The following is a 54,549-nucleotide window of genomic DNA, read 5'->3' as shown; positions in this document are numbered from 1 at the left end:
CGGAAAGCATCGGCAGAAGCGGCCGGGCCTGATTGGCGATCAAGCGCAGCACTCGCTCCAGGGACAGCCCGGCCTCCATCAACATGCGTGTCAGGTGGCACAACTCCACGGCCTCCAGATTCTGCCTTTGTTCAGCGCGCGCCCCCATTGAACGGATAGCGCGCCGAGGCACCAGAAACGACAGAGCCGCCACGATCATTCCACCGATCGGGCCGAAGAACACGAAACCGATGGCCACGGCTACCGCCGGCAGAATCCAGCAGAACAGCAGGTAAAGAAGCTGCGCCTGCTCGTGGGTGCGCCCGGTGGCGGCATAGGCCTCGCGAATGTCCTCGAAATCACCCCGTGCAATGGACGATTCGGTGAACCGGCTGGCGAGCCTGGACAACCAGAAGCTGGAAGCCTTTTCATCCTGATCAGCGAGGCGATGCAGACGTGCATTGATACGGGCACGACGGGCCCACTGCGGCGCTTTCGCCCAGGCCACCCAGATGGCGAGGAAAGAGATCGCGGCCGCGGAGATGAACCAAACACTATTCACGTCCGACCCCCTGGATCATCCGCCAGATAATGATCACGCCCAGGGTCTGAAGGCCACCGGCGATGGCGAGCATGGTATGCCCGGTGTCGGTGTCCAGAAGAACCCGGGAGTAGTTCTCGTTAATCAGAATCATGTACGCGGCCAACCCCAGCGGCAACAGCGCAAAGGCGGCGGCGGTGAAGCGTGTCTCCGCGGTGGCGGCCATGAATTCGCGGCGCAGTTCCTGTTGCGAGCGCAGCGAGGTGGCCACCTGGGTCAGCACCGGGCGAATCGAGGAGCCGAAGCGCGACGACGTTCGCAACGCGATTGAGACCAGAACCAGCGACGGTATCCGGTAGAGGCCGCCGAAGTCCTCGAACAAACTGGTGTAATCGCGGCCCGCTTCCACGGCGTTACGTAAACGGAACGCCAGCGGATCAAAAACCGGCGGCGCGTCGTTGAAGGATTCCACCAAGGCATTGTCCAGCGAGCGCCCGGCGCTCAGATAGCGCAGGGTGGTATCGATCAAACCGGGCAGCTCTTCGTAAATACGCCGCCGTTGCTGTTGGAAGCGAAAGCGCCAGTACATCCACAGCGCGATGGCGATCAGCCCGGCCGTGATCAGCGCGACCAGCGGCCCGTTGAGCACCAACACCACCAGCAGGAATACCGCGACGATCAGACCGAAGACGGTTAATTGACCCTGGCTGAGGTGAATGTCCGCGCGAATCAGCACGCTTTCCAGCGGCGTCACGGTGACACGGGCGGCGGTCTCGACGCCCAGATCCGCCCGGGTTTCCAGGCGCCGGCGGATGCCGTCATTCAATGACCGTTTAAAACGGCGTCGTGCCCACAACCACTGCAGCACCACCGTGATCAGCGCGAGCACGGCGAGCGTTTGCGCGGCGGCGAGCAGGGCCAGGGCACTCATTGGTCGTGGCTCCGGTACAGGTAGTCCATGTGGTACGCGTCGGTCTCGGTGGGCGTGAGAGCGACCACCTCGCTGACCATCCGGCGACCGTCGGGCATCCGTACCAGTTGAATGATGATGTCCAGGGCGGAGCCGATAAGCCGGCTGATGGCACGCTCGCTGGCGTCGTAACCGCTGACCGCCAGCAGGGTTTCGATCCGCACCAGGGCGTCCCGGGTGGTGTTGGCGTGGATGGTGCTCATCGAACCTTCGTGGCCGGTGTTCATGGCCTGCAGCAATTCGATGATTTCCGCGGAGCGCACCTCGCCGAGAACGATCCGGTCGGGCCGCATCCGCAGTGAGTTCACCACCAGCTCCCGGGCGGTGATACGGCCTTTGCCTTCGGTGTTGGCCGGCCGAGTTTCCAGGCGCACCACATGGGGGTGGTTGAGCACCAGCTCGGCGGAGTCCTCGATGGTGAGGATCCGTTCCGCGCGGGGGATGTACTGGCTGATCAGGTTCAGCATGGTGGTCTTGCCGGTGCCGGTACCGCCGCTGATGATGATATTACGGCGCGATTCCACCGCGCGGATCAGCACATCCAGGCAGGCGTCGGTCATCGAGCCGTTTTCGATCAATTGCTGGGCGGACAGGTGGTTACCGGTGAACTTACGGATACTGATGGTGGGTCCGTCCAGGGCCAGCGGCGGGATGATCGCGTTGACCCGCGAGCCGTCCGGCAACCTGGCGTCCACCATCGGGCTGGCTTCATCCAGCCGCCGGCCCAGAGGCGCCAGCATGCGGCGAATTACCCGGGTGACGTGATCATCATTGATGAAGCGGGTATTGGCCCGCTGCAACACACCGGCCACCTCCACGAAAACGTGTTCCGGTCCGTTGACCAGAATATCGTTGACGCTGGTGTCCGCCAGCAAAGGCTCCAGGGGGCCGAAGCCGGTGACTTCATCGAGAATATCGCGGACCAGCTGGTTCAGGTCCTGGGTGGATAACGGCACCCGGTTATGAGAGATGTACTGCCCGACATGGTTGCGGGTGAATTCGGCCAGGGCATCACGGGTCGCTTTGCCGACTTCGATGCCTTCTTCATCCAGCCGCTCCACCACCCAGCGATGGGCGCGCTCCTTGAGCTGCTGGTACTCCTGATCGAAACGACCGGCCACGGCTTAACTCCCCAGCAATCGCGTCAGAAAACCACCGCGTCGCGGCTCATCGTCCTGGCCATCAAGGGATTCGAGCAAGCTGCCCAGCCGGCGGCTGTAGGCACACCGGGGCGACTGCTCAAGAATCGGCCGGCCGCTGTTCACCGCCAGCAGGCGGTGACGCCAATCCATCGGCAGGGTGCCCGCCAGCGGCGCGCCGACGGTATCACTCAGTTCGTCGGCATCCGGCGGTACGCCACTGTCGTAACCGTCCACCACCAGCCCGATATGGCCCTCACGGCCGAGATGGGAGCCCCAGTCGTGAACCAGCGCCCGGGCGGCGTGGGCGTGATCCACCAGCGGGTGAATGCCCACCAGAAGATGCCGGGTATGCACGCCCAGCGCCCGCACCCAGTACGCACTTTGCAATGAGGCCACGTTGATGGTGATGTGGTCGAACATTTGCATCAGCCGGTTCAGGGCGATGAACAGATCCGCGCTGCGGTCACCGTCCAGGGTCTGGCTGCCGATGCCGCCGGAAAGCAGCCGCAGGCCAGGCCGGAACTCTTCCAGCGCCGTGTCGATCAGCGTCTCGTCCAGGGTTTCCGGGTTGGCGAGCAGATTATCCAGCGTGAATTCGCTGCTGGCGTCGAGATAGAACACCCCCCGCTCGCGGGGCTGGGTGTCGATGGCCAGGCAGCGCCAGTTGGGGTGGCGCTGATTAATGCCAATGGCGAGATTCTGCGCCAGGAAGCGTGTGTCCACGGTGGGATCGGCGCCGGTCACCAGCGTCAGATTGTTCACCGAGGAGCGGCTTTCGTCGCCGTAATGCCCGCTGCGCACCAGCTGATGACGGCGCAGCCGGTCGCGGATTTCGCCGGCGTCGTTGCCGGCCAGGAAGCTGTCCCGGGCGCCGGCGCGCATGCTTTGCAGCAGCAGTTCCTGGTTGGAACGGGTGCACACCGTGATCACCGTGACCCAGGGCCGGGCACTGGTTAGCGCGGTGATGATCGCCAGGGATTGATCCATATCCGCTTCATTGATCTCCACCAGCACCACATGGGCGGTGGTCGCTTCCAGCAGGCGCAACACCCGGGTGAGATCGGCGCGGCTGACGAATTCCACGCGGAACGGCTCTTCGATAACCCGGTCCAGCCAGGCTTTGATACCGGGGTCGTCGACCACCGAAAGGACAATATCGTTATCGCTCACCAGCTCACTCCATGACGAATGGGTTGCGAGCCACCACGCGGCTCGGTGGCCATATCCAGCCATTGCGTGCTGCTTTCCCGGTAGGCGCCGCCGGGCAGGGTCACCGGCGGATCACCCGCCTTGCGGGGGGTCACCAGATGGGGGGTGACCACCATCACCAGCTCCTTGTCGTCCCGGGAAATACGGCTGGAGCGGAAGAAAGCACCAAGCACCGGAATATTGCCCAGGCCCGGAATGCGGTCGCTGTTGTTAATGGTGCTGCGGCTCACCAGACCACTGATGATGAAGGTTTCACCGGGGGCCAGAGACACCGTGGTTTCCGCCCGCCGGACGCGCAGCCCGGGCACGGCCACGCCGCCGGTTTCCACGCCGGCGGAAAAATCCAGTTCACTGACTTCCGGCGCCACCTTGAGAATGATCTGCTCGTCGCTGATCACCGTGGGCGTCAGGCTCAGGCCGACCCCGAACTCCTTGAATTCGATCTGGATGCCATCGGTATTACTCCGGGTGGGCACCGGGAATTCGCCACCGGAAAGAAACGACGCACTCTGGCCGCTCAGGCTGGTGAGCGACGGCTCCGCCAGGGTGTAGGCGAAACCACCGCCTTCCAGCGCATTGATGATGGTCAGAGAGTTACTGCCGAAACCGAACAGGTTAAAACCGTCGGAGCTGAGCGGGTTCTGGGCGGCTCCCGGGCCCGAAAAGCCCCGGTAACCGGTGCCCGGCGGCGCGATGCCCACGGCGGAGTCACCGCCGTCGAACAGATTGGCGTAATAAACGCCCAGACTGTTCAGTTCCGAGCGGCTCACTTCCAGCACACGGATGTCGGTCTGCACCTGGGTGCCGTAGGGCAGATTGCCGCCCAGAGTGGTGGCCACCGCCACGCTGCTGCGCATCGGCCGGCTCTCGCCCCGCTGCCAGATAGTGATCTCGGAGGAGCCTTCCTTGAAAGCCGTAACCAGTACTTCCTGGCTACCGCTGACGGTGAGCTTGGCGACCTCCGGGTTGGAGGTCGCCACCTTGGTGATCGGCGCGGAGAAGTTCAGTACTTTCTGGTCGCCGGGCGCCATGCGCATGGATTCATCCATGGCGGCGGCCTGGCCGCCGGCAAACAGCGTCAGCACCAGCAGCAGTCGCGCCCCCAGGCCGATGCGTTGTTTATTGCACATAGGTGCTCCTTGATTCCGCGCCCTCGAAAACCTGCACGCGCTGGCCCGGAGAAGGCTTCGGCGCGGCGGCCGGCGCGGGTTTTTCGCGCTCGGGGAAGAAGTCGTCGAAGTAGAAGGGTTTCTGTTCCGCCTCTTCGGCGGCGGCGAGGGCCTGGTCGCCATCGCCGGCGGGCTCGTCCGTATCGCCGGCCGGCGTGTCGCCGCGCTCACCGGCCACCACCGCAAGGCGCACCTTGCCTTCAGAGGACGCCAGCATCAGCGCGGACACACGATCTTCGGGTACCGACAGGACGGCGGTGTTGTTGCGGCGACGGGCGGTTTCTTCCGCGTCGTCGGCGCCGGCGGACAGCGAACCGTAGACCGCCAGCACCGGCACGTCGCGCAGCATCACCAGGGCCACCGGCGCGTCTTTGTCGGAACGGCGGAACGCGGTGACCACATCGACCCGGTCCCCGGGCTGCAGCAGCCCCCCGGCGCCGACCACGTCGTCGACGGCAATAGCGATGGCGCGCTGGCCTTCCGGCAGGTTGGCGGGCAGGGAACCGCCGCTTTCCAGGTGATGGCTTGAAAGAAGTTCGCCCGGACGGGCATAGCGACGCAGCTCACGACCGAAGACGTCTTCTTCCGCGGACAAGGCGTCGCTGATCTGGTTGGGTGAGGTCACCACGGCGAGGCTTTCTTCACTGAGCGCCTCGCCGGCGTTCATTGGCTGGCGCAACACCCAGTATTCATAGGACGGTGCGGCCTGTTCCCGGTCCGCCTGCCCGGTGGTGTCCGTCGATGTGACGGTCACCGGTTCCGGATCCCGGCTGAGCCCCACCAGCGCCAGAACCAGCGCCAGAAAGGCCAGCACCAGGGCCGGCAGCATATATAAAATCTTTGATCCCATATCCCCTCCGAAACATCCGTGTTCGACGACTGCTTATCATTCTAGTCAGAAGGCGGCGCGGGCCTCCGCTTCCAGCGTGTCCGGCAACGGCGGAAAGGTCCCCAGCAGGCCGAAGCTCATTACCGGCACGATGGGGTTTTCCTTGTAGTTGTAGGTCACTCCGCAGCGGAGCATCTCCACGCCCCCCACCGCTTCCACGGCGCAGGAAGACGCGCCGCCCTCCAGGTTCGAGAGCGGCCCGGGCAGGGTCGCCAGCAGCCCGCTCATGGCCTGGCTGGCGCGGTTCACCACCGCGCCCTCCATCTGCTCGCCCTGGAACGCGGAACGGTCCACGTACAGCGCCGTGGCCACCGCCCGGTCCACCACGTTCTGCAGCCGGTACTGGCTGAAGAACACGATGCCGTAGAGGGCGGAGGCATAGAGCATGGCTACCACGAAAGGGAATAGCATCAGAAACTCCAATGCCACTGCCCCTTTGAGTCTCCTAATTAGGGGTAATGTCCCCATGCTCCCGGTCCTACGCCTCTGTTTCATCACCAGAGCCGCTGGGCATCTCGTCAACGATTGTCTGGAAGGTATCGGTAATCTTCGAAGCGATGTCCGTAGTCGTCAACGCAGTGATAATAGCTATAACAATTACTGCGGCGAGCACGATGTACTCCAGCGCGCTGGCGCCACGCTGCTTGTCGGCCTGGGTACGGCCACGGCTGAACAGCCGGGCGGCCAGTTGTTGTGAGGCGGTGGTAAAGATGGTTAATGATTTCATGTGAAACTCTCCCTTACGCTCAAAGTGCTATCAGTGACGATTCCTTTCCGATAGTAGATATTTTGTGAACCACTTCACAAGTACCCACATTTGCATATCCCTCGCTCAAACCCTTTAAAATCAATAAGTTACGATAAACGTCGGCGGATATCCGGTGCAATGAAAGCGATGACCGGTTGTTCTTATTCTTTTGTTACCGCCTTTATCGTTACGTTTCCACCTTTACGGCGGCGTAACATCATTTTGCCAGTATGCGTCTTTTGCTACCCGCACAAAAAGACCAACTTTGTACTGTTATGAAATTTATTGTTATTGACGTGATTAAACAATGAAGAGTGACCCGGGCCAGGACGGCCGCACGGGCATAAAAAAACCCGGTGTGACGAATAGCCACACCGGGTTCTTGTTGTCCCTTGCCAGGCAGGACGCTTACTTGATCTTGGCTTCCTTGTAGATCACGTGCTTGCGGACCACGGGATCAAACTTCTTGGTCTCCATCTTTTCGGGATGCAGACGCTTGTTCTTGGCGGTGGTGTAAAAGTGCCCGGTACCCGCTGAGGAGACCAGACGAATTTTTTCACGAATCGGACCAGATGCCATGATTCAGCTCCTTGGGCTCAGGCGCGCGCGCCGCGGGCGCGGATATCGGCCAACACGGAGTCGATACCCTTCTTGTCAATGATACGCATCCCTTTGGAGGATACACGCAGGCGCACGAAGCGCTTTTCGCTCTCCACCCAAAAGCGATGGTAGTGGAGATTCGGCTCGAAACGACGCTTGGTCTTGATGTTCGAGTGGGACACGTGGTGGCCCGTTACCGGCCGCTTCCCGGTTACCTGGCAAACTTTGGACATGATCTTGCTCCCGTGATGCAACACAATTGGGGCGGGGCAGCCCCGGAAAAGGCGCGTTTTATACCAAAACCCGGGGCGGGGATCAAGCCATTCCGGTGTTTGCCAGCAAATATCACACCCAGCCGCGGCGACTGAACGACTCCCAGTGCCCGTCGCCGATCACCAGATGATCGAGGATGCGCACGTCGATCAGATCCAGCGCCCGGCGCAGCCGCTCAGTGACATCGCGGTCCGCCTGGCTCGGCTCCGCCACCCCGGAGGGGTGATTATGGGCCACGATCACACTGGCGGCATTGTATTCCAGGGCCCGGCGGACCACCTCCCGGGGGTAGACGGCGGCGCCGTCCACGGTGCCGTAGAACATCTTCTCGAAGCCGATCACCCGGTGCTTGTTGTCCAGGAACAGCACCGCGAACACTTCGCAGGGTTCGCCGCGCAGCTCGGCGGTCAACAGCCGCGCCGCCGGCTCCGGGTTGTCCAGGCTGAAGCCCCGCTCCAGCTCCGTGGCCAGGTAGCGCCGCCCCATCTCCAGAGCCGCCAGCACCTGGGCACAGCGGGAATCCGCCATGCCCGGCAGACGCGCCATGCGCTTGGGCGTCAGATCCAGCAGCCCGCGCAGGCCGCCGCTGCGGTCGAGAATGTCGCGGCCCACGTCGACGGCGGTTCTGCCCCGGCTGCCGGTGCGCAGAAAGATCGCCAGCAGTTCCGCGTCGCTGAGCGCGCCCGCGCCCCGCCCCAGCAGCTTTTCCCGGGGCCGTTCCTGTTTCGGCCAGTCGCTGATCGCCATACTCACCTCCCTGTGTTTGCTCATACCTTGGTGCTACCCTATGACGCCCCTAGTCTGCACAACCCCCCGGGGCGAGGGCAGACGACATCCACCATGGTTTGTGTCAGCCACAGCCCAAAATACTGTACGGAATGACAGCATGCAGCGACTGGTCAATAAACGGATCCTCCTCGGTGTCACCGGAGGCATTGCCGCCTACAAGAGCGCGGATCTGGTCCGCCGGCTGCAGGACGCCGGCGCCGAAGTACGCGTGGTCATGACGCAGGGCGCCTGCGAGTTCATCACGCCGCTTACCATGCAGGCGCTGTCCGGGCACCCGGTGCACACCGACCTGCTGGACCCGCGCGCCGAGGCCGCCATGGGCCACATCGAGCTGGCCCGCTGGGCGGACCTGGTGCTGATCGCTCCGGCCTCGGCGGATTTCCTCGCCCGCCTGGCCTACGGCCACGGCAACGACCTGCTCGCCACCCTGTGCCTGGCCACCGGCGCCCCGGTGGCGGTCGCCCCGGCCATGAACCAGCAAATGTGGGCGGATCAGGCGACCCAGAAGAACCAGCTGATCCTGCAGGAGAAGGGCATCCATATCTTCGGCCCCGGCGCCGGCAGCCAGGCCTGCGGCGAAGTGGGCCCGGGGCGCATGCAGGACCCGGCGGAGATCATTCGGCAGGCCGCGGAAGTCTTCGACTACGATCTCCTCACCGGCAAACATCTGGTGATCACCGCCGGCCCCACCCGGGAGCCGATCGACCCGGTGCGCTACCTGACCAACAAGAGCTCCGGGAAAATGGGCTTCGCGCTGGCCCAGGCCGCCGCCGAAGCGGGGGCGCGCGTGACCCTGATCGCCGGCCCGGTGGCCCTGGACACCCCCAACCGGGTCAACCGCATCGACGTGGTCCGCGCCGAAGACATGCACGAGGCCAGCCTCAAGGCGGTGGAGGAGGGTTGCGACATCTTTATCGCCACCGCCGCCGTGGCGGATTACCGGCCCACCGTCACCGCCGACCACAAGATCAAGAAATCCACCGAGGAGATCCACCTCACCCTGGTGAAGAACCCGGACATCATCGCCGCCGTGGCCTGCCACGCCAAACGGCCCTTCACCGTGGGCTTCGCGGCGGAAACCCAGGACGTGATTGAATACGCCCAGGGCAAGCTGAAGAGCAAAAAACTGGATATGATCGCCACCAACGACGTGTCCGGCACCAATGTGGGCTTCAACAGCGACAATAACGCCCTCACGGTGATCTGGCCGGGCGGGCACAAGGTGCTGCCGCTCGCCTCCAAGGCGCAGATCGCCAAACAACTGATCGAGCTGATCGCGATCCGCCAGAGCTGAAAACCACTGACCGCTGAGACCATCGATGCAACTGCAATACCGGCTTCTTGATGCCCGCCTGGGCGACCAGTTTCCACTGCCCGCCTACGCCACCGACGGCTCCGCCGGCCTCGACCTGCGCGCCATGGTGGAGGCCCCCCTGACCCTGAACCCCGGCGACACCGAGCTGCTGCCCACCGGGCTGGCCATCCACATCGGCGACGCCGGCTATGCGGGCATGATCCTGCCGCGTTCCGGGCTGGGCCATAAGCACGGTATCGTGTTGGGCAATCTGGTGGGGCTGATCGACTCGGACTACCAGGGCCAGTTGATGGTGTCCTGCTGGAACCGGGGCAACAGCGCTTTCACCATCGAGCCCGGCGAGCGCATCGCGCAGCTGGTGATCGTGCCGGTGATGCAGGTGGCGCTGACGCAGGTGGATGAGTTCGACGACAGTGTCCGCGGCGAGGGCGGCTTCGGCCACAGCGGCCGCCAGTAAGCGCCACGGGCGTCACCGCAACGCCGCGACCACAGAACGGCGACGGGACGGCTAGGGGGAACGGATGGGGAACGAACGCAAGGTTCTGACCAGGCCAGCACTGCTGCTCGCGCTGCTGGGCCTGGTGCTGGTCGGCGCCGGCTCCGGGCTTTGGCACCGGCATCAGCACGACCAGGCACAAACCGCCGCCGCGGATCAGGCCCGGCGCCTGGCCAACACCCTGGCCGGGGAACTCGGCCAGCGGGTGAACCGCCACCGCACCCAGCTGGAGCAGCTCGCCGGACGCCCGGCTTCCCCGGCACCGACCGCCGACCAGCCCCTGACCCCCACCGCCTGGCAGGACGACACCCGCCTGCTGCGCGTACCCGACGGCCACCCCGGTGAGGAACAGCTATCGTTCACGCTGCGCGAACTGCTGCATAACCTGCGCGAACGGGGGGAAGTGGTGGTCTCCAGCAAGGGCGGTGAACAGCCGGCGTTGCTGATGGCATGCACCACACCCGGCGGCGCCATGATCCTGGAACACGACCTGAGACCCTGGCTGCGCAGCCTCGATCAACGCCTGCCCCAAGGCAGCGCCCTGACACTGAGCCAGGGCGACCTGACGCTGATCCGCCGCGGCCAGACCGGGGGCGCCAGCGCCACCGCCAGCGCCCGGGGCGGCCCCTTCAACCTGACCCTGGCGGTGCCCCCCACGCCGCCGTCCTGGCAAAGCCTGCTGTTGCCCGCAGGCATCAGCGCGGCACTGGTGCTACTGGCGATCTACGCGGTGTTCGCCCGGTTAGCCCGGCGCCGGCCCGCGTCGACGCCGGCCGCCGGCCGCCGTGTCGACACCGCGACCACGCCCCCTCGTGCGGTCACGCCACCTGTCTCCTCGCCGCCGCCGGCTCCCGAGCCCGAGCCGGAGCCAGAACCCGAAGAACAGGCGGGGCCGGAACCCGGCCCGGCGCCGCCGCAAGCGCTATTCGGGCCCGACGGCATTCGCGCCACCGGCGACGCGCCCCTGGACGGCACCGCCCTGAAGCAGCTCGGCCGGGCAATCGGCAGCGAAGCGGGCGCGGCCGGCCAGCACACCCTGTTTGTGGTCTGCACGGGCGAGGCCGATGCCAAGGAGGCTTTGATCGACGGCCTGATGGCCAGCGGCCGCCAGGTGGTGGATCTGGGCGAGGCACCGCCGGCGGTGCTCCATTACGCCACCGAAGTCTTGGAAAGCCAGAGCGGCGTCTGCCTCACCGGCGACGGCGACCAGCGGGCCCTGGATGTCGTCATCAACGGCGAGCTGCTGCATGGCGACCGGCTGCTCAGGCTGCGCGACCGGCTGCTGGCACGGAATCTGGATGAGGGCAGCGGGGAACGGGAACAGCGCGACCTCAACGACCGCTATCTGAACGCCGTGGCGGACGACATTATTCTCGCGCGCCCCATGTCGGTGGCGGTGCAGGGCACCGGCGCCACCGCCGGCCTGGCGCCACGGCTGCTCGGCGAGCTGGGCTGCAAGGTGGTCGCCGTGGAGGGCACCGACGTGGACGCCCTCGCCCGCACGGTGGGCGAGCAAAACCTGAATCTGGGCCTGGCGTTCGACGCCGGCGGCGGCCTTTCCCTGGTCGCCAGCGACGGCCGCCTGATCGCCGCCGACCGGCTGCTGATGCTGCTGGCCCGGGATCTGCTGGAGCGCAATCCGGGCGCCGATGTGCTGTTCAACATGACCGATAATCAGGCGCTGGCCGACCTGATCCGCAAGCAGGGCGGCCGGCCGGTGATGGACGACGGCGGCCCGGCCCGCCTGCGCGCGCGCATGAAAGAATTGGCCGTGCCCCTGGCGGGAGAGGCGAACGGGCATATATTCTTCGCCGACCGCTGGTACGGATTCAGCGATGCCCTCTACGCCGCCGCCCGACTTTTGGAGGTACTCTCCCTGCAGGCGGGCAACAGCGCCGAGGCGTTCGCCCCTTACACGGATACTTTTTGACCGGTTGGAGAAAGCAGACATGGACACCAAGAGCGCCCAGGAAACCGCCCGCGTTCTGATTGAAGCGCTGCCTTATATTCAGCGCTTCGCCGGCACCACCGTGGTGATCAAATACGGCGGCAACGCCATGGAAAACGACGAGCTGAAGAACAGCTTCGCCCGCGACGTGGTGATGATGAAGCAGGTCGGCATCAACCCGGTGATCGTCCACGGCGGCGGCCCGCAGATCGCCGATCTGCTTAACCGGCTCGGCAAGGAGAGCAAGTTCGTCCAGGGCATGCGCGTCACCGACCGGGAGACCATGGACGTGGTGCAGATGGTGCTCGGCGGCCTGGTCAACAAGGACATCGTCAACCTGATCCAGCATAACGGCGGCCAGGCGGTGGGCCTGACCGGCAAGGACGGCCGCCTGATCAAGGCGCGCAAGATGCTGCTCAAGAACCTGGACGCCGACGACCCGGAGCTGCAGGCTTCGGAAATCATCGACATCGGCCATGTGGGCGAGGTGCAGGGCATCGACACCAAGGTGCTCGACCTGCTCGGCGGCAGCGACTTCATTCCGGTGATCGCGCCGATCGGCGTCGATGAGGACGGCACCAGCTACAACATCAACGCCGACCTGGTGGCGGGCAAGGTGGCGGAGGTGCTGCGCGCCGAAAAGCTGATCCTGCTCACCAACGTGGCCGGCCTCAAGGACAAGGAAGGCCGCGTGCTCACCGGCCTCACGGCGGACCGGGTCAACGCGCTGATCAAGGACGGCACCATCCACGGCGGCATGCTGCCGAAGATCCGCTGCGCCCTGGAAGCGGTGGAGAACGGCGTGCACACCTCGCACATCATCGATGGCCGGGTGGCCCACGCGGTGCTGCTGGAGATTCTTACCGACAAGGGGGTCGGTACTCTGATCAGCAAGCATTGATCAGCAAAAACTAAAAACGCCTAAAACGGGAACAACGCATGACAGAACAGACTCCGTCCAGAAAGGAGCAAATCCTGCAGGCCCTGGCGCACATGCTGGAAGCGGAACCCGGCGGGCGGATCACCACCGCCGGCCTGGCCCGGGAAGTGGGGGTGTCCGAAGCCGCGCTGTATCGGCATTTTCCGAGCAAGGCAAAGATGTTCGAGGGGCTCATCGACTTCATCGAAGAGGCGATCTTCTCACGCATTAACCGCATCACCGGCGAAGGGGACGCGCTCACCCAGGTGGAGCAGATTCTCACGCTGATCCTGGCGTTCACCGAGCGCAACCCGGGCATCACCCGGTTGCTCACCGGCGACGCCCTCACCGGCGAGAACGAGCGCCTGCACCGGCGCATCCAACAGTTCTACGACCGGGTGGAAAGCCAGCTCAAGCAAGTGGTCCGTGACGCCGAGTTCAAGGAAGGCAAGCGCACCGCGGCCACGCCCACCATCACCGCCAACCTGCTGCTGGCGGTGGTGGAAGGGCGCATCGCCCAGTTCGTCCGTTCCGGTTTCAGGATCCGCCCCGGCCAGGACTGGCCCGAGCAATGGGCGCTGCTCGCCCCCACGGTGTTCCGCGATTAAGAGCCCGCCAGCTCCTCCAACCGCTCAATAATCGGCGCGTACTGCTCGCGCACCGCCTGCTTGTCCTTCTCATAGCCGGCGATTTCCTGGCGCACATGGGCCATGCGGCGCTGGTACTCTTCGATGGCCTGGCGGGTGCCCTCCGGCACCGGCCGGCCGGCGCGCTCGGCGCGGGCGGCCAGGCTGACCTCCTGGTCGCGCTTCTCCTCCAGCTGCGCCAGGGTGTTGGTGGCGTAGCTGATGCGCAACTCAAGCGCTTCGATCTGGCGCTCGCGGGCACGCACCGCGTCCTCGGGCCCGGCGTAGAGCCGCTCCAGTTCCTTGTCCCGCTCGGCCTGCCGTTGCGCCTGCTGCTCGGCCGCCATCGCCTGGCGGCGGCGCGCCTGTTCTTCCGGGGGCGCCGGCGGCTCGCGGCGCAGCACGCGGCCGTTATGGTCGAGCACCTGATAACCGGCGTGGATGGCCTGCTCGTTGAGCGTGGCGCTCACCGCCAGGGTGCCGTCCGGCTTGGTATAGCGGTACATCACCTCACCGGCGGGTTCATTCTGCTTGGGCGCCGCCGGCGTCAGCACCGGCAGCGCCAACAACGCCAACACCAGCCCCCACGGCAGCCACCTCACGGTTACCCCTCCACGCCGTAGCGCTTGCGATACTGCTTGAGCGCCACGCGATCCGCATCGCGCCCTTCCTGCTCTTCCAGCCAGACGATGATGTCCGACATGGAGACAATGCTGCGCACCGGCACGCCCAGGCTCTCCTGCACTTCCTGGATCGCCGACAGCCCTCTACCACGCGCTGAAGACTCTCCACTCCCGCGCTCCTGGCGGTCCACCGCCACGAACACCCCGGCGATGCTCGCCTCGGTGCGCTCGAACAGCTCCGCCACCTCGCGGATCGCGGTGCCGGCGGTGATCACATCGTCGATCACCAGGGCGCGGCCCTCCAGCGGCGCGCCCACCAGCCAGCCGCCTTCGCCGTGGTCCTTGGCTTCCTTGCGGTTGAACGCCCAGGGCAGGTCCCGACCGTGGTGCTCGGCGAGCGCCACGGACACCGCCGCCACCAGCGGAATGCCCTTGTAGGCCGGGCCGAACAACATGTCGAACTCAATGCCCGACTCGACGATGGCGTCGGCGTAGTAGCGGCCCAGCCGGGCCAGCGCCTCGCCGGTGTAAAAGGTGCCGGCGTTAAAAAAGTACGGGCTGATGCGCCCGGATTTCAGGGTGAACTCCCCGAACTTCAGCGCCTGGCGCTCCTCGGCGAAGCGCAAAAAGTGCTTCTTGTAGTTTTTCATTCTGTTCCCCACCGGGCTTACCAGCCCAGCACCTCCTGCTGCTTGCGGACGATTTCACCAATGCCTTTCTCGGCCAGGCCCAGCAACTGATCGGACTGCTGACGGGTGAACGGCTCGTCGCCCTCGGCGGTGCCCTGAATCTCCACGAAGCCACCATGCTGGGTCATTACCACGTTCATGTCCGTGTCGGCGTTGGAATCTTCGGGATAATCCAGATCCAGCACCGGTTCTCCCTTATAAATCCCCACCGACACCGAGGCAATCAGACCGTTGAGGGGGTCTTCCTTGATGCGCTTGCGCTCCAGCAGGGTGGTGAAGGCGTCCACCAGGGCCACGCAGGCACCGGAGATCGACGCGGTGCGGGTACCGCCGTCCGCCTGGATCACGTCGCAATCCAGATAGATGGTGTTCTCACCCAGCTTCTTCAGGTCCACGGCGGCGCGCAGGGAGCGCCCGATCAGCCGCTGGATTTCCAGGGTGCGGCCGCCCTGCTTGCCGCGCGCCGCCTCGCGGCCGGAGCGGGTATGGGTGGAGCGGGGCAGCATGCCGTACTCGGCGGTGATCCAGCCCTGGCCCTTGCCCTTGAGGAAACGCGGCACGCCGTCCTCCACGGACGCGGTGCACAACACCTTGGTATTGCCGAAGGACACCAGCACGCTGCCTTCAGCGTGCATGGTGAAATCGCGTACGAAGGATACGTCGCGCATCTGGTCGAGCTGGCGGCCGGAAGGGCGCATGAAAACTCCTTGATTCGGGATCGAATGGCCCGCCATTGTAGCGAACCCCCGCCCATCAACGCGAGGCGGGGCGCCGGTGAATGCTTCCAGTCGCTTGACCCGCTACACTAAGCCCCACTTCGCCGCACTCACCCACCACCCCAGGGACGCCCATGATTCGTAGCATGACCGCCTTCGCCCGAGCCGACCGCCACCTCACCGGCGCCAGCCTGGCCTGGGAAATCCGCTCGGTGAACCACCGCTACCTGGAAGTGGGCCCGCGCCTGCCCGAGGGCCTGCGCGCCCTGGAGAACGACGTGCGCGAACGCTGTCGCCAGCGGCTGGGCCGCGGCAAGGTGGACGTCACCCTGCGCTACCAGACCGAAGAAGGCGAAGCGGAACTGGAGCTCAACGAAACCCTGGTCAAGCACCTCGCCGAGGCGGCCCGCCGCGTCGACGACCTGGTGCGCCACGCCGGCCAGGTGAACCCGCTGGAAATCCTGCGCTTCCCCGGCGTGCTCTCCACCCGCGAAGTGGACGCCGACACCCTGCACGCGGAAGCCCTGGCCGCCCTGGACGAAGCCCTGGACGCCCTGATCGCCACCCGCGACCGCGAAGGCGAGCAGCTGGCGCGCATGGTGCGCGAGCGCCTGGACGGCGTCGGCGAGCAGGTGGCCCGCATTCGCCAGGCGCTGCCCGCGATCCGCGAGGCCCTGCGCGACCGCCTGCGCCAGCGCGTCCAGGAGGCGGTGGAGAGCCCCGACCCGGAGCGCCTGGAGCAGGAACTGGTGCTGGCCGCCCAGAAGATGGACGTGGACGAAGAACTGGACCGCCTGGAAACCCACGTGGCCGAAGTGCGCCGGGTGGTGGAAAAAGGCGGCCAGGTGGGCCGCCGTCTGGACTTTCTGATGCAGGAACTCAACCGCGAAGCGAACACCCTGGCGTCAAAGTCCGTGGACGCCGAGACCACCGCCGCGGCGGTGGAATTAAAGGTGTTGATTGAGCAGATGAGGGAGCAGATCCAGAATATCGAGTGATCGCCGGCGGCCCTACGCCGGCAACCGCCGAAACCCCCACATCCCCACCAGCAAGCCCACCACGAACAACGCCGGCTCCCACAGGCCCATCGCCAGCGCGGCGACGCCCGGGCCGGGGCAGTAGCCGGCCAGGCCCCAGCCGATGCCGAACAGGGCCGCGCCGCCGAGCAGGCGGCTATCGATATCGCTGCGGGTGGGCAGATGAAACTGACCCTCGAACAGCGGCCGGTCCTGTTTGAGGATAAAGCGGAAGCTGATCAGGGTAACCAGCACGGCGCCGCCCATGACGAACGCCAGGGTGGGGTCCCAGGTGCCGGTGATGTCCAGGAAGTTGAGCACCTTGGCCGGGTTGGTCATTTGCGAGATGGCCAGGCCGAGACCGAACAGCAGGCCGGCGATCAACGCGGCGATATTCTTCTTCATGCGCCCACTCCCAGTAGGTGCCGGATCACGAACACGGTGAGGATGCCGGTGGCCATGAAGGTGGCCACCGAGGCCAGCGAGCGCGGCGACAGCCGGGCCAGGCCGCAGACGCCGTGGCCGCTGGTGCAGCCGCTGCCCAGCCGGGTGCCGAAACCGACGATCAGGCCGGCCACCAGGAATACCGGCCAGGGCATGTCCGACTGGAAGGCCAGGCTGCCCGGCACCAGCCAGAACGCCAGGGCGGCGCCGCCGAGCAGGCCGGCCAGAAACAGCCAGCGCCAGGCCCGGTCGCCGCCGGGCTCCACCGTGGCGCCGGCGACGATGCCGCTGATGCCGGCGATGCGACCGTTGAGCCACAGCAGCAGCGAGGCGCTGGCGCCGATCAGCAGACCGCCGATCAGGCCGGCCCAGGGGGTGAAGTTCACGATGGTCATACCGGCAGCTCCTCGTCGTGCGCGGTCTGGGAGAACCCTTCCGGGTGGTTCAGGGGCACCTTGATGTAGCGCCGGCCGTTGTCGTCGGCGGGCGGGGTGTGGCCGGCGCGGACGTTGATCTGCACCGAGGGGATAATCAGATCGGGCAGGCCGAGGGTGGCATCGCGCTCGGTACGCAGCTTGACGAAGTCATCCTCGGAGCGGCCGCCGCCGACATGAATATTGTCACGCTTCTGGTCACCCACGGTGGTTTCGTAACGGTAGTCGCGACCGCCGGGCCGGTAGTCGTGCAGCACGAACAGGCGGGTGTCGTCGGGCAGCTCGAACAACCGCTGGATCGACTGATACAGGGTATGGGCGCTGCCGCCGGGAAAGTCGCAGCGGGCGGTGCCGCCGTCGGGCATGAACAGGGTGTCGCCGACGAAGATAGCGTCACCGATCTGATACGTCAGGTGATCCGAGGTGTGCCCGGGCGTGGGGATGGCACGGGCCTCGATATTGCCCACCCGGAAGCTTTCGAAATCCTCGAACAGGTGCTCGAAGGGCGTGCCGTCCGCCTGGAAGCCGCGTTCGAAACCGTAGACCTCCTTGAAGTGCTTCTGCACCTGACGGATGCCGGCCCCGATGCCGGTGGTGCCGCCCAGTTGCCGGTGCACATGGGCGCCGCCGGCCAGATGGTCGGCGTGGGCATGGGTTTCCAGCACCCACTCCACCGCCAGCCCCTGATCGCGGATGAAACGGATCAGTTCATCGGCGGTATCGGTGCTGAGCCGTCCGGACTCGGCTTCGTAGTCGAGCACCGAATCAATCACCGCGGCGCGGCGGGTGTCCGGGTCCCAGACCACGTAGGAAAAGGTGGAGGTGGGCTCGTGAAGAAAGGAGCGAACCTGAGGGCGTTGCGCGGCTGCCATGAAAACCTCCTGGGTGACATCGATTTAATTCTTTATAGTCCGCGCCCTTTTATTAGTCAAACCTAATATAGAAAAATTTACATTACATCTTTCTAATGCTATTTTGAGGTCAAATCATTGAAGCGATGCCATGACCGACACACGCCTTAAAAACAGCCCCCCAAAGCCCGACGAAGCGATGGCCGAGCACGCCGCCGACGCCGCCCGCCTGCTCAAGTCGTTGTCCCACGAGAAGCGCCTGCTGATTCTCTGCATGCTGGTGGAGGGCGAGATGACGGTGGGCGAGATCAACGCACGGGTGGCGGGCAGCCAGTCAGTGGTCTCCCAGCACCTGGCGGTACTGCGCCGCGACGATCTGGTACAGACCCGCCGCGACGCCCAGACGATCTATTATTCCCTGCAGGGCACCCGGGCGACCCGCATTATCGAGGTGCTGCACGACCTGTTCTGCGACCGCTGAAACTCCTCGAGATCGTGCGCCAAACACCGAAACCCAGCCCCAACAGAAGGGCCGATAGGGGTATCGACCCGCCCCCGGACCCAGCAACCGGAGCGGAGCCGCCGCTGTTTTTCGCGGGGGCGCCGTCATTGGTGTCATCTTCAGGGGGAACATTAGGGAAGGGCTCGAAGGGGTCTTCATCCGGCACCACCGGTGCTACCGGCGGCGCAAGCCCCGCCGCCAGGAACACATCATCCAGCTGGAGCCAGGCATCATCACCGCCAGGCTGCAATCCGGCAAAGACACGTATAACATCATGGTCACCCGTATTAAACGCTAATTGATATACCGCATAGTCCGCGCTTGCACTTATCGGCGTATCCACCAGCGTAGCCCCGTCCATTCCACGAACCCCCAGAAGAGTCAGCTTGGATCCGGATGTTCTTATCCAGGCGGACAGGTGGTAATCGGTTTTCTTGGCGACGGAGATCTCCTGGTACAGCTCGTTCCATTCGGTGTTACTGTTGCGAACCCAGCCATTGCTCACGCCCTGGTGTTCTAACTCAAGCCCCCGGTCCAGGCCGCACTGACCCAAGCACTGCCAATCATTATTGTCAGCATTTCCCACAATGCCTTCCGCCTCGAAGTCACCGTTCACCAACCTATTGACAGGCTCCGGCGGGTTATCGAACACACGCATTAGTTCTGGTAATTCCTGCCGGAAACTACGAATCCAGTAGCCCGGCGAATGCATGCCGTCGCCATAGGGGTGAAACTGGTGGGCTATTCCCAGTTGGTTGAGCCGATCATGCATGGCAAAGTTCATTCGGTGCACCTCGGCTTCCTGAATCCAGCCCATGAACAGATTGACGGGGTTGTACTCGTTCTGATTATCGAGGACCCCACGGTTTCCGTTGCCGAAGTAGAAAGAGAGATGCATCCCCGCCAGATTGTGCGCCAGGTTGAGGGGGTTATGAGCTTGGCGGACCTCCGTATCGAGAGGCCAGATCCCAAAGATCGAGTAAGGCACTCTTGCGTCAATAACCGGTGAAACACCGATCCAATTCGAAATCAACTCTCTGCTGGTGTCGACTGCACCGGAGAATGCGGCGGCGGCGATGAATTGATCCGGGTGCCTCGCCGCGTAACTCATCGCGCCATAGCCTCCCATCGAAAGGCCAACCACTGCACGCCCCTCGCGGCGGGCGTCGGTTTTAAAGGTGCCATCTACCCAGGTCACAAGCTCTTCAAAGAAAAAGGTCTCCCACTTCGGGTTACCATCTATACCGGGAACGGCCGCATCAGCATACCAGCTCCCTTTTCCCATCGACGGCTGGACGATGATTACATCACGGTCATCGACAATTTCCTGCACGCCCCAGACCGTCCAGTCTTCATGGGTTCCGCCACCACCATGGAGCAGGTAAATAACCGGATATCCTGAAACAGTATCGGAGTATCCGGTAGGCAACATCACCCTTACAGTGGTTGCATCCACAAGGTTATCGGAGACGATATCGAAGTCCGTAATTTGTTGATTTACCCGCTCGCCGTCAGACACCTGAAAGGAGTGGAGTGGCGTACAAAAGAAGAGAAAAATAATAACCGAAAAATAGGGCGATCTGATCATCATGGCGCCTCGCAATTGTTGAAAATATGCGTAACGCCAAATCATCGCATTGTTGGGAGGATCAAATCCGGACAGTCAGGGGCACCGGACCCGCCTATCCCTTAGGCAGGCGCGCATAGAAGCCCTGTAACGTCTTCTCGGTGGCCGTTTCCAGCTCGATACCCGCGTTAATCAACAAGCCAGCGACCATTACATAATGGCCGACAAGCATGACCAATTCGATCATCTGCCTCTTGTTATACTTCTGGTTTAGCGCAAGCCAGTTGTCTTCATCAATAAGGCTCTGCTGACACACCTGATCGCATGCCGCCATCAGCAGCTGATCATCTCGGTTCGCGATGTCACCGGGCGCTTTCGTGATCTCGACGATTTCTTTATCGCTGACGCCAACCCTCAACGCCATTTCCACATGCTGGCCCCATTCATAGCGGCTTCTACAGCGCCAAGCCACACGCAGGATCGCCTTCTCCCTATCCGTCGCGGGGAGCCGACCGAAAGGCATCATCTGGGAGGCAAAAAGTAGCCATGGCCAGAAAATCCGACCGTTGATGCCAATGACCGGAAAGATGTGCGGCAGCTCAGCTCGGCCAAAGAGCCGTGCCACCCCCGATAGGGCGCGCAGTAGCACGGCGCGCTGCCGCTGCGGTGGAGCGGGGATGCGAACGTAGTCAGGACGCGCCCAGCCCCTCTCGGGCCGCAATAGGTCTGCATCTCTCATGGCTTGTGATCTCCTCGTTGCCGATATTCCCCGGGTGTTAAACCAGTACGCTTCTTAAACCATCGGATAAGGGATTGTCTTGACTGGAAGCCCAACTGAAATGCTGTCACCTCCAGTGGCTGGTGGCTATTAGATATCAAATCAGGCGCCCTCTCCATTCGGATCTCGTCAATTAGGCTCCGGAATTTAGTGTTATGGGCATCCAGTCTCCGGTGCAGAGTACGACCACTAATGCCTAACTGATCCGCCACGTCCTCCAAACCAGGGGGACAGTCAACGAACATGGCACGTGCCAAGCGCATCACAGTGTTGGGCAAGGTCGTGGTTTGTTGCCGCTGTCGCATTAGAGCATCAGCATGTTGTGCGAGCGTGGTCTTAATGCCGAGGTCACTGTGGCTAAGGGGTTGGTCCATTAATTTTCGATCAAAACAGATTCCCGCTTGCGGCTGGTCAAAATAAATCGGGCTTTGGAATAGTTGTTGAAGACGCAACCGTGTCTCTTTATTTTCAGGTGGCGGGTGGGAAAAACCGACCTCAAGGGGAACCATGGGAGTCGGTTGCAGGAGGGTCCGGGCAAGCACTGTAAAGCTACCCAGGACATAGTCGTACGCATGCCTGCGAAACAGAGGGCTGCCCGCCAGGCACTCCCAATCAACGCGGACCCGACCTGGCAGGTAGATCACCTTGCTGTTCCCGAAGCTACTAAGCAGCCCATTATAGCGGACGATCAAATCCAAAACGTCCGCGAAGCGTGTGCAGCTCTGGCTAAGGTAGCCAAGAACCCCAAACGCGGCCGGCTGGGTGCTCTCCGCCATCACCAGCCCGAACGGGTAACCCGGGAATCGCGCGTCGAGCTGTGCCAGGAGTTCTTCGAGCATGGAGATCGGCAGTGTGGCCTCCGCGCCGATCGGCGGGTTCTTCCGCCCCAGCCTGAGCAACCATTGCTCGACATCAAGACCATTGGCCTGTGCGGTGCGGGCGAGATGCTGGAGGTGGGGGGCCGCCACCCAATTATCGTTATCATCCACGGCAATTCTCCTAACGATATCGCCGAGTATGTCACACCTTCGGTCACACAAGACGCTTTGGCGCTTTTGGGCCCTTATTGTGGCGCGATGGGTTACCGATAGCAGCCAGACAGCATGGCATCATGCCCGCCTTAAATAGGAGATCTTCATGAAGTCACTGCGCAATAGGCTCTGCTTGGTTACCGGAGCCGCCAGCGGGATTGGCCGGGCAACGGCGGAGTTGCTCGTAGACGAAGGCGCCAGGCTGTGCCTGACCGACATCAACCGGCCGTCACTGGACGCTGTGACGCAAGAGCTAACGGAGAAGGGCGGACGGGTATTATTCCATCGGGCGCTTGACGTCTCCGATCCATACGCGGTGCAGGCCTTCGCCGACGATATCCATAAGCAACATGGTTGTGTCGACGTGGTAATGAACATTGCGGGCATCTCGACCTGGGGTACGATCGAGAATCTGGAGCTAACGCATTGGAATCAGATCATCGAGGTCAATTTATTAGGGCCGGTTCATATCATCCACGCGTTTTTGCCACCGATGATCAAGGCTGGCAGGGGCGGTCACCTGGTCAATGTGTCCTCCGCCGCGGGTCTGTTCGGCTTGCCCTGGCACGCCGCCTATAGTGCCAGCAAGTTCGGCTTGAGAGGCATCAGCGAAGTGCTGCGCTTCGACCTTCGCCAACACGGCATCGGTGTAAGCCTAGTTTGTCCCGGGGCAGTGGACACCGGCTTGGTGAAAACTATCAATGTTGTCGGCGTGGATCGGGATGACCCCGATGTACAGGCCTTGACGCGACGCTTCCAGCGGCACGCCAAAACCCCCGAGCACGCGGCAAAGAAGATTATTGCCGGGGTTAAGAAGAATCGCTACTGGATATTTACGTCCCTTGATATCCGCCTAGGCGTGCTTGCCCAGCGTTTTTGCCCACTGCTCTATGAAGGGGCCATGAAATGGCTGAGCCGCATCGTATTCAAAGTGTATAAAGATACCGATAACGGCTCGCTCAGGTGATGACTCAGGCCGCCAGCGCCGCCGGTCCGAAGAACTCATAGTGAACCCTGTCCATCGGCACGCCGCGCCGGCTTAGCAGCGCGTGGACGTGGCGCAGCATGGGTTCCGGCCCGCACAGATAGTAGTGGGCGCCGTCCACGGTGAGCGCGTCGAGCAGCGCCTCATCGATCAGGCCGTTGCTGTGGTAACCCCGGCCCGGTTCGTCGCCGGCGAGCGGGTCGCTGTAGCGCACATGTACTTGCAGGTTGGGGTGCGCGGCGGCCAGGGCCCGCACTTCCTCGCGGAACGGATGCACCCGGCTGTTCAGCGCGCCCTGGATCAGCGTCACCGGACGGCTGGCCGGCGAGGCCGCCAGGCACTGGTGGAGCATGGAAAGCAACGGCGTGATGCCGACACCGCCTGCGATCAGCACCACCGGCGCCTCCTGCTCGCGGGTATCGAGCACGAATTCCCCGGCCGGCGGCGCCAGCGCCACGCGGTCACCCTCTTTCAGGTTGGCGTGCAGGTGGTTGGAGCAGACCCCGTCCGGGGCACCGTCCACCGGCGCCGCTTCTCGCTTGACGCTGATGCGGTAGTGCGTGTCGCCGGGCGCGTTGGACAGGCTGTAGTTGCGCATCACCGGGCCGGCGCCGGGAACATCCACGCGCACGGTGATGTACTGGCCTGGCTTGTGCGGGTGCAACGGGGCACCGTCGGCGGGGCGCAGGTAGAAGGAGGTGATGTTGTCACTCTCCGGTTCGCGGCGCGCCACCACGAACGACTTGAAGCCCTGCCAGCCGAACCGCTGCTCCTGCTCGTGATAAATGTCCGCCTCACGGCCGATGAAGATGTCCGCCAGAGCACCGTAGGCCGCGGCCCAGGCGTCGATGATGTCGTCGGTGGCGGCGTCGCCGAGCACTTCCTTGATGGAAGCGAGCAGGTTCTCGCCGACGATCGGATAGTGCTCCGGCCGAATCCCCAGCGACACATGCTTCTGCGCGATCAGCTCCACCGCGTCGGTGAGCGCCGCCGGGTTGTCCACGTGTTGGGCGTAGGCACAGATGGCGCCGGCCAGGGCGCGCTGCTGAGACCCGGACCGCTGATGCGCCGGATTGAAGTAGGGGCGCACTTCCGGATTGTGCTCGAACATGCGCTGGTAGAAATGGCGGGTGAGGGTTTCCCCGTGTTCCTGCAGCACCGGCACGGTGGCTTTGATAACGGCGAGTTGATCGGCGGTCAGCATGATTCCAGGTCTCCTGTTGCTCCGGACTTAAAAGAGGCGTTTTACATACCTCTTTTAAACAGGAATACTATATACCTCTTTAAAAGCGGTCAACGACTTTATGCAACTGACGACCCACACCGATTACTCCCTGCGTCTGCTGATCTATCTGGGGCTGTCCCGCGACAAGGCCCCGGCCACGGTGCAGGAAATCGCGCTGAGCTACGGCATCTCGGCGAACCACATCGCCAAGGTGGCGCAGACGCTGACGCGGCTGGGCTATGTGAAGAGTTTGCGCGGGCGCGGCGGCGGCCTGGTGCTGGCCGGCGACCCGGAACGGATCTCGGTGGGCGAGGTGGTCAGGCAGACCGAGAACCTGAAGCTGCTCGAATGCTTCGGGGAGAATTCGTCCTGCCCGATCGACCCGGCCTGCACCCTGAAAAAAGTGCTGGGCCGGGCGCAGGAGGCGTTTCTGCAGGTGCTGGACGGCTACACACTGGCGGAACTGATCACCAACGACACGGAACTGCGGAGCCTGCTGCTCCCCACCAGTACCTGACTACAACGGCACCGCCAGCACCGCGAAGGTGTCGCCCATCGCGACCCTGGCCGGGTGGCGGCGGCCGATGAGGATGCCGTCCACCGGCGCGTGATACTCGGTGGGATGGGCGCCGGTGCGCTCCAGGCTGTGAACCCGGGCGATCGGCTCTCCGGCTTTTACCGCGTCCCCCAGATTGATCGCGAACTCCAGCAAGCCCGCGTGTTCGCTCTGCAGATAGTGGGCGCTGTCGGGTATTTCCAGCGTGCGGGTGGTCGCCGGCGGCACTCCGCCGTCCAGGATACCGGCCCAGCGCAGCACGTTATCCACGCCCTGCTCCGCCAGCGCCACGGTCTCCGGCGTGGTGGTGCCGCCGCCGCCCAGCTCGGTGCTGATGAACACCTTGCCCTGGGCTTCCACCACGGTGTCGTAGAGCGCGTCGCCTTCCAGCTCCGCCATCAGCAGGGTGTTGGGGGCGCCGAAGGCGCGCGCGCCCTCCAGGCAGCGGCGCGCCAGGTCGGCGTCCGCCAGCCGGTGGGTGGCGGCGAACGGCAGCAGGTCCAGGGTGCGGCCGCCGGAGTGAATGTCCAGCGCCAGGTCGCACAGCGGCACCAGATAGCGGGTGAAATAGTCCGCGATGCGCTGGGTGAGCGTGCCGGTGGGGCTGCCCGGAAAGGCGCGGTTAAGGTTGCCCTTGTCGAGCGGCGAGGTGCGGGTGCCGTTAAGCACCGCCGGGTGGTTCATCATCGGCACGATGATCACCCGCCCGCGAATGTCCTCGGCGCGCAGGCGGCCGGCCAGCTTGAGCAGGGCGGTGATGCCTTCGTATTCGTCACCGTGGTTGCCGCCGGTGAGCAGGGCGGTGGGGCCGTCGCCGTTGCGCACCACCGTGATCGGAATCATCAGGCTGCCCCAGGCGGAGTCGTCGTGGGAGTGCGGCAGCTTGAGAAAACCGTGTTGCACACCGTCGCGGTGGAAATCCACGGTGGCGGAGATCGGGCTGTCCTGCATGATGTCTCCTTTAGGCTTGGCCATGACGGGCCGCGGACTTCCCCCTATAATGCCCGTTTTCGCGGGTAGTGAGACCCCGGCAGACAGGAACCGCATGCGTATGACCGACAAAGGCACTCTCTATATTGTGTCGGCCCCCTCCGGCGCCGGTAAAACTTCCCTGGTGGCGGCGCTGGTGGAAAAGCTGCCCCGCCTGCGTATCTCCGTATCGCACACCACCCGGCCGCGCCGGGAGGGCGAAGTGGAAGGGGTGAATTACCACTTCACCAGCCGCGAGACCTTCGTGCGCATGGTGGAAGAAGGCCGGTTCCTGGAGCACGCCGAGGTGTTCGGCAACCTTTACGGCACCAGCGCCGACTGGGTGGCGGAGACCCTGCGCGGTGGCGAGGACGTGATCCTCGAGATCGACTGGCAGGGCGCCGCCCAGATCCGCCACCTGCTGCCAGAAGCGGCCAGCATCTTCATCCTGCCGCCGTGCCTGAAGACCCTGGCCCAGCGCCTGCGCACCCGCGCCTCGGACGACGACCACGTGATCGAGAAGCGCCTCGCCGGGGCCCGGGAAGAGATGAGCCACTACGGCGAGTTCGACTATCTGGTGGTCAACGACAACTTCGAACGGGCCCTGCACGAGCTGGCCGCCATCGTCGAAGCGCGCCGTCTGACCACCGACCGCCAGGCGGTACGCCAGGCGGCCACGCTCGCCGACTTGTTGTCCGGTACTGAAACCCAGTAGAATCGCGGGCCGCACTAGGTGCGCGCCCCCGCAATAGGAGATCGACATGGCCCGTGTAACCGTAGAAGACTGCCTGGAAAACCTGGACAACCGCTTTGAGCTGGTTCTGGTATCCAGCCGGCGCGCCCGCCAGCTGCAGACCGGCGGCAAGGAGCCGCGCGTGGCCTGGGAAAACGACAAGCCCACCGTGGTGGCGCTGCGCGAGATCGCCGCGGGGGAAGTGACCTCCGAATCGGTTGAAAACCCGATCGCCGATCAGGGCGCGGACGTCGACGACCTGGCCATGCTGACCCAGTCGTTCGGCGAATAAAGCGCCGATTCAGGATGCAGGATTCAGGATACAGCGCGGTCAAGCGCCTCTTAACCGGAACGGATCGGGACCGCGCTTAACGCTTAAACGCGAGGCACGGATTTCGCCGCCATCCCGAATCTGGATTCGCGCTGAACCCTGTATCCTGCATCCTGAATCGCCCGACCGACGCTCCCACCCTTCACGTCGGCCTGATAGCGTCCTCCTTTCACACCGAAAACCCCTGCCTTTTCAAGCGCTCACGGCGATAACGTAGACAAATCACCACGCCAAACCTAAGCTAGGAATTATCGTTCACTTCGATTCGCCCTGGCGGCGTGGCGAGGAATCTTGCCCTCGATCAACAACCTGAAAAAACGGTTACGCAGCTACCTGACGGAAGAGCAAATTTCACAGGTGGTTCGCGCCTACTATTTTGCCGAGAAAGCCCACGAGGGCCAGTACCGGCGAAGCGGGGACCCCTATATCACGCATCCGCTGGCGGTGGCGAACATCCTGGTGGACATGCACATGGACTACGCCTCGCTGATGGCGGCCATGCTGCACGACGTGATCGAGGACACCGGCGTCTCCAAGGAGCAGCTCGCCGAGGCGTTCAGCGAGGAAGTCGCCGAGCTGGTGGACGGGGTCTCCAAGATTGCCCAGATCAAGTTCGAATCGAAAGCGGAGCAGCAGGCCGAGAATCTGCGCAAGATGATGCTGGCCATGACCCGCGACATCCGCGTGATTCTGGTGAAGCTGGCCGACCGCCTGCACAACATGCGCACCCTGCATGTGATGCGCGCCGAGAAGCGCAAGCGCATCGCCACGGAAACCCTGGAAATCTACGCCCCGATCGCGTTCCGGCTGGGCATGTACAACATGCGCGTGGAGTACGAGGATCTCGCCTTCCACAATATCCACCCGATGCGCGCGCGGCTGATCGGCAAGGCGGTGCAATCGGCGCGCGGCAACCGCCGTGAGATTCTCTCCTCGATCAAGACCAGCCTGGAGCGCAGCCTCGAGGAAGAGGGCATCCAGGCCCGGGTGCTGGGCCGGGAAAAGCATCTGTACAGCATCTACCAGAAGATGAAGGAACAGCATAAGCCGTTCGCGGACATCATGGACGTGTTCGGCTTCCGCATCATCGTCGACCGGGTGGACACCTGCTACCGGGTGCTGGGCGCGGTGCACAATCACTTCATTCCGATTCCCGGCCGCTTCAAGGACTACGTGGCGATTCCCAAGGCCAACGGCTATCAGTCGCTGCACACCACGCTGAAGGCGCACTCCGGCATTCCGCTGGAGATTCAGATCCGCACCGAGGAAATGGAAGCGATGGCCAACAACGGCATCGCCGCCCACTGGCTGTACAAGTCCCACGACGAGCCCGGCTCGCCCACCCACACACGGGCCCAGTCCTGGATGAAGCGGCTGCTGGAGATCCAGCAGAAAGCCGGCAACTCCATGGAGTTCATCGAGAACGTGAAGGTGGACCTGTTCCCGGACGAGGCCTACGTGTTCACGCCCAAGGGCGACATCAAGGAACTGCCCGCCGGCGCCACGCCGGTGGACTTCGCCTACGCGGTGCACACCAAGGTGGGCACCCGCTGCGTGGCGGCGCGCATCGACGGCAAGCTGGCGGCGCTGTCCACGCCGCTGGAATCCGGCCAGACGGTGAAGATCATCACCGCCCCCAACGCCACCCCCAACCCGGGCTGGCTGAATTTCGTGGTGACCGGCAAGGCGCGCTCCAACATTCGCCACTTCCTCAAGCAGCAGCGCCGCGAGGACGCCGCCGAGCTGGGCCAGCGGCTGCTGGAGAAAGCGCTGATCCCCTACCAGCTGGATCTGTCGCTGTTATCGGAAAAAACCCTGCAACAGGAACTGAACAACAACCACTACGGCACCGTGGACGAACTGCTCGAGGACATCGGCATGGGCAACCGGCTGGCGCCGCTGGTGGCGCGCAAGCTGGCCGGTGCCCGTGGCGAGAACCGCGACCCGGAGGACGACCGCCTGCCCCTGGCGATTCGCGGCAGCGAAGGGCTGATGGTGACCTACGCCAAATGCTGCTACCCGCTGCCCGGCGACACCGTGATCGGCCACCTGAGCGCCGGCAAGGGCATCGTGGTGCACCGCGACACCTGCAAGAATCTGCTCGCGGAAATGCGCGACGCGCCGGAAAAATGCATTCCGCTGAACTGGGACAAGGACGTGGAGCAGGAATTCACCGCCGCGCTGCGCATCGAGCTGGTCAACAAACGCGGCGTGCTGGCGACCCTGGCCAACGTGGTCTCCGAGCTGGGCTCCAACATCGACACCATCGACATGGCCGGCAAAGACCCCACCCTGTCGATCATCAACGTCACCCTCACCGTGAAACACCGGGTCCACCTGGCGCGCATCATCAAGCGGTTGCGCACCGTGGACAATGTTGTGAGGATTCACCGCATCAGTGCCTGAAGGAAACAGCAGCATGTCCAATCGTTCCGTGATCAAAACCGACCGGGCGCCCGCCGCCATCGGTCCGTACTCCCAGGCCATCAAGGCCGGCTCCACCGTCTACCTGTCCGGCCAGATCCCGCTGGACCCGGCCACCATGGAACTGGTCGGCGGCGGCATGGACGCCCAGGTACGGCGTGTCTTCGATAACCTCAGCGCGGTCTGTGACGCGGCCGGGGGCGCCCTGCACGACATCGTCAAACTGAACATCTTTCTCACCGACCTGAGCCATTTCAATCTGGTCAACGAGATCATGAAAGAATACTTCCAGGAGCCCTACCCGGCCCGTGCCGCCATCGGCGTGGCCGCCCTGCCCAAGGGCGCCGAGGTGGAAATGGACGCGGTGATGGATATCGCCTGACCGGCGCCGCGCACCAAAACGACGCCAGAGGGCGCCCCACCGGCGCCCTTTTTTTGTGCCTGGAACGGTACGGATCGTCCCGCAACGGACGCTTTCATCACCTGATCTTCACTCTCCCAACGCTTTTTACAATTAAAAATACCCCTATAAAAACAATCACTTTTACATCAATTAAGTAAACTCAAATGCCTTCCCGCGAGGCCGGTGGCACTCAACTTGCCTGAGTACGCCCGTCCTGATTGGACACTTGCCGCCTTACCTTCAAGGGGAAAACATTATGAGCAGCACCTTTCGTTCTCTGCCCGGAAACGGGCTGGGTCTGGTCTTCCTGTCGGCCTTTCTGTTCCTTGCCGGCTGCGGAGGCGACTCTTCATCCTCCTACGTGGAAGACACACCCGACGCCAAGACCACCCCGGACGCCGTAAGCACCGGCGTGGCAGCGGACCCCTCCACCGCCGGTCCGTTCACCGTCGCCGAAGAGGAATATAACTTCGGCCGCATGACCGTCATGGACAACAAAAACGGGGACAGCTACGACACCGACATCCACGGCTACATCCAGTACCCCGAGGGTCAGACCGGCCCCTTCCCGGTGGTGCTTTTCCTGCACGGCCGCCACGGCACCTGCTACGACGGCTGGGGGATCGACGACGACGATTGCGCCAACCCGATCCCCAGCTACCGGGGTTACGAGTACATCTCCCGCAATCTGGCCAGCCACGGCTACGCGGTGATTTCCGTGGACGCCAACGACATCAACGATAACGACAGCGGCCCCAGCAACGGCGACACCGGGGCACTCGCCCGGTCCATGCTGGTGGTCCGTCACCTGGACGAATTCCGCACCATCAACGCCTCCGGCGGCAACAGCCTGGACATGCTGACCGGCAAACTGGACATGAGCGAAATCGGCATCATGGGCCACTCCCGCGGCGGTGAAGGCGTGAATCAGACCGTGATCTACAACCGCAACCAGCCCGAGCCGCACAACATCACCGCGGTGTTCTCGCTGGCGCCCACCGACTACAACACCCAGACGGTCAGCAACGTCACCTTCCTGGCCCTGGCCGGCTACTGCGACGGCGACGTGGAGGATCTGATGGGCAACTTCGCCTACGACACCAGCCGCTACGCCGTGGATAACGACCCCTATCCCAAGTTCCAGCTGATTCCCATGGGCGCCAACCACAACTACTACAACACGGTCTGGACCACTGACACCCGCCCCGACGACTGGACCATCCTCGACAGCGACGGCGACGACCCCTGGTGCGGCGAGAACGCCGCCGGTAACGGCCGCGACACGCCGGAAGTGCAGCAGGCCCAGGGCCTGTTCTTCATCGCTTCGTTCTTCCGCTACTTCATCGGCGGCGAAGAAGAGTTCGGCGCCTACTGGAACGGCCAGACCTCGGTGCCCGGCAACACCTGCCCGGACGGCACCGGCCCCTGCGACGACCGTTATCTGCTGAGCATCCACGCCCCGGCGGCGGACCGCCTGGTGATCGACGACACCCTGGACCCGGCCAGCCTGACCACCAACAACCTGGGCGGCGCGGTGCGCTTCGACGGCTTCTCCTCGTTCGGCATCTGCCAGACCAACGGCCGGCCCGGCGAGGGCTGCGACGTGGCCACCCCCACCTTCAATATCGCCGAACAGCTGTTCATGGCCTGGGACACCGCGGCCACCTACCGCTCCGAATTGCTGGGCGTGAACGCTGTCGACTACCAGGTGCTGTCGGTGCGCGTGGGCGTGTCCCACGGCGACGCCGACAACACCGCCGGCCAGGATTTCCAGGTGATCCTCGAAGACATGGACGGCAACCGCGTGTCCGCCCTGGCCAGCGACTACACCGAAAGCCTGTTCTACCCGCCGGGCCGGGAATTCTACGACGAGACCAACCACGGTTCGCAGAAGACCACGCTCAACGCCGTGGACATTCCGCTGACCGCGTTCGAAGGCGTCGATTTCACCAACCTCAACGCCATCGAGCTGGCCTTCGACCAGACCCCCGCCGGCACCGTCCAGGTCACCGACCTGGTGCTCCAGCGCGTCGACTTCTAACCCTGATGGTTTGGGCTGGGCCCCGTGGGAGCGGGCCCAGCCCGCGAAAGGGTGGCTTTCAGCCACCCGGCAAGCGCCCACAAGGCGCCTTCACGGCCACCTCTCAAATCCCTTCGCCAGTCCTTTCCTCGTATTGACAGTCTTTTATAGCCGGGCGGATATTAACCGCTGCTTTCTTTTAGAAGGCTATTTCGCATAGTGAAACAACAACAAGAAAAGACCCACAATTCCAATAAAACAGGGAGAGCAGCAGCTCCGGCGTCGCCGAGCCGTCGCAACCGACGCGCGTCCAGGACACCCGCACCTTCACCGCCAGCGAAACCCAGGCCGCCGACTTCGACGCGGAAGGCGGCGTCACCGGCCACGATGACGCCGAACAGTGGTCCGGTATCCGCCCCAACGGCGCCAGCTACCGCATTGAGGTTCCGGCCGCCTGGAACGGCCACCTGGTGATGTACGCCCACGGCTACCGGGGCGAGGGTTCCGAACTCACCGTCGGCAACCCGAGCATTCGCCAGTGGCTGCTGGATAACGGCTACGCCTGGGCCGCGTCCAGCTATTCCACCAACTTCTACGACGTGCGCACCGGCGTCGAGGACACCAACGAACTGGCGCTGGCGTTCACCGACATCACCGGCCTCGCCGACCCGGACCGCCTCTACATCATGGGCCACTCCATGGGCGGCCATGTCACCGCCGCCGCCATCGAGGACGAGACCCTGGCCACCGCCAACAACCCGGTGCAGTACCACGGCGCCGTGCCCATGTGCGGCGTGGTGGGTGACACCTTCGAGTTTGAATATCTCACCCAGGCGACCATGGCCGCACAGCACTTCGCGCATATGAAAAACCCCGACGCACCGCCGCTGACCGGTATTCCGGCCACCAACTTCGATGCCAACGCCATCAACGCAGTAATCTGGGCAGTGCCGCCTATCCCGCCGTCACCGCCGGCGAATCCTGGCTCCCTCGGCATCCCCACCGCCGAGGGGGAACAGTTCCAGGCGCTGATGCGGAATCTCTCCGGCGGCGAACGCCCGGTGGCCGACATCGGTTTCACCACCTATTACTGGCATGTGGTGATGGGTACCGGCGGCCGCGACGGCACCGTTAACGGCATTCTGGCCCGGGACCTGACCGGCAACGCCGGCGTTACCTACCAGTTCGACAACTTCCCGCCGCCCAGCACCGAGGAGCAGGCCTTCAACGACACGATTCTGCGCGTGGAGAGTAATCCGTCCGCCAACGGCCTGCGCAACGACGGTCTGCGCTGGATTCCGGTGATCAACGGGGAATTCAACATTCCGGTGGTCAGCCTGCAGGGGCTGGGCGACTTTTACGTGCCCTTCCGTCACGGCCAGATCTACCGCGAACGCGCGGAAGCCAACGGCAGCGATGAGTGGCTGGTACAGCGCGCCATCCGTTCGCCTGGGCACTGTGATTACACCTCACAGGAACAGATCGACGCCTTCGAGGACATGATTGAGTGGGAGCAGAATTCCATCAAACCGGCCGGCGACGACTTCCTGGACCCGGCCACGGTGGCCGCCGATGACTTCGGCTGCCAGTTCACCACCACCGACCGTTCCGGCGTGCCGGCCTGCACCACTCCCCCGTAAGGCTTTTCCGAAGCCCTGAACGACAACGCCCCGCATTCGCGGGGCGTTTTCTTTACGGCCAGGGTGGGTGAGGACCTTCAGTCCAGCGCCAGCTCCGAGTCGAGGATCGCCTCGAAGCCTTCCGGCAGCACGTCGGCCCAGGCATTCAGGCCTTTGCGCAGACCTTCCAGGGTCGGCGCCACAAGGTTGGCGTGGCCCACCTTGCGGCCCGGGCGCACGCTCTTGCCGTACCAGTGCACCACGCCCGGGTGCTGCAGCCAGGCCTGATCAAAGGGCGTGCCGATCAGGTTCACCATGGCGCTGGGGCCGTGCACGTTGAGAGAGTGCAGCGGTACGCCGGCCAGGGCGTGCACGTGCAGATCGAACTGCGACCAGTCGGCGCCCTCGTGGGTCCAGTGGCCGGAGTTGTGCACCCGGGGCGCGATCTCGTTGACCAGCAGGCGGCCGTCTTCCTCGAAGAACTCCACCGCCATGACGCCGGCGTAATCCAGCTTTTCCATGATTCGCCGCAGGATGTTCTCCGCCTCCGGCTGCAGCGCGGCGCTGGCGTTGGCCGGCGCCAGGCTCAGGCGCAGGATGCCGTCCACGTGCCAGTTGCGGGTGAGCGGGTAGAACAGGGTCTCGCCGGCCGGGTTGCGGGCGCCGACGATGGACAGCTCGCGACGGAACGGAATCTTCTTCTCGACGATGGCGCGCCCGGCCAGCTCCTCCGCCGGCACCGCGGACAGGTCGCCGCCGTCGCCGACGATCCAGGTGCCGCGGCCGTCGTAGCCGCCGCTGCGCGCCTTCACCACCACCCCGCCGAACTCGGCGGCGGCGTCCGCCAGATCCTCGACCCGGTCCAGGTTGCGCCAGGGGGCGGTGGCGATGCCCAATTCATCGAGCATCGATTTCTGCGTGTAGCGGTCCGGGATCACCGCCAGGGCGCCGCGCGCCACGCAGCGGTCACTGGCCGCCAGCCGCGCGGACAGGCCGCTGTCGGGGAACGCCTCGCGCTCCACGGTGACCACCGGGTAGCGCTCCAGGCACTCTTCCCAGGTGATCGGCACCGCCAGATCGGAGGTGCCGGGCAGCAGCAGGGCGCGCTCCGGGTCGTAACGGTCCACCACCAGGCCCAGGCGGGCGGCGGCCTCCGCCATCATCAGGCCGAGCTGGCCACCGCCGAGTACCAGTACACGATTCATGCCGCGCTTACCCCTGACCCAGTTCCGCGTCCGCCAGCACCTGATCGGCGCGGGCCGCTTTCCAGTCGGCGATCCGTTTCTGCAGGGCCGGGTCGTCGCTGCCCAGCATCTGCGCCGCCAGCAGGCCGGCGTTGTAGGCGCCGGCGGAACCGATGGCCAGGGTGCCCACGGCCACGCCCTTGGGCATCTGCACGATCGACAGCAGGCTGTCCAGGCCGGACAACGAGCGGCTCTGCACCGGCACGCCCAGCACCGGCAGCGGCGTCATGGCGGCGATCATGCCGGGCAGGTGGGCGGCGCCGCCGGCGCCGGCGATGATCACCTTGTAACCCTGATCCGCCGCGCTCTTGGCGAAGTCGTACATGCGTTGCGGGGTACGGTGGGCGGACACCACCTCCGCCTTCCAGCTCACGCCGAACTGGGTGAGGGCGTCGCAAGCCTCTTTCATGGTCTCCCAGTCGGACTGGGACCCCATTACAACCGCTACCGATACCGTCATTGCTTCACTCCCGTGCGGAGGCCACTTTCAAGGGCGCACACTCTACCGATTCCACCGCCCGGCACAAGGGGACCAACGGCCTGGAGCCGCCGGAAGCCGGGCGAAGGCGCCAACAATACCGCAGCCGGGCGGCGAGGCCCAGTGCCGGTGAATCCGTCCCCTTATAAGCCCCCGGCATGAACAAGGGGTGATTATCAGCAATCGTTCTCATAGGGATTTGCCCACCGGCGGCACCGTTTGTGATGCTGAATTCCGGCGCCGGCAAGGATTCGCGGCGCCGGCCGAAAGGCATTTGCAGCAAAGCAGTCGCAATAGAAGGAGTTATGGCTATGAATGTACAGGACGTAATGAGCGAATCCCCCCGCACCCTGAATACCGATGCCAGCGTGGAAGACGCCGCCAAAATGATGCGCGACCTCCATGTGGGCGTGCTGCCGATCGCGGAGCACGACCGCCTGGTGGGCATCACCACCGACCGGGACCTGGTGATCCGCGCCCTGTCGGAAAGCAAAGGCCCGGACACGCCGGTGAAGGATTGCATGACCGGTCTGGTGCTGTACTGCTTCCAGGACGACGACGTCGCCGACGTGGCCGCCAACATGCAGGAGCAGCAGGTGCAGCGTTTGATCGTGCTGGACGACCGGGACAGCAAAAGCCTGGTGGGCGTGATCTCGCTGTCCGACATCGCCAGCAAAGGCAAAGGCGACGAGCGCATCCAGTCCGCGGTGTCCTCCTGCAGCACCCAGTACCAGCGCGTGGCCTGATCACGCCGACACCTCCTCGACACAGGCCGGGCCCTTGCCCGGCTTTTTTGTGCTTGGCCATTCGCCTTGTGGGAGCGGGCCCGCTCCTACAAGAGCGTGGCGTAGCCCGCGCGGAAGTCGGGGTAGCGGAGGGTGTAGCCGCCGTCGGCGATAAAGCGGCTGTAGACGCGCTTGCCGCTTGGCTTGGCCTCCGGCACCGGCAGCGACAGGCCCTGCTGCCGCGCCAGCCACTGGTACACGTCCAGGTTGCTGGCCGGGCTGTTGTCGGTGCCCACCACCAGCGGCGGCACCGTCTCGCCGGACAGCCAGCGCCCCACCAGATTGCCGAGCAGGCCGACGCAGTCGTCGCGGTGGATGCGGTTGCTCCATTTCGCTTCCGGCAGCGGCTCTTCGCCGCCCGCCATGCGCGCCACCTTGGTCAGCAGGCGGTTGCGGCCGGGGCCGTAAATGCCGCTGAACCGTACCACCGTGGTCAGGCCCCGAGTGCTGATCTCCTGCTCGGCGGCCAGCACCACCTTGCCGTTATAGCGGGTCGGCGCCGGCGACGTGGTCTCGTCCACGTCGCCTTCCAGGTCACCGAACACGGCGCTGCTGGAGACGAACAGAATCGGCGGCAGGGGCTGCTGTTCGGCCAGCGCGTCGAGCAGATTGAGCGGCGCGCGCACATAGGCTTTCAGGTACCCTTCCTCGGAGTACTCACTGGGGGTCATGATGATCACCAGCAGGTCGACCCGGTCCGGCGGCAGCAGGCGGGCGCCGTCGAGCAGGTCCTGGCTGTACAGGTCCACGCCGCTGGGGGCGTCGCTGCCCCGGCGTATGCCGCTGACGCGGTGGCCGGCGGCCAGCAGGTTTTCCGCCAGGCCGCGGCCCAGGTCGCCAAGACCGGCAATTAGAATATGGCTCATAGTCTTTGAGTCCGGCACAATGGCCTATCATCGAAAAAAGTTTTTACGCTTATGACACTAACAGAACTACGCTATCTGGTCGCACTGGCCCGGGAACGTCATTTCGGCCACGCCGCCCAGGTCTGCAACGTCAGCCAGCCGACGCTGAGCGCGGCGATCAAGAAGCTGGAAGAGCAGCTCGGCATGCCATTGTTCGAACGGCGCCCCCGGGAGGTGGTGGTCACGCCCCAGGCGGAGCCGATCATCGCCCAGGCCCAGCGGGTGCTGGAGCAGGCCGACCTGCTCGAGCAGATGGCCATGAGCCAGCGCGACCAGCTGGGCTCGCCGCTGCGGGTGGGCGCCATCTTCACCGTGGCGCCGTACCTGTTCCCCACCATGATACCGCGGGTGCGGGCGGAAGCGCCGGACATGCCGCTGTTCATCGAAGAAAACTACACCCATGTGCTGCGCGGCAAGCTCGACCGGGGCGAGCTGGACGCCATTATCGTGGCGCTGCCGTTCTCCGGCGGTGGTCTGGTGCGTGCGCAGATGTACGAGGAATCCTTCTCGGTGCTGCTGCCCGGCGACCACCCCTGGACCAAGCAGAAGCAGATTCGCCCGGAGCAGATGCTCGACGAGACCCTGCTGCTGCTCGGCGAAGGCCACTGCTTCCGCGACCAGGTGCTGGAACTGTGCCCGGCGATTGATTCCGAGCGCCAGCGCAACCTGGTGCAGATCGAAGGCGGCTCGCTGGAAACCCTTCGTCACATGGTGGCGTCCGGTCTTGGCATCACCGTGTTGCCGAACTCCGCGCTCTACCAGCACGGCTACGACAAGAGCACCTTCGCGGTGCGGCCGTTCGCGGCGCCGGTGCCTTCGCGCACCATCGCCCTGGTGTGGCGCGACAGCTTCCCGCGCCCCAAAGCCATCGAAGTGCTGCGCCACGCGGTGCCGCGCGAGGGCCTCGCCGCTTGATATGAGCCCGCCCGCCGCCCTGGAGACGATCGACATTACCCGTCTTAAGGGTGTCGGCCCCCGGGCGGCGGAACGGCTGGCCCGGCTCGGGCTGGCGACCCTGGAAGATGTGCTCTTCCATCTGCCGTTCCGCTACGAAGACCGCACCCGCATCACCCCCATCGGCAGCCTGCGCCCGGAACAGGGCGTGGTGATCGAAGGCGAGGTGATGGCCGCCGACGTGGTGTTCGGCAAACGCCGCTCGCTGCTGTGCAAGGTGGCCGACGGCACCGGCCTGGTGGCGCTGCGCTTTTATCACTTCAGCGCGGCGCAGAAGAACGCGCTGGAAAAAGGCCGCCGCATCCGCGTCTACGGCGAGCCCCGCCCCGGCGCCGCCGGCCTGGAGTTCTACCATCCGGAATACCAGTCCGGCCCGGATATCCCACCGCTGGAAAAAGCCCTGACGCCGGTCTACCCGACCACCGAGGGAGTCAGCCAGAAGCTGCTGCGCAATCTCGCCGCCCAGGGCCTGCAGTGGCTACAGACCCATGCGCCGGAAGAGCTGATCCCCCGGCAACTGCTGGATCAGAGCGGCCTGCCCGGCCTGGCCCAGGCCCTCACCAAGCTGCATCACCCGCAACCGGACGACCCGGTGGACCTGCTGCTGGACGGCAATCACCCGGCGGTGAAGCGCCTGGTGATGGAAGAGATGGTCGCCCATCAGTTGGGCATGCTGGCCAAACGGGCCGGCCAGAAGGCGCTGTCGGCGCCGGTGCTGAGCGGCGAGGCCCTCACCGGCAAGCTGCTCCAGGCGCTGCCGTTCCAGCTCACCGGCGCCCAGCAGAGGGTGATCGGGGAGATCCGCGCCGACCTGGCCCGCCAGCACCCGATGCTGCGCCTGATCCAGGGGGACGTGGGCTCCGGCAAAACCCTGGTGGCCGCCGCCGCCGCCCTGGTGGCGATCGAATCCGGCTACCAGGTGGCGTTGATGGCGCCCACGGAACTGCTCGCCGAGCAGCATCTGGCCAACTTCCGCCACTGGCTGGCGCCGCTGGGCATTGAAGTGCACTGGCTGGCCGGCAGCGTCGGCGCCAAGGCGCGCCGGGAGACCCTGGCGGCCCTGGCGGAAGGCCGCGGCGCCCTGGTGGTCGGCACCCACGCCCTGTTCCAGGACGCGGTGGTGTTCCACCGCCTGGGCCTGATCATCATCGACGAGCAGCACCGTTTCGGCGTGCAGCAGCGTCTGGCGTTGCGCGAAAAAGGTCGCTTCGGCAACCAGGTGCCACACCAGCTCACGCTCACCGCCACGCCGATTCCGCGCACCCTGGCGATGAGCGTGTACGGTGACCTGGACACCTCGGTGATCGACGAAATGCCGCCCGGCCGCAAGCCGATCCAGACCCTGGCGCTGCCCACCTCGCGCCGTGACGACGTGGTGGCGCGCATCCGCGCCGCCTGCCAGGAGGGCACGCAGGCCTACTGGGTGTGCACCCTGATCGAGGAATCCGACGAACTGCAGGCCCAGGCCGCCGAAGCCACCTTCGAAACCCTGCAGGACGCGCTGCCGGAACTCACCGTGGAACTGGTGCACGGGCGCATGAAAGCCAAGGAGAAAGCCGAGCGGATGGCCCGTTTTTCCAGCGGCGAAGCGCAGCTGCTTGTAGCCACCACCGTGATCGAGGTGGGCGTGGACGTGCCCAACGCTACCCTGATGGTGATGGAAAACGCGGAACGGCTGGGGCTGGCGCAATTGCACCAGCTGCGCGGCCGCGTGGGGCGCGGCGGCGAGCAGAGCTACTGCCTGCTGCTCTATCAGACGCCACTGTCGTTCACCGCCAAGAAGCGCCTGGCGGTGATGCGCGACACCAGTGACGGCTTCGTGATCGCCGAGGAAGACCTGAAATTACGCGGCCCCGGCGAGTGGCTCGGCACCCGCCAGACCGGCGACCTGGCGTTCCGCATCGCCGACCTGGTACGCGACGAGGCGCTGATGGCGCCCGCCCGCGAGGTGGCCTCCGCCTTGCTGGCTCAATACCCCGACCGGGTGGAGCGGCTGCTGCGCCGCTGGTTGCGCGGCGGCGAGCATTTCGCCGATGTCTGACTTGTGGGAGCGGGCCGGGCCCGCTCCCACAGGGCATTGTCAGACTATTCGGTGTCGGGATTCGGGGCGGTCAGGTCGCGCCAGGCCTGCTTGGTGGACTGCCAGGCGCTACCGAAGCGGCGCTTGGCTTCTTCCCAGTTGTCGTCACTGGCGGCCTGCAGTTCCTGATATTCAGCCTGCAGTTCCTCGCGCTCGTCCTTCAACTCGCTGAGGGTTTCCTGCTTTTCCAGGCGCGCTTCCTGGGACAGGTTCTGCCAGCCCCGATCGATCTCTTTCTGAGCTTCATCAATTTCCTCATCCAGGTTGGCCAGCGCCCGGCGGGCCATCTCCACCGCTTCGTTCTTCTGCTCCACGGAGAAGTTCTTGAAGGCCTCCCAGGTGTCACGCATCTGCGCGGAGACGTTTTCCTGATCCGGCTGCTTGATGTTGGGCGTTCCCTCGGTGGTGCTCTGTGCCCAGCTGGTGGCGGTGGTGACCATCATCAGGGTCGCCGCCAGAAGCAATGACTGTCGCATCGTTATTCGCTCCATGATTTTTTCGAGTTACCCGTGTACATGGAGGCAGTATTGCCGCTGGCAAGGCAGAGCGGGGAAAAATTGTGCAAAACAGGGCGTCAGCTCTGAAAACCGGGCGTCAGCGCTGCCGGAAGCGGTCCGGGCTGACGCCGTACCAGCGCTTGAAGGCCTTGCTGAAATTGCTGGCGTCGGAGAACCCCAGCTGGTCGGCCACCTCCGCCACCGAGCGCTCGCTGCTGCGCAGCAGGGCGGCGGCCCGCTCGGCGCTGTGCTCCTCGATAAGACGGCGGTAGCCGCTGCCGGCTTCGGCCAGATGGCGGCGCAGCGAGCGCTCACTCAGGTTCACCGCCGCCGCCAGCTCGCCCAGGGTGGGCGGCCCGCCGGGGCGCACCCGCAGCAGGCCGCGCAGGGTCTGGACCAGCGGCGGCGAGCGGTCGAGCTCCGCCAGCGCCTGCTCGGCCAGTTGCTGGTGCTGCCGGGAGAGGCCGTCGTCGCCCAGGGGCAGGGGCGTGTGCAGCCGCGCCCGGTCGTGCCAGACCACGTCGGCGTCGGCGCCGAACACCACCTGTCGGCACAGCCTGGCTTGCCAGGGGCGCGGGTCAGCCGGCTCGGAACGGCGCAGCGCCACCTCGGTGACCGCGCCGGCCGGCGCCACCCGGAGCAGGTGCTGGACATGGGCGGCGATAAAGGCGTCCAGGGCGCAGGGGTGCACCGGCGTGCCGTCCAGCAGCCGGATCGCCAGGCCCTCGGCGCCGGGCCGGTGCACCCGGGACACCGTGACGCTGTTGGAGACCAGCGCCTGAAAGCGCACCGCGAAGTCGATCACGTGGTCCAGGCTCGGGGCGGTCTGCACCAGCAGGCCGAGTATCCGCAGGTGCATGGGCTGCGCCGCCAGGCCCACGTACAAGCCGATGGCCGGGTCACCGCTGAGCCGCTCGGCGGCGGCCCACAGCCGGCCCATCGCCGCCACGGTCACCCGGCCACCGGGGTTGGCGGTCAGCCAGGCGCGCTCCAGGCCCGCTTCACGCAGCGCCAGGTCGCCGTCCAGGCCCCGGCGCGCCAGGGTGTCGAGCACAGCCAGCGGCCAGGCGGCCACGGTGGTGGCGGTGAACGGCGCCATGGTCAGCGGCCACCAGCCGGTGGCCGCTTGCCACCTTGGTGGCCCGGCCCGGCGGCGCTAGCCTGCCTGGCACTCTCAGAATAAGGACAAGATTCCATGCGATACCCGGTTCTGTTTTTTGTTATGGCGGTCGGCGCGGCCGCCCTGGCCGCCTGCGGCGACAGCTCCGCCCCCGAACCTCGGGCCACCCCGGCCCCCGACGCGCTGCGCGAACACAGCAAGCTGTTCGAGAAAGAGGTGGTGGAAGTCACCGACGGCGTTCACGTGGCGGTGGGCTTCGGCCTCGCCAATTCCATTATGCTGGAAGGCGACGACGGCATCATTATCGTCGACACCATGGAAACGGTGGCGGAAGGGGAAGCGGTGCTGGCCGCCTTCCGCGAGATCACCGACAAGCCGATCGCGGCGATCATCTACACCCACAACCACGCCGACCATGTGTTCGGCGCGCGGGCCTTCGCCGCCCCCGGCGAGGTGCCGGTGTACGCCCACCAGAGCACCGGCTATTACATCAACCGGGTGGTGAATCAGATCCGGCCGATCATCACCACGCGCTCCATGCGCATGTTCGGCCACCATCTGCCCGAGGGCGAGCGCATCAACGACGGCATCGGCCCCCATCTGGGCGTCAGCGAAGAGAGCACGCTGTTCGCCCTGCCGCCGGACCACACCGTGGATGAGCGCCTGGAAACCACCATCGCCGGCATCAAGCTGGAACTGGTGCACGCCCCCGGCGAGACCGAGGACCAGCTGTTCGTATGGCTGCCGGAGAAGAAAGTGGTGCTCAGCGGCGACAACATCTATCAGACCTTCCCCAACCTCTACACCATCCGCGGCACCTATTACCGGGACGTGCAGAAGTGGGCCGCCAGCCTGGACAAGATCCGCGCCCTGGACGCCGAGTTCCTGGTGCCCAGCCACACCCGTCCGCTTATCGGCCGCGAGCGCATCCACGACACCCTCACCGATTACCGCGACGCGATCCAGTACGTGCACGACCAGACCCTGCGCCACATGAACAAGGGCCTGACCCCCGATCAGATCGTCGAGCGCGTGCAGCTGCCGCCGCATCTGGCGGAAAGCCCCTGGCTGCAGGAGTTCTACGGCAAGGTGAGCTGGTCGGTGCGCTCGGTGTTCGACGGCTACCTGGGCTGGTTCGACGGTAACCCCAGCACCCTGCAGCCGCTGCCCGGCGAGCAACAGGCGCGCCACATGGCCGAGCTGGCCGGCGGCGAGCAGGCCCTGGCGGACAAGGCCCGCGCCGCCCTGGAGCAGGGCGACGCCCAGTGGGCGCTCAGCCTCAGCGACCACCTGCGCGCGCTGCGCCCGGACGACGACGCGGTCAATCAGCTGCGCGCCGAAGCCCTGCGCCGGCTGGGCGAGGTGGAAGCCAACCCCAACGCCCGCAACTACTACTTCACCGCCGCCCGGGAAGAAGCGGACGGTCTGAACCCCGGCTTCCGCACCGAGCCACCGGAAGGCTTTCTCGACACCCTGCCGATCGACAACTTCCTGGCCGCCATGCCGGCCTTCCTGAAGGCGGAAGACACCCTCGATGTGCACGAGAAGCTCGGCTTCCAGTTCGCCGACAGCGACCGACGCTTCACCCTGGAAATCCGCCGGGGCGTGGCCCAGGTGCGCCCGGGCCTGGCGGAAGACACCGTGGCGGTGCTGCACACCCGCGAACCGGTCTGGAAGGCGATCGCCGCCGGCAACCGCAGCGCGGTGACCGCCCTGGCCGGCGACGACCTGGATATCGACGGCGACAAGATCGCCGCCCTGCGCCTGCTCGGCTATTTCGAAAAAGTGGACTGAAAACGGTTTCGGCACGGCTTCCCGGGTTGCCCGGTAACGGGCAATCAGGGCATGCTCGGTGGCTGTCCACGACGGACCCGCCACTCACTCAGGAAGCTGTCATGCCGGAACGCCGCTGCAACGTATTATCCCCCTGGTTACGAGCCGGCGCGCTGGCCGCGCTGCTGGCCCTGAGCGCCTGTGACAACGGCCCGGAGCAACCCGAAGGCGAGAAGCAGCCGGCTCCGGCCGATAACGGCGCCGCGCAGCAGAGCGAGCCGCCGGCAACGGCGGCGCCCGAGGGCAAGCTGGAAACCCGCGAGGAAACCCTGCGCCGCCGCGCCGACAACTGCAGCGGCGACGACTGCGCCAAAGTGGCCGTGGACCTGAAGCTCTACGAAGGCCACCCGGAGCTGAACCAGGCGGTGCGCCGCCGCATGATCCGGCAGCTGAGCGGTAACGGCGAGGACCAGGGGGCCCCGCCGAAAACCCTGGAAGAGGCCGCCGACCGCTTTCTCACCACCGCCGCCGGGATTCCCGGCGACGGCGCCCGGGGCTGGGAGCTCAGCGGTGAAAGCCGCCAGCTGGGCCGCTGGAAGGACCTGCTGACGGTGGCCATCGACAGCTACGAATTCACCGGCGGTGCCCATGGCCTGCCGGTGACACGCTGGCTGAACTGGGATCTGGCCGCGCACCGCCCGGTGTCCCTGGGGCAGGTAATTAATCCGGGCCAGGAAGACGCCTTCGAAGCGGCCGCGCGCCGCGCCCACGAACGCTGGCTGGAAAAGGAAGTGGATTCCGACGAGGACTTCCGCCAGGCCTGGCCGTTCCAGGAGAGCAGCGACTTCCGGCTCACCCGCAAGGGCCTGGTGCTGCATTACGACGTCTATTCCATCGCCCCCTATGTGATGGGCCAGCCCACCCTGACGCTGCCGTGGAAAGACCTGGAAGGGGTGATCCGCGAAGAATACCGGCCGGACGGCGGCCAGTAGCCCTCAGCCCTGATCGCGGGATTCCCGGCACAGTTGCAGCCAGCGCTCCACCCCCGGGCTGCGGTACTTTTGCCGGTGCAGCACGAAATAGAACTCGCGGCTGAAATCCCGGTGCGGCACCGCCAGGGGCACCAGCGACCCGCGCCGGAAGGCCTCGCGCAGTGACACCCGCGACAGGCAGCTGATGCCCAGGCCGGTTTCCACCGCCCGCTTGATCGCCTCGGTGTGCTCCAGCTCCAGCAGCAGGTTGAGATCCGGCAGGATGCCGTGCATGCCGCGCTCAAAGGTCTGCCGCGTGCCGGAGCCGGACTCGCGGACGATCCAGGTGGCGGCTTTCAAATCATGGTCGTCCAGGCGCGGCTTGCCGGCCAGGGGGTGGTCCGGGGCGCAGAACACCACCAGCTCGTCCTCACGCCAGGGCAGCAGCTCCAGGTCGCGGTGGTTCATTTCCCCCTCGATCAGCCCCAAATCCAGATCGAACCCCAGCACCCGGTCGACGATGGCGCGGGTGTTGGCCACCTCCAGTTGCACCCGGGCGCCGGGCTGTTCGGCCATATAACGGGCCATAATACTCACCGCCAGGTAGTTGCCGATGGTCAGGGTCGCCCCCACATTAAGCTGCCCCAGCTCCTGATGGGCCAGCAGCCCGGCCTCCAGATCACGGGCCTGGCCCAGCAGGGCCTCGGCCCGGGGCCACAGCTGGCGGCCCAGCTCGTTGAGGCGCAGGCGCTTGCCGGCGCGCTCGAACAGCTTGATCTCGAACTGCGACTCAAGCTCCTTGAGCGCCCCGGAGGCGGCGGACTGGGACATGCTGAGGTGATCCGCGGCGCGGCTGACGTTTTCGAAGTGCGCGGTGGCGAGGAACACCTCGAGCTGGCGGAGGGTGTAGCGCATAGCGGTCTCATCGGTATAATCGATATCAAATATCGGGATAACCCATTTTACCGATATCTCCCGGGTGATTATATTCTCACCAACTGGATATTTCGGAATAAAAGCGTATTAGCATATGTCAAACTTGAATACTGAAACCGTCACCAGCGTTCGCCACTGGAATGAAACCCTGTTCAGTTTCACCACCAGTCGCGATCCCGGCTTCCGCTTCAAGAACGGTCATTTCACCATGATCGGCCTGGAGCAGGATGGCGGCCGTCCGCTGCTGCGCGCTTATTCCATCGCCAGCGCCAACTATGAGGAAGAGCTGGAGTTCTTCAGCATCAAGGTGCCGGACGGCCCGCTCACCTCGCGGCTGCAGAAGATTCAGCCCGGTGACAAGATCTATGTGAGCCGCAAGCCCACCGGCACCCTGGTGGCGGACCACCTGCTGCCCGGAAAGCGCCTGTGGTTGCTCTCCACCGGCACCGGCCTGGCCCCGTTCCTGAGCATCATCAAGGATCCGGAGATTTACGAGCAGTTCGACCAGGTGATCCTCACCCACGGGGTGCGCTACACCTCGGAATTGGCTTACCGGGACGTGATCGAGAACGAGCTGCCGGACAACGAATTCTTCGGCGACATTATCCGCAACCAGCTGCTCTACTATCCGACGGTGACCCGCGAGCCGTACCGCAACAAGGGCCGGCTCACCGATCTGATGACCAGCGGCAAGCTGTTCGACGATCTGGAGCTGCCCAAGCCCAATCTGGAAGAAGACCGTTTCATGCTGTGCGGCAGCCCCGCCATGCTGAAGGACTTCACCAACATTCTGGATGACTGGGGCTTCCGCGAATCCCGTGGCGGTCACATGCACGAGTACGTGATCGAGCGCGCCTTCGTCGAGAAATAACCGGACGCGGCGCGCCGGCCTTGAGAGCGGCCCGACAATAAAAAACCCGGCCTTCGCCGGGTTTTTTATTGCCTCGGGTTATCAGCAAAACGGGCTCACGCCTTGGCGCGTTCAGCGTCACGCAGTGCTTTTATCTTGTCGTGGTTTTCCTTCACACCCAGGTACTGCTTTTCCACCACGGCACGCACCGTCTCCGGCAGCTCTTCATCGAGCGCCTTCTGGTAGTTGTGCTTGGCCACATCCTCACCGCGTTCGCATTCGTTAAGCACGGTTTCGTCGGTGCGGTCCATCAGCTTCGCTTTCAGATCCACCCAGCGGCGGTGCAGCGTGCCGGCCACGCTGGTGCTGTCTTCCGGATCGCCGCCCTGGGCGCGCACCAGTTCTTGCAGCTCCTGGGCCGCCGTGGCGCAGCTCTGGGCGCGGTCTCTGCAAATCTGTTGCAGTTCGGGTTTTTCCATTTGTTCGGCGCAAGTGCGAAAACCTTCTTCGCCGTCCCGGCAGGTTTCAATCAAGGCGTTAAGTACTTTGGTTACCTTATCGTCGGACATGAGAGAACTCCTTTCTCATCGGTTTCGCTCACCATGAGAATCACGGTGGGAAAATCATAGTGCGCCCTGCGGGGCGGGCTTGCCGACCCCCAATCACACCGCTTTACCTTCTTTTGCATCGGGTGGGAATCGGCCGCCGCGGAACTGTGACCGCCGGCCGGGACAATCACCGCCGACAACGCTAACGTGGCCGCCTTTGATTATCAGGGGGCCGCATGCCGCAATATCTGAGCACCATCATCAACCTTCTGCCCGTTGTTATACCGGCCATTGTCGGCCTGGTGCTGGGCATCGTCTTCAGAAGCCGGGCGCGCAAAGCGTCCCTGCTGGTGATACTCGCCAGCGTGGTGTTACTGCTTCAGGCCTTGTTTCAGGTGGTGACCAATCATTTTCTGGTGCCGCTCAGCGGCAACGGGCTACTGTCCTGGGAAGCCTATTCGATGATTGTGTCGGCGGGTTATTTCGTGTTCGGCGCGACCACTCTGGGGCTGCTGCTGGCCGCCGCTTTCGTTGAGCGCGAACCCTACCGGCCGGCGGTGCCGGCCGCCGAAGCGACACGGACCGGGGAAGCGGTGCAGCCGCATCGCGGCACCCTGGTACTGACGCTGGGCCTGATCAGCATGCTGCTGTTCTCGCCGCTGGGGGTGGTCGCCTGGGTATTGGGGGTGCTGGAGCTGAAAGCCATGGACCGGGGCGAGCGTGACCCCGGCGGGAGGGGCACCGCCATCGCGGGCATGATTTTCGGCATCATCGCCACCGTGATGATGGTGGTATTCCTGGTCGCCGCCGCGGTGTTCGTCTACGCCTACTTGAGCTCACCGGGCTGGCGTTACTGATACCTAACGCCGGGGCTTTAGCGTCACCGTCTGCTCATTGGCGTCGGTGGCGTCCGCCGCCGCGGGTGGCTGGTCCAGGTCGCGGACCAGCCCGCAGGCGACACATTCCATCCAGGTACTGTCGTCGTCACTGCAGCGCTGGATACGGTCCATGGCGCCGCAGCCGGGGCAGGTCGCCCCGGCGATGAACTGACGTTTAACCATAATAGCTAACCTTCGATGCCGCTGTGGCGAAGCAACGGCTCGACACTGGGTTCGCGGCCGCGGAAATCCACGAACAGTTCCATCGGTTCGCGGCTGCCGCCGCGGGCGAGGATCTTTTCGCGGAAGTCGCGACCGGTGGCTTCGTTGAACGGGCCTTCCTCCTCGAAGCGGGCATAGGCGTCACAGGAGAGCACTTCTGCCCACTTGTAGCTGTAGTAACCGGCCGCGTAGCCGCCGGCGAAGATGTGCCCGAAACCGTTCTGGAAGCGGTTGAAGGCCGGCGGCTTGATCACCGACACCTGCTCTCGCACTTCATCCAGCACCTGCTGGATATTCAGGCCTTCGCGGTACTCCGCGTGCAGGCGCATGTCGAACAGCGAGAATTCCAGTTGGCGCATCATGCCCATGGCGCTCTGGAAGTTCTTGGCGGCGAGCATCTTGTCCAGGGTTTCCCGGGGCAGCGGTTCGCCGGTTTCGTAGTGGCCGGAAATCAGCGCCAGGCCCTCTTCGGTCCAGCACCAGTTTTCCAGGAACTGGCTGGGCAGCTCCACCGCGTCCCAGGCCACGCCGTTAATACCGGAGATGCCGGCCACTTCCTGCTCGGTGAGCATGTGGTGCAGCCCATGGCCGAACTCGTGGAACAGGGTGACCACTTCGTCGTGGGTGAGCAGGCCGGGCTTGCCGCCGGCCGGCGGCGCGAAGTTGCAGGTCAGGTAGGCGACCGGGGTCTGCAGTTCGCCGTCCAGACGGCGGCGGCGCACCCGGGCGTCGTCCATCCAGGCCCCGCCGCGCTTGCCGTTGCGTGCGTACATGTCGAGGTAGAAAGCGGCGCGCACGCTGCCGTCGTCGTCCACCAGTTCAAAGAAGCGCACGTCCGGGTGCCAGGTGTCCACGTCGTCACGCTGGCGGAAACGAATGCCGAACAGCTTGCCGACCACCTGGAACATGCCGTCGATCACTTTCTCCGCCGGGAACCAGGGGCGCAGCGCTTCGTCGGAAAGATCGTAGCGGGCCTCGCGCAGGCGCTCGCTCCAGTAGCCCAGGTCCCAGGGCTGCAGGTCGTCGGCGCCCTGCTCGGCGGCGAACGCCTTCAAGGCCGCCACTTCCCGTTCCGCCTGGGGTTTGGCGCGGCGGGCCAGGTCGTCGAGGAAGCCGATCACTTCCTCCACGTCGCGGGCCATCTTGGTGGCCAGGGATTTATCCGCGTAGTTGGCGAAACCGAGCAGGTTGGCCTGCTCGTGGCGCAGCTTGAGGATCTCGTCCATCACCGCGCCGTTGTCGTACTCGCCGGCGTGCGGGCCCTGGTCGGAAGCGCGGGTGGTGAAGGCCCGGTACATCTCTTCACGCAGGGCGCGGTTCTCGGCGTGGCTCATCACCGCGAAGAACACCGGGAAGTCGAGGGTCAGCAGCCAGCCCTGTTCCAGGCCCTCGGCGCGGGCGCGGTCGGCGGCGCCGGCCAGGGCGGTATCCGGCAGCCCGGCCAGTTCCGCTTCATCGGTAACGTGCTTCTTCCAGGCCTGGGTGGCGTCCAGCAGGTTGTTCTCGAAGCGGGTGGTCAGCTCCGACAGCCGCTTGGCGTTCTCCATGTATTGCGCCTTCTGCGCTTCGGGCAGGGCCACGCCGGAGAGGCGGAAGTCGCGCAGCGTGTTGTCGATGTCTTTCTGCTGGGCCGGTGTCAGGGTGTTGAATTCGTCGCTGTCGCGCAGCGCCTGGTAGGCGGCGAACAGCGCGCTGTTCTGGCCCACTTCGGTGCTGTACTCGCTGATCAGCGGCAGGCAGGCGTTGTACGCTTCGCGCAGCGCTTCGTCCTGGGCCACGGCATTCAGATGCCCCACCGGGCCGAACGCCTTTTCCAGGCGCTCGTCTTCCTCGGCCAGGGTCAATTCCAGAGCCCGGTAGCTGAAGTCACCGTCGGCCAGCACCTTACGGATGCGCTCGCGGCCCGCTTCCACCAACTGTTCCACCGCCGGTTTCACATGCTCCGGGCGGATTTCGGAGAAGGGCGGCAGGTCCGGGTAATCAATCAGCGGGTTGTGACTCATGGTGCCTCTCGTTATAACGGGTCTGATTCGTCTTGATGAATGGGTGTGAGATGGGGATTCGAAGCTTCCAGAACAAGGTGCCAAGCCAGGGTGAACGGGTTTTCGTCGACCCGGCCTCCACCGTGATCGGCGAGGTGGCCCTCGGCGACGACAGCTCCGTATGGCCCGGCGCCGTGGTGCGCGGCGACATGCACCGCATCGTTATCGGCGCCCGTACCAGTGTGCAGGATAACGCCGTGCTGCACATCACCCACGACTCCGCCTTCAACCCCGGCGGCTTCCCGCTGACCCTGGGCGACGACGTCACCGTGGGCCATCAGGCGATGCTGCACGGCTGCACCATCGGCGACCGGGTGATGATCGGCATGCAGACCATGATCATGGACGGCGCGGTGGTGGAAAGTGACGTGATGCGGGCCGCCGGCAGCCTGGTCAGCCCCGGCAAACGGCTGGCCTCCGGCTGGCTGTACCGGGGCCGGCCGGCGCGGGCCGTGCGCGAGCTCACCGCCAAGGAAATCGAGTTCCTGCCCTATGTGGCCGGCAACTATGTGAAGCTGAAGGACCAGTACCTGGACGAGGCTTAGATGGCCCACATAAAGGACATGTTGCCGAAGCTCAGCGGGTCGTTGTTATCCCGCACCGGCGAGGTGGAGGTCTGCACCGTCATGGTGAAGCTGAACTCGCCGGAGCGCACCCCGAAGCCGGTGATCACCGCGCCGACGGCGTCGCGGGCCTCGATGTTATAGCGGCCGGCGTTCTCTTCCAGGTAGGAATAGCCCACGTACTGACCGCTCAAACCGAAGAACACTTCCCAGCCGAACCCCGGGTTATCAAACAGGCCCACCAGCGAGCCGGCGGTGCCGAGGCCGGCGTAGTCGGGAATGAAGTTGCCGGGCAGGTTGCGGCCGAAGCGGATAAAGCCGCCGACCTGGGCGCCGCCGTCGAAGTTGTTGGCGTCGATGCCCCAGGCGGCGCCCAGTTCGGTCTGGTAGCCGGCGTCGTTGGTGGTACGGAACAGACGGTGCGCATGCAGGAAATAAACGCCGCCGATGCCGTCGTGACCGAGCTGGTCGTCCCAGCCCTGGGGCTCGTTGGCGCCGACCACCTTATGCACGAACTTCTGCGACTGCTCGGCACCGGAATCCGGCCCGACGATGCCGGCGCGCACGCCGTAGCCGAACAGGTTCTTCTTGTCCCAGCTGAACAGACCCAGTTCCAGGTTGGAATAACCCACATAGGGCAGGTCGTTGTAATCCGGCGTCGTCCGTTTGATGTCGGACGGCGTGAGCATGATCTGCTGCAGGCTGACGGTGAGCGCGTGCCGCTCATCGGAGGCCGACACCCCCGGCAGCGGGTCCAGCGCCCGGGCCACGCCACAGGTCAGGCCGCCGTTGGCCTGGCAATCCGACTGACCGTCACCGACCCAGCTGAAACGGACGCCGTTGGTGTAGTTTTTGTCCTGGCCCAGGAAAGCGTCGTTATCCCAGGAAAAACCGAAGGTGTTGGCCTGAACCAGACCACAGACAAGACTCGCGGCAAGCAATACCACCAAGCGTGGCAAAAACATGAGTTTTCCTCAGCGCATAAAAGACAAAAAGGCCAGCCCAGGCAGGGGCGGCAATTGGCGAATATTTCAGCGGGTTTCGGCCAGCACCGCCAGCCGCAACGCGACAAAGTTTGTAAAATGGCGCCTGGGGTCACTCAGGCGCCGCGCAGCCCGGCCAGCACCGGCGCGGTATCCGGGCGCCAGCCGCGCCACACCTGGAAGGCTTCCGCCGCCTGCTCCACCAGCATGCCCAGACCGTCGCACACCGCCGCCACCTCATGGCGTTGCGCCCAGCGCATGAACGGGGTGGGCTGGGCGCCGTACACCATGTCGTAGGCCACCGACCCCGGCGCCACCAGGGCCGGATCAAGCGCCGGCATGTCGCCGTGCAGCCCGGCGGAGATCGCATTGATCAGCACGTCGAACGGTTGTTGCAGCTGGTCCAGGGCGGCGGCGTGCATCGGCACGCCCTGGCCGGCGAAGCGCTCCACCAGCGCTTCCGCGCGGCCCAGGGTGCGGTTGGCGATTACCACCTCCGCCGGGCCCTGGGCCAGCAGCGGGCCGAGCACGCCGCGCACCGCGCCACCGGCGCCGAGCACCAGCACCCGGCGGCCCGCCAGGGCCCAGCCCTGGTTGCCGCGCAGGTCGGCCACCAGGCCGGCGCCGTCGGTGTTGTCGCCGTGCAGGGCGCCGTCGACCCGCCACAGGGTGTTCACGGCGCCGGCCTGGCGGGCCCGCTCGGTGAGCCGCTCGCACAGGTCGAAGGCCTGCTCCTTGAACGGCACGGTGACGTTGGCGCCGCGTCCGCCGGCGTCGAAGAACGCCGCCACCGCCGCCGGGAAGCCGTCCACCGGCGCTTCGATGCGCTCATAGACCAGGTCCTCGCCGCGCTGGGCGGCGAAGGCGTGGTGGATGTCCGGCGAACGGCTGTGGCTCACCGGATTGCCGAATACCGCGTAACGGTCGCTCATAGCCACTCCCGGTGGATCAGGAATTTCTCATGCAGCTCGGCTTCCGGCGAACCGGGCTCCGGCCGCCAGTCGTAGTCCCAGCGCACCAGCGGCGGCAGCGACATCAGGATCGACTCGGTGCGGCCGCCGGACTGCAGGCCGAACAGGGTGCCCCGGTCGTAGACCAGGTTGAATTCCACATAGCGGCCGCGGCGATAGAGCTGGAAGTCGCGCTCGCGCTGGCCATAGGGCAGCGCCTTGCGGCGCGCCATGATCGGCCGGTAGGCGCCGATAAAGCCGTCGCCGATGCTGCGCATCAGCGCGAAGCTGTGCTCGAAGTCGAGGCGGTTGAAGTCATCGAAAAACAGCCCGCCCACGCCGCGCGGCTCGTCGCGGTGTTTGATATAGAAGTAGTCGTCGCACCAGCGCTTGAACTCCGCGTAGAGGTCGTCGCCGAACGGCGCGCAGGCGTCCCGGGCGGCCCGGTGCCAGGCCACCGCGTCTTCCTCGAAGCCGTAAAAGGGGGTCAGGTCGAAGCCGCCGCCGAACCACCACACCGGCGCTTCGCCTTCTTTTTCCGCGACGAAGAAGCGCACATTGGCGTGGCTGGTGGGCACATAGGGGTTGTGCGGGTGGATCACCAGCGACACGCCCATGGCCTGGAACGAACGCCCGGCCAGCTCCGGCCGGTGGGCGGTGGCGGAGGGCGGCATCCGCTCGCCGAACACATGGGAGAAATTGACCCCGCCTTTCTCGATCACCGCGCCCTCGGTGAGCACGCGGCTGCGGCCACCGCCGCCTTCCGCCCGGTCCCAGGCGTCTTCCTCGAAGCGGCCCTGGCCGTCCTCGCTCTCCAGTTCCGCGCAGATGCGGTCCTGCAGATCGAGCAGATAGTCCTTCACCGCCTGGGGGGATACGTCATTCATGTCAGTCTCGCAGGGTACGGCCGCTTTGCAGATCAATGATGGTGGACGGCTTGCCGCGCGGGTCGCAATCGCCGGTGACGATAAAATCCAGATCGCCACCCAGCGCCTTGCCGACCTGGAACCGGTTGCGCCCGGGCGGCCGCCCGGCCCGGTTGGCGCTGGTGGACACGATCGGCGTGCCCACCGCCGCCGCCAGCGCCCGCGCCAGCGGGTGGGCGCTGACCCGCACCGCCACCTTGGGGTGGACGCCGCGAATCCACGCCGGCACCCGCTCGGTGGCATCCAGCAGGTAGGTCACCGGCGCCGGCCAGGCCTGGCGCAGCCGTTCCCGCTGGGCGTCGTCCAGGTGCACCAGGCCGTCGAGCTGGTCCAGGTCCGAGGCGACCAGAATCAGGCCTTTCTCCACCGGCCGCTGTTTGATCGCCAGCAGCCGCCGCACCGCGTCCTCATCAAAGGGGTCGCAGCCCAGGCCGTAGACGGTCTCGGTGGGGTAGGCGATCACTCCGCCGGCGCGAATAATGTGCGCGGCACTGAGCAGATGCTGGCCGGACGCCGTTGTTTGCGGGGTCATCACCGTTCCTCGTGTGGTTACTGGCCGCGAAGGTACCCAAGCCCGGACGGTCAGGCAAGCCCGCGATGGCGGCTGTAGCCGCCGGCGACCCGCTTGATCCTGCCTTCCAGCTCCAGGTCGGCGAGCTGTTCCGCCAGTTCGGTCATCGGCAGGCCGCTGCGGCTGGCGAGATCGTCCAGGCCGTTGATGCCGGTGGTGAAGTGCGCCAGCAGACCCTGGGTGTCGTCCGGGCGGCGGGCCGCCGACAGCGCCGGGCTGTCCTCCAGGGTGCGGCGGAAGTCGCCGAAGGCGTGCAGCACATCGTCGACGCTCTCCAGCCAGTTGGCGCCGTCGCGCAGCAGCCGGTGGCAGCCCTTGCTGAGCGGGTTGTGCAGCGAGCCGGGAATGGCGAACACCTCGCGGCCCTGCTCGGCGGCGGTGCGGGCGGTGATCAGCGAGCCGCTGCGCAGCGCCGCTTCCACCACGATGGTGCCGAAGCTGAGGCCGCTGATAATCCGGTTACGCGCCGGAAAGTACTCCCTGCGCGGCTGGCTGCCGGGGGCGAACTCGGTGACCAGAACACCGCCCCCTTCGATGATCTGCTGCGCCAGCTTGCGGTGGTGGGGCGGGTAGATCCGGTCCGGGCCGTTGCCGAGCACCGCCACGGTGGTGCCGCCCGCGGCCAGGGCGCCCCGGTGGGCGGCGGCGTCCACGCCCAGCGCCAGGCCGCTGGTGATGGCGAAGCCGGCGGCGGCCAGCGAGCGGGCAAAGCGGAAGGCGTTGTCGGTGCCGTCGGCGGAGGCG

At 65.0% G+C, this 54,549-nt stretch carries 59 protein-coding genes (1 of these 59 only partly in view); 23 read left to right on the top strand and 36 right to left on the bottom strand.

Annotated features, from left to right (window positions below; translation table 11 throughout):
- The 11 genes from ISO4_RS17255 to radC form a co-directional block, all read right to left on the bottom strand.
- Positions 1 to 541, bottom strand: partial view of a type II secretion system F family protein gene (locus ISO4_RS17255; RefSeq protein ID WP_194856220.1) — the 5' portion only. 329 nt of this gene lie to the left of the window's left edge; the window shows 541 of its 870 coding nt (coding positions 1–541); it begins with the start codon at positions 539 to 541; its stop codon lies beyond the left edge, outside the window.
- Entirely contained in the window at positions 534 to 1,451 is a 918-nt protein-coding gene (locus ISO4_RS10865) for a type II secretion system F family protein (protein WP_194856219.1), read from the bottom strand. Before ISO4_RS10865 ends, ISO4_RS17255 begins: the two co-directional genes overlap by 8 nt.
- Positions 1,448 to 2,611, bottom strand: coding sequence for a CpaF family protein (locus tag ISO4_RS10860; RefSeq protein ID WP_194856218.1), 1,164 nt, complete (start codon positions 2,609 to 2,611; stop codon positions 1,448 to 1,450). The genes ISO4_RS10865 and ISO4_RS10860 overlap by 4 nt, the downstream gene beginning before the upstream one ends.
- Positions 2,612 to 2,614: 3 nt before the next feature.
- On the bottom strand, positions 2,615 to 3,802 hold the full coding sequence (locus ISO4_RS10855) for an AAA family ATPase (protein WP_194856217.1): 1,188 nt from the start codon (positions 3,800 to 3,802) through the stop codon (positions 2,615 to 2,617).
- Entirely contained in the window at positions 3,799 to 4,971 is a 1,173-nt protein-coding gene (locus ISO4_RS10850; protein ID WP_194856216.1) for a type II and III secretion system protein family protein, read from the bottom strand. Before ISO4_RS10850 ends, ISO4_RS10855 begins: the two co-directional genes overlap by 4 nt.
- The gene (gene cpaB, locus ISO4_RS10845) at positions 4,961 to 5,860 is read right to left on the bottom strand and encodes a Flp pilus assembly protein CpaB (RefSeq protein ID WP_194856215.1); all 900 of its coding nucleotides are present in this window, start codon (positions 5,858 to 5,860) and stop codon (positions 4,961 to 4,963) included. The genes ISO4_RS10850 and cpaB overlap by 11 nt, the downstream gene beginning before the upstream one ends.
- Positions 5,861 to 5,905: 45 nt before the next feature.
- Positions 5,906 to 6,367, bottom strand: coding sequence for a TadE/TadG family type IV pilus assembly protein (locus tag ISO4_RS10840; RefSeq protein WP_323745371.1), 462 nt, complete (start codon positions 6,365 to 6,367; stop codon positions 5,906 to 5,908).
- A gap of 10 nt (positions 6,368 to 6,377) precedes the next feature.
- On the bottom strand, positions 6,378 to 6,626 hold the full coding sequence (locus ISO4_RS10835) for a Flp family type IVb pilin (protein WP_194856213.1): 249 nt from the start codon (positions 6,624 to 6,626) through the stop codon (positions 6,378 to 6,380).
- A gap of 429 nt (positions 6,627 to 7,055) precedes the next feature.
- The gene (gene rpmG, locus ISO4_RS10830; RefSeq protein WP_067609584.1) at positions 7,056 to 7,226 is read right to left on the bottom strand and encodes a 50S ribosomal protein L33; all 171 of its coding nucleotides are present in this window, start codon (positions 7,224 to 7,226) and stop codon (positions 7,056 to 7,058) included.
- Between the two features lie 17 nt (positions 7,227 to 7,243).
- The gene (gene rpmB / locus ISO4_RS10825) at positions 7,244 to 7,480 is read right to left on the bottom strand and encodes a 50S ribosomal protein L28 (RefSeq protein WP_142947807.1); all 237 of its coding nucleotides are present in this window, start codon (positions 7,478 to 7,480) and stop codon (positions 7,244 to 7,246) included.
- Positions 7,481 to 7,592: 112 nt separating this feature from the next.
- The gene (gene radC, locus ISO4_RS10820; protein WP_142947808.1) at positions 7,593 to 8,267 is read right to left on the bottom strand and encodes a RadC family protein; all 675 of its coding nucleotides are present in this window, start codon (positions 8,265 to 8,267) and stop codon (positions 7,593 to 7,595) included.
- 139 nt (positions 8,268 to 8,406) lie between these two features.
- Between radC and coaBC the strand changes: the two genes are divergently transcribed.
- The 5 genes from coaBC to slmA all read left to right on the top strand — a co-directional run bounded on the left by coaBC (position 8,407) and on the right by slmA (position 13,595).
- Complete coding sequence (gene coaBC, locus ISO4_RS10815) at positions 8,407 to 9,603, top strand: bifunctional phosphopantothenoylcysteine decarboxylase/phosphopantothenate--cysteine ligase CoaBC (protein WP_194856212.1); 1,197 nt, start codon at positions 8,407 to 8,409, stop codon at positions 9,601 to 9,603.
- A 25-nt stretch (positions 9,604 to 9,628) separates the two neighbouring features.
- Positions 9,629 to 10,081, top strand: a complete 453-nt coding sequence (dut, locus tag ISO4_RS10810; protein WP_194856211.1) for a dUTP diphosphatase — start codon at positions 9,629 to 9,631, stop codon at positions 10,079 to 10,081.
- Positions 10,082 to 10,145: 64 nt separating this feature from the next.
- Positions 10,146 to 12,050: a phosphohexomutase domain-containing protein gene (locus ISO4_RS10805; protein ID WP_194856210.1), complete on the top strand. Its 1,905-nt coding sequence runs from the start codon at positions 10,146 to 10,148 to the stop codon at positions 12,048 to 12,050.
- A 19-nt stretch (positions 12,051 to 12,069) separates the two neighbouring features.
- The gene (argB, locus tag ISO4_RS10800; RefSeq protein ID WP_142947812.1) at positions 12,070 to 12,969 is read left to right on the top strand and encodes an acetylglutamate kinase; all 900 of its coding nucleotides are present in this window, start codon (positions 12,070 to 12,072) and stop codon (positions 12,967 to 12,969) included.
- Between the two features lie 38 nt (positions 12,970 to 13,007).
- The gene (gene slmA / locus ISO4_RS10795) at positions 13,008 to 13,595 is read left to right on the top strand and encodes a nucleoid occlusion factor SlmA (protein ID WP_142947813.1); all 588 of its coding nucleotides are present in this window, start codon (positions 13,008 to 13,010) and stop codon (positions 13,593 to 13,595) included.
- Here slmA and ISO4_RS10790 read toward each other — a convergent pair.
- From ISO4_RS10790 to rph, 3 genes are read right to left on the bottom strand one after another with little or no spacing between them, the layout of a single operon-like run.
- Positions 13,592 to 14,215, bottom strand: a complete 624-nt coding sequence (locus ISO4_RS10790) for a hypothetical protein (RefSeq protein ID WP_142947814.1) — start codon at positions 14,213 to 14,215, stop codon at positions 13,592 to 13,594. The genes slmA and ISO4_RS10790 overlap by 4 nt on opposite strands.
- Before the next feature lie 2 nt (positions 14,216 to 14,217).
- Entirely contained in the window at positions 14,218 to 14,886 is a 669-nt protein-coding gene (gene pyrE / locus ISO4_RS10785) for an orotate phosphoribosyltransferase (protein ID WP_194856209.1), read from the bottom strand.
- Positions 14,887 to 14,903: 17 nt separating this feature from the next.
- On the bottom strand, positions 14,904 to 15,623 hold the full coding sequence (rph, locus tag ISO4_RS10780) for a ribonuclease PH (protein WP_194856208.1): 720 nt from the start codon (positions 15,621 to 15,623) through the stop codon (positions 14,904 to 14,906).
- A gap of 152 nt (positions 15,624 to 15,775) precedes the next feature.
- Between rph and ISO4_RS10775 the strand changes: the two genes are divergently transcribed.
- Positions 15,776 to 16,639 carry a YicC/YloC family endoribonuclease gene (locus tag ISO4_RS10775; protein ID WP_194856207.1) on the top strand — a complete coding sequence of 288 codons (864 nt, stop codon included), beginning with the start codon at positions 15,776 to 15,778 and terminating at the stop codon, positions 16,637 to 16,639.
- A 12-nt stretch (positions 16,640 to 16,651) separates the two neighbouring features.
- On the opposite strand, the gene ISO4_RS10770 is transcribed toward ISO4_RS10775, so the two are convergent.
- Genes ISO4_RS10770 through ISO4_RS10760 form a run of 3 tightly spaced genes read right to left on the bottom strand, consistent with a single transcriptional unit; the run spans position 16,652 to position 18,407 of the window.
- Complete coding sequence (locus tag ISO4_RS10770; protein ID WP_194856206.1) at positions 16,652 to 17,062, bottom strand: DUF6691 family protein; 411 nt, start codon at positions 17,060 to 17,062, stop codon at positions 16,652 to 16,654.
- Positions 17,059 to 17,496, bottom strand: a complete 438-nt coding sequence (locus ISO4_RS10765; protein ID WP_185956864.1) for a YeeE/YedE family protein — start codon at positions 17,494 to 17,496, stop codon at positions 17,059 to 17,061. Before ISO4_RS10765 ends, ISO4_RS10770 begins: the two co-directional genes overlap by 4 nt.
- The gene (locus tag ISO4_RS10760; protein ID WP_194856205.1) at positions 17,493 to 18,407 is read right to left on the bottom strand and encodes an MBL fold metallo-hydrolase; all 915 of its coding nucleotides are present in this window, start codon (positions 18,405 to 18,407) and stop codon (positions 17,493 to 17,495) included. The genes ISO4_RS10765 and ISO4_RS10760 overlap by 4 nt, the downstream gene beginning before the upstream one ends.
- 130 nt (positions 18,408 to 18,537) lie before the next feature.
- Here ISO4_RS10760 and ISO4_RS10755 point away from each other — a divergent pair, with 130 nt between their 5' ends.
- A complete protein-coding gene (locus ISO4_RS10755) occupies positions 18,538 to 18,867 on the top strand; it encodes an ArsR/SmtB family transcription factor (RefSeq protein WP_228548059.1) in 330 nt (109 codons plus the stop codon).
- Here ISO4_RS10755 and ISO4_RS10750 read toward each other — a convergent pair.
- The 3 genes from ISO4_RS10750 to ISO4_RS10740 all read right to left on the bottom strand — a co-directional run bounded on the left by ISO4_RS10750 (position 18,830) and on the right by ISO4_RS10740 (position 22,222).
- Positions 18,830 to 20,479 carry an alpha/beta hydrolase gene (locus ISO4_RS10750; protein ID WP_194856204.1) on the bottom strand — a complete coding sequence of 550 codons (1,650 nt, stop codon included), beginning with the start codon at positions 20,477 to 20,479 and terminating at the stop codon, positions 18,830 to 18,832. The genes ISO4_RS10755 and ISO4_RS10750 overlap by 38 nt on opposite strands.
- Positions 20,480 to 20,570: 91 nt before the next feature.
- Entirely contained in the window at positions 20,571 to 21,194 is a 624-nt protein-coding gene (locus ISO4_RS10745) for a carboxymuconolactone decarboxylase family protein (RefSeq protein WP_194856203.1), read from the bottom strand.
- Positions 21,191 to 22,222 (bottom strand): AraC family transcriptional regulator, encoded by a 1,032-nt coding sequence (locus ISO4_RS10740; RefSeq protein WP_194856202.1) that lies wholly within the window; start codon positions 22,220 to 22,222, stop codon positions 21,191 to 21,193. Before ISO4_RS10740 ends, ISO4_RS10745 begins: the two co-directional genes overlap by 4 nt.
- 148 nt (positions 22,223 to 22,370) lie before the next feature.
- On the opposite strand from ISO4_RS10740, the gene ISO4_RS10735 reads away from it, so the two are divergent.
- A complete protein-coding gene (locus tag ISO4_RS10735; RefSeq protein ID WP_228548057.1) occupies positions 22,371 to 23,231 on the top strand; it encodes an SDR family oxidoreductase in 861 nt (286 codons plus the stop codon).
- A 4-nt stretch (positions 23,232 to 23,235) separates the two neighbouring features.
- Here the strand turns inward: ISO4_RS10735 and hmpA are convergent, their stop codons facing one another.
- Complete coding sequence (gene hmpA / locus ISO4_RS10730; protein WP_194856201.1) at positions 23,236 to 24,453, bottom strand: NO-inducible flavohemoprotein; 1,218 nt, start codon at positions 24,451 to 24,453, stop codon at positions 23,236 to 23,238.
- A gap of 100 nt (positions 24,454 to 24,553) precedes the next feature.
- Here hmpA and ISO4_RS10725 point away from each other — a divergent pair, with 100 nt between their 5' ends.
- The gene (locus tag ISO4_RS10725; RefSeq protein WP_194856200.1) at positions 24,554 to 24,991 is read left to right on the top strand and encodes an RrF2 family transcriptional regulator; all 438 of its coding nucleotides are present in this window, start codon (positions 24,554 to 24,556) and stop codon (positions 24,989 to 24,991) included.
- Here the strand turns inward: ISO4_RS10725 and doeB are convergent, their stop codons facing one another.
- Positions 24,992 to 25,981, bottom strand: a complete 990-nt coding sequence (gene doeB / locus ISO4_RS10720) for a N(2)-acetyl-L-2,4-diaminobutanoate deacetylase DoeB (RefSeq protein ID WP_194856199.1) — start codon at positions 25,979 to 25,981, stop codon at positions 24,992 to 24,994.
- Between the two features lie 100 nt (positions 25,982 to 26,081).
- Between doeB and gmk the strand changes: the two genes are divergently transcribed.
- The 6 genes from gmk (at position 26,082) to ISO4_RS10690 (ending at position 33,550) form a co-directional block, all read left to right on the top strand.
- Positions 26,082 to 26,714 carry a guanylate kinase gene (gene gmk, locus ISO4_RS10715; protein ID WP_142948012.1) on the top strand — a complete coding sequence of 211 codons (633 nt, stop codon included), beginning with the start codon at positions 26,082 to 26,084 and terminating at the stop codon, positions 26,712 to 26,714.
- Between the two features lie 46 nt (positions 26,715 to 26,760).
- The gene (gene rpoZ / locus ISO4_RS10710; protein WP_142947848.1) at positions 26,761 to 27,024 is read left to right on the top strand and encodes a DNA-directed RNA polymerase subunit omega; all 264 of its coding nucleotides are present in this window, start codon (positions 26,761 to 26,763) and stop codon (positions 27,022 to 27,024) included.
- A gap of 330 nt (positions 27,025 to 27,354) precedes the next feature.
- Positions 27,355 to 29,469: a RelA/SpoT family protein gene (locus tag ISO4_RS10705; protein WP_142947849.1), complete on the top strand. Its 2,115-nt coding sequence runs from the start codon at positions 27,355 to 27,357 to the stop codon at positions 29,467 to 29,469.
- Between the two features lie 13 nt (positions 29,470 to 29,482).
- A complete protein-coding gene (locus ISO4_RS10700) occupies positions 29,483 to 29,869 on the top strand; it encodes a RidA family protein (protein WP_142947850.1) in 387 nt (128 codons plus the stop codon).
- A 277-nt stretch (positions 29,870 to 30,146) separates the two neighbouring features.
- Positions 30,147 to 31,931 (top strand): alpha/beta hydrolase, encoded by a 1,785-nt coding sequence (locus ISO4_RS10695; RefSeq protein WP_194856198.1) that lies wholly within the window; start codon positions 30,147 to 30,149, stop codon positions 31,929 to 31,931.
- A gap of 449 nt (positions 31,932 to 32,380) precedes the next feature.
- A complete protein-coding gene (locus ISO4_RS10690) occupies positions 32,381 to 33,550 on the top strand; it encodes an alpha/beta hydrolase family protein (RefSeq protein WP_194856197.1) in 1,170 nt (389 codons plus the stop codon).
- A 77-nt stretch (positions 33,551 to 33,627) separates the two neighbouring features.
- On the opposite strand, the gene ISO4_RS10685 is transcribed toward ISO4_RS10690, so the two are convergent.
- Together ISO4_RS10685 and purE are read right to left on the bottom strand one after the other, a co-directional pair.
- Complete coding sequence (locus tag ISO4_RS10685; protein ID WP_142947853.1) at positions 33,628 to 34,734, bottom strand: 5-(carboxyamino)imidazole ribonucleotide synthase; 1,107 nt, start codon at positions 34,732 to 34,734, stop codon at positions 33,628 to 33,630.
- A 7-nt stretch (positions 34,735 to 34,741) separates the two neighbouring features.
- Entirely contained in the window at positions 34,742 to 35,233 is a 492-nt protein-coding gene (purE, locus tag ISO4_RS10680) for a 5-(carboxyamino)imidazole ribonucleotide mutase (protein WP_067610214.1), read from the bottom strand.
- 329 nt (positions 35,234 to 35,562) lie between these two features.
- Here purE and ISO4_RS10675 point away from each other — a divergent pair, with 329 nt between their 5' ends.
- Entirely contained in the window at positions 35,563 to 35,997 is a 435-nt protein-coding gene (locus tag ISO4_RS10675) for a CBS domain-containing protein (RefSeq protein WP_194856196.1), read from the top strand.
- Between the two features lie 86 nt (positions 35,998 to 36,083).
- Here the strand turns inward: ISO4_RS10675 and ISO4_RS10670 are convergent, their stop codons facing one another.
- Positions 36,084 to 36,902, bottom strand: a complete 819-nt coding sequence (locus ISO4_RS10670) for an NAD-dependent epimerase/dehydratase family protein (RefSeq protein ID WP_194856195.1) — start codon at positions 36,900 to 36,902, stop codon at positions 36,084 to 36,086.
- A 51-nt stretch (positions 36,903 to 36,953) separates the two neighbouring features.
- Between ISO4_RS10670 and ISO4_RS10665 the strand changes: the two genes are divergently transcribed.
- Complete coding sequence (locus ISO4_RS10665) at positions 36,954 to 37,856, top strand: hydrogen peroxide-inducible genes activator (protein WP_194856194.1); 903 nt, start codon at positions 36,954 to 36,956, stop codon at positions 37,854 to 37,856.
- A gap of 1 nt (position 37,857) precedes the next feature.
- Positions 37,858 to 39,936: an ATP-dependent DNA helicase RecG gene (gene recG, locus ISO4_RS10660; RefSeq protein WP_194856193.1), complete on the top strand. Its 2,079-nt coding sequence runs from the start codon at positions 37,858 to 37,860 to the stop codon at positions 39,934 to 39,936.
- Between the two features lie 44 nt (positions 39,937 to 39,980).
- Here recG and ISO4_RS10655 read toward each other — a convergent pair whose 3' ends face one another.
- A complete protein-coding gene (locus ISO4_RS10655) occupies positions 39,981 to 40,451 on the bottom strand; it encodes a sll1863 family stress response protein (protein ID WP_194856192.1) in 471 nt (156 codons plus the stop codon).
- A gap of 118 nt (positions 40,452 to 40,569) precedes the next feature.
- Positions 40,570 to 41,571 carry a helix-turn-helix transcriptional regulator gene (locus ISO4_RS10650; RefSeq protein WP_194856191.1) on the bottom strand — a complete coding sequence of 334 codons (1,002 nt, stop codon included), beginning with the start codon at positions 41,569 to 41,571 and terminating at the stop codon, positions 40,570 to 40,572.
- A gap of 96 nt (positions 41,572 to 41,667) precedes the next feature.
- Between ISO4_RS10650 and ISO4_RS10645 the strand changes: the two genes are divergently transcribed.
- Complete coding sequence (locus tag ISO4_RS10645) at positions 41,668 to 43,386, top strand: alkyl sulfatase dimerization domain-containing protein (protein WP_194856190.1); 1,719 nt, start codon at positions 41,668 to 41,670, stop codon at positions 43,384 to 43,386.
- A 101-nt stretch (positions 43,387 to 43,487) separates the two neighbouring features.
- Positions 43,488 to 44,357 carry an RsiV family protein gene (locus tag ISO4_RS10640; RefSeq protein WP_194856189.1) on the top strand — a complete coding sequence of 290 codons (870 nt, stop codon included), beginning with the start codon at positions 43,488 to 43,490 and terminating at the stop codon, positions 44,355 to 44,357.
- A 3-nt stretch (positions 44,358 to 44,360) separates the two neighbouring features.
- Here ISO4_RS10640 and ISO4_RS10635 read toward each other — a convergent pair whose 3' ends face one another.
- Positions 44,361 to 45,251: a LysR family transcriptional regulator gene (locus ISO4_RS10635; protein WP_142947862.1), complete on the bottom strand. Its 891-nt coding sequence runs from the start codon at positions 45,249 to 45,251 to the stop codon at positions 44,361 to 44,363.
- A gap of 115 nt (positions 45,252 to 45,366) precedes the next feature.
- On the opposite strand from ISO4_RS10635, the gene ISO4_RS10630 reads away from it, so the two are divergent.
- Entirely contained in the window at positions 45,367 to 46,143 is a 777-nt protein-coding gene (locus tag ISO4_RS10630) for a ferredoxin--NADP reductase (RefSeq protein ID WP_142947863.1), read from the top strand.
- Between the two features lie 95 nt (positions 46,144 to 46,238).
- On the opposite strand, the gene ISO4_RS10625 is transcribed toward ISO4_RS10630, so the two are convergent.
- Complete coding sequence (locus ISO4_RS10625) at positions 46,239 to 46,691, bottom strand: PA2169 family four-helix-bundle protein (RefSeq protein ID WP_194856188.1); 453 nt, start codon at positions 46,689 to 46,691, stop codon at positions 46,239 to 46,241.
- Positions 46,692 to 46,906: 215 nt separating this feature from the next.
- Here ISO4_RS10625 and ISO4_RS10620 point away from each other — a divergent pair, with 215 nt between their 5' ends.
- Positions 46,907 to 47,527 carry a DUF4190 domain-containing protein gene (locus ISO4_RS10620; RefSeq protein WP_194856187.1) on the top strand — a complete coding sequence of 207 codons (621 nt, stop codon included), beginning with the start codon at positions 46,907 to 46,909 and terminating at the stop codon, positions 47,525 to 47,527.
- A gap of 3 nt (positions 47,528 to 47,530) precedes the next feature.
- Here ISO4_RS10620 and ISO4_RS10615 read toward each other — a convergent pair whose 3' ends face one another.
- Both ISO4_RS10615 and prlC read right to left on the bottom strand, forming a co-directional pair.
- Entirely contained in the window at positions 47,531 to 47,731 is a 201-nt protein-coding gene (locus tag ISO4_RS10615; protein ID WP_142947866.1) for a YheV family putative metal-binding protein, read from the bottom strand.
- A 5-nt stretch (positions 47,732 to 47,736) separates the two neighbouring features.
- A complete protein-coding gene (gene prlC / locus ISO4_RS10610) occupies positions 47,737 to 49,773 on the bottom strand; it encodes an oligopeptidase A (RefSeq protein WP_194856186.1) in 2,037 nt (678 codons plus the stop codon).
- 50 nt (positions 49,774 to 49,823) lie between these two features.
- Here prlC and ISO4_RS10605 point away from each other — a divergent pair, with 50 nt between their 5' ends.
- Positions 49,824 to 50,357, top strand: coding sequence for a gamma carbonic anhydrase family protein (locus ISO4_RS10605; RefSeq protein ID WP_194856185.1), 534 nt, complete (start codon positions 49,824 to 49,826; stop codon positions 50,355 to 50,357).
- Here the strand turns inward: ISO4_RS10605 and ISO4_RS10600 are convergent.
- The 5 genes from ISO4_RS10600 to dprA form a co-directional block, all read right to left on the bottom strand.
- Entirely contained in the window at positions 50,354 to 51,340 is a 987-nt protein-coding gene (locus ISO4_RS10600) for a lipid A deacylase LpxR family protein (RefSeq protein WP_194856184.1), read from the bottom strand. The two genes, ISO4_RS10605 and ISO4_RS10600, sit on opposite strands and share 4 nt — an antisense overlap.
- Positions 51,341 to 51,474: 134 nt before the next feature.
- On the bottom strand, positions 51,475 to 52,290 hold the full coding sequence (aroE, locus tag ISO4_RS10595) for a shikimate dehydrogenase (RefSeq protein ID WP_194856183.1): 816 nt from the start codon (positions 52,288 to 52,290) through the stop codon (positions 51,475 to 51,477).
- Positions 52,287 to 53,195 carry an oxygen-dependent coproporphyrinogen oxidase gene (gene hemF / locus ISO4_RS10590; protein ID WP_194856182.1) on the bottom strand — a complete coding sequence of 303 codons (909 nt, stop codon included), beginning with the start codon at positions 53,193 to 53,195 and terminating at the stop codon, positions 52,287 to 52,289. The genes aroE and hemF overlap by 4 nt, the downstream gene beginning before the upstream one ends.
- Before the next feature lies 1 nt (position 53,196).
- The gene (locus ISO4_RS10585; protein ID WP_194856181.1) at positions 53,197 to 53,766 is read right to left on the bottom strand and encodes an L-threonylcarbamoyladenylate synthase; all 570 of its coding nucleotides are present in this window, start codon (positions 53,764 to 53,766) and stop codon (positions 53,197 to 53,199) included.
- A gap of 50 nt (positions 53,767 to 53,816) precedes the next feature.
- Positions 53,817 to 54,549, bottom strand: a 733-nt coding sequence (dprA, locus tag ISO4_RS10580; RefSeq protein WP_194856180.1) for a DNA-processing protein DprA, incomplete at its 5' end; no start/stop codon positions are given.

The sequence above is a fragment of the Alloalcanivorax venustensis ISO4 genome (genome assembly GCF_015356855.1).
GTDB classification, from domain to species: Bacteria; Pseudomonadota; Gammaproteobacteria; order Pseudomonadales; family Alcanivoracaceae; genus Alloalcanivorax; species Alloalcanivorax venustensis.
The sequence above is the reverse complement of the archived record's forward strand: the minus strand, read 5'-3'. Positions and strand labels throughout refer to the sequence as shown.

Bases quoted from the DNA above. Each gene is read 5' to 3' on its own strand.
- ISO4_RS10865 (WP_194856219.1), bottom strand. From the start codon at position 1,451: ATGAGTGCCCTGGCCCTGCTCGCCGCCGCGCAAACGCTCGCCGTGCTC.
- ISO4_RS10850 (WP_194856216.1), bottom strand. From the start codon at position 4,971: ATGTGCAATAAACAACGCATCGGCCTGGGGGCGCGACTGCTGCTGGTG.
- cpaB (WP_194856215.1), bottom strand. From the start codon at position 5,860: ATGGGATCAAAGATTTTATATATGCTGCCGGCCCTGGTGCTGGCCTTT.
- ISO4_RS10840 (WP_323745371.1), bottom strand. From the start codon at position 6,367: ATGGGGACATTACCCCTAATTAGGAGACTCAAAGGGGCAGTGGCATTG.
- ISO4_RS10835 (WP_194856213.1), bottom strand. From the start codon at position 6,626: ATGAAATCATTAACCATCTTTACCACCGCCTCACAACAACTGGCCGCC.
- rpmG (WP_067609584.1), bottom strand. From the start codon at position 7,226: ATGGCATCTGGTCCGATTCGTGAAAAAATTCGTCTGGTCTCCTCAGCG.
- rpmB (WP_142947807.1), bottom strand. From the start codon at position 7,480: ATGTCCAAAGTTTGCCAGGTAACCGGGAAGCGGCCGGTAACGGGCCAC.
- radC (WP_142947808.1), bottom strand. From the start codon at position 8,267: ATGGCGATCAGCGACTGGCCGAAACAGGAACGGCCCCGGGAAAAGCTG.
- coaBC (WP_194856212.1), top strand. From the start codon at position 8,407: ATGCAGCGACTGGTCAATAAACGGATCCTCCTCGGTGTCACCGGAGGC.
- dut (WP_194856211.1), top strand. From the start codon at position 9,629: ATGCAACTGCAATACCGGCTTCTTGATGCCCGCCTGGGCGACCAGTTT.
- ISO4_RS10805 (WP_194856210.1), top strand. From the start codon at position 10,146: ATGGGGAACGAACGCAAGGTTCTGACCAGGCCAGCACTGCTGCTCGCG.
- argB (WP_142947812.1), top strand. From the start codon at position 12,070: ATGGACACCAAGAGCGCCCAGGAAACCGCCCGCGTTCTGATTGAAGCG.
- slmA (WP_142947813.1), top strand. From the start codon at position 13,008: ATGACAGAACAGACTCCGTCCAGAAAGGAGCAAATCCTGCAGGCCCTG.
- pyrE (WP_194856209.1), bottom strand. From the start codon at position 14,886: ATGAAAAACTACAAGAAGCACTTTTTGCGCTTCGCCGAGGAGCGCCAG.
- rph (WP_194856208.1), bottom strand. From the start codon at position 15,623: ATGCGCCCTTCCGGCCGCCAGCTCGACCAGATGCGCGACGTATCCTTC.
- ISO4_RS10775 (WP_194856207.1), top strand. From the start codon at position 15,776: ATGATTCGTAGCATGACCGCCTTCGCCCGAGCCGACCGCCACCTCACC.
- ISO4_RS10770 (WP_194856206.1), bottom strand. From the start codon at position 17,062: ATGAAGAAGAATATCGCCGCGTTGATCGCCGGCCTGCTGTTCGGTCTC.
- ISO4_RS10765 (WP_185956864.1), bottom strand. From the start codon at position 17,496: ATGACCATCGTGAACTTCACCCCCTGGGCCGGCCTGATCGGCGGTCTG.
- ISO4_RS10760 (WP_194856205.1), bottom strand. From the start codon at position 18,407: ATGGCAGCCGCGCAACGCCCTCAGGTTCGCTCCTTTCTTCACGAGCCC.
- ISO4_RS10755 (WP_228548059.1), top strand. From the start codon at position 18,538: ATGACCGACACACGCCTTAAAAACAGCCCCCCAAAGCCCGACGAAGCG.
- ISO4_RS10750 (WP_194856204.1), bottom strand. From the start codon at position 20,479: ATGATGATCAGATCGCCCTATTTTTCGGTTATTATTTTTCTCTTCTTT.
- ISO4_RS10745 (WP_194856203.1), bottom strand. From the start codon at position 21,194: ATGAGAGATGCAGACCTATTGCGGCCCGAGAGGGGCTGGGCGCGTCCT.
- ISO4_RS10735 (WP_228548057.1), top strand. From the start codon at position 22,371: ATGAAGTCACTGCGCAATAGGCTCTGCTTGGTTACCGGAGCCGCCAGC.
- hmpA (WP_194856201.1), bottom strand. From the start codon at position 24,453: ATGCTGACCGCCGATCAACTCGCCGTTATCAAAGCCACCGTGCCGGTG.
- ISO4_RS10725 (WP_194856200.1), top strand. From the start codon at position 24,554: ATGCAACTGACGACCCACACCGATTACTCCCTGCGTCTGCTGATCTAT.
- doeB (WP_194856199.1), bottom strand. From the start codon at position 25,981: ATGCAGGACAGCCCGATCTCCGCCACCGTGGATTTCCACCGCGACGGT.
- gmk (WP_142948012.1), top strand. From the start codon at position 26,082: ATGACCGACAAAGGCACTCTCTATATTGTGTCGGCCCCCTCCGGCGCC.
- rpoZ (WP_142947848.1), top strand. From the start codon at position 26,761: ATGGCCCGTGTAACCGTAGAAGACTGCCTGGAAAACCTGGACAACCGC.
- ISO4_RS10700 (WP_142947850.1), top strand. From the start codon at position 29,483: ATGTCCAATCGTTCCGTGATCAAAACCGACCGGGCGCCCGCCGCCATC.
- ISO4_RS10695 (WP_194856198.1), top strand. From the start codon at position 30,147: ATGAGCAGCACCTTTCGTTCTCTGCCCGGAAACGGGCTGGGTCTGGTC.
- ISO4_RS10685 (WP_142947853.1), bottom strand. From the start codon at position 34,734: ATGAATCGTGTACTGGTACTCGGCGGTGGCCAGCTCGGCCTGATGATG.
- purE (WP_067610214.1), bottom strand. From the start codon at position 35,233: ATGACGGTATCGGTAGCGGTTGTAATGGGGTCCCAGTCCGACTGGGAG.
- ISO4_RS10675 (WP_194856196.1), top strand. From the start codon at position 35,563: ATGAATGTACAGGACGTAATGAGCGAATCCCCCCGCACCCTGAATACC.
- ISO4_RS10670 (WP_194856195.1), bottom strand. From the start codon at position 36,902: ATGAGCCATATTCTAATTGCCGGTCTTGGCGACCTGGGCCGCGGCCTG.
- ISO4_RS10665 (WP_194856194.1), top strand. From the start codon at position 36,954: ATGACACTAACAGAACTACGCTATCTGGTCGCACTGGCCCGGGAACGT.
- recG (WP_194856193.1), top strand. From the start codon at position 37,858: ATGAGCCCGCCCGCCGCCCTGGAGACGATCGACATTACCCGTCTTAAG.
- ISO4_RS10655 (WP_194856192.1), bottom strand. From the start codon at position 40,451: ATGCGACAGTCATTGCTTCTGGCGGCGACCCTGATGATGGTCACCACC.
- ISO4_RS10650 (WP_194856191.1), bottom strand. From the start codon at position 41,571: ATGGCGCCGTTCACCGCCACCACCGTGGCCGCCTGGCCGCTGGCTGTG.
- ISO4_RS10645 (WP_194856190.1), top strand. From the start codon at position 41,668: ATGCGATACCCGGTTCTGTTTTTTGTTATGGCGGTCGGCGCGGCCGCC.
- ISO4_RS10640 (WP_194856189.1), top strand. From the start codon at position 43,488: ATGCCGGAACGCCGCTGCAACGTATTATCCCCCTGGTTACGAGCCGGC.
- ISO4_RS10635 (WP_142947862.1), bottom strand. From the start codon at position 45,251: ATGCGCTACACCCTCCGCCAGCTCGAGGTGTTCCTCGCCACCGCGCAC.
- ISO4_RS10630 (WP_142947863.1), top strand. From the start codon at position 45,367: ATGTCAAACTTGAATACTGAAACCGTCACCAGCGTTCGCCACTGGAAT.
- ISO4_RS10625 (WP_194856188.1), bottom strand. From the start codon at position 46,691: ATGTCCGACGATAAGGTAACCAAAGTACTTAACGCCTTGATTGAAACC.
- ISO4_RS10620 (WP_194856187.1), top strand. From the start codon at position 46,907: ATGCCGCAATATCTGAGCACCATCATCAACCTTCTGCCCGTTGTTATA.
- ISO4_RS10615 (WP_142947866.1), bottom strand. From the start codon at position 47,731: ATGGTTAAACGTCAGTTCATCGCCGGGGCGACCTGCCCCGGCTGCGGC.
- prlC (WP_194856186.1), bottom strand. From the start codon at position 49,773: ATGAGTCACAACCCGCTGATTGATTACCCGGACCTGCCGCCCTTCTCC.
- ISO4_RS10605 (WP_194856185.1), top strand. From the start codon at position 49,824: ATGGGGATTCGAAGCTTCCAGAACAAGGTGCCAAGCCAGGGTGAACGG.
- ISO4_RS10600 (WP_194856184.1), bottom strand. From the start codon at position 51,340: ATGTTTTTGCCACGCTTGGTGGTATTGCTTGCCGCGAGTCTTGTCTGT.
- aroE (WP_194856183.1), bottom strand. From the start codon at position 52,290: ATGAGCGACCGTTACGCGGTATTCGGCAATCCGGTGAGCCACAGCCGT.
- hemF (WP_194856182.1), bottom strand. From the start codon at position 53,195: ATGAATGACGTATCCCCCCAGGCGGTGAAGGACTATCTGCTCGATCTG.
- ISO4_RS10585 (WP_194856181.1), bottom strand. From the start codon at position 53,766: ATGACCCCGCAAACAACGGCGTCCGGCCAGCATCTGCTCAGTGCCGCG.